The organism is Ruegeria sp. HKCCSP351 (genome assembly GCF_017872535.1).
In the GTDB taxonomy this organism is placed as follows: domain Bacteria; phylum Pseudomonadota; class Alphaproteobacteria; order Rhodobacterales; family Rhodobacteraceae; genus Ruegeria.
Map to the genome: position 1 here is coordinate 55666 of NZ_JAEDOV010000005.1, position 54729 is coordinate 110394.

Genomic DNA, 54729 nt, shown 5'->3' on the forward strand with positions numbered 1-54729 from the left:
GGCAAGCGACGCAACAGGTGATCAGCCCGGCAGGACCGGATCGCCAAAGGCGTCTTTCAAAGGTGCGGCCAACCCTTCGACTTCTATTCCCCGGTAATCCGGTACAGGCGCAAACTCTGCGCCCACAAGATGCTGGAATTCCAATGTCGTATACGGTCGCTTCCACAACCATTCGCGATTCTCGATGGCCCACAAATCGGGGTTTGGAGGGGTTTCGTCGGCAAAGGCATAGAAATGCAGATCAAAGCCATGGGGGGCCACCTCCTGCATCGACAGCAAGGACATGCCTTGCGCGCGCCAAAACGCGTCCTCACCCGCAATATCACCGGTTCGAAGGGTTATCTGACCGATCCGGGCCTGCGCAAACGGAGCATCCGGATCTGCAACCTGCGCCGGTTTGTTACCTTCGAAATCATGTTGCAGCAATTCGATGACAAACCCTTCGGGATCAGCCAGATGGCACATATACCCGATATCCAGAAACTGGCTCGGCGTGCTTACCGCAGTACCCAGCGCGCGCAGGTGCGCTGCCGCAAGATCGACATCAGGGACGGTTATTCCGATTTTCCAATATCTTTGGCCTCGGTCATGGGTGTATCCGCCACCACCCGGCAACAGCAGAAGGTCCGCATCTTCCGAGTTGTAGCCGACGCGGCAACCTGACCCCTGCCGATCAACCCGCATACCCAGAACGTCGCGATAGAATACGGCCAGTCTTTCCGGATCAGCGACCCGCAACCGAATGGCCGAAATCCTCATGAACACATCCTTGCGATGTCCGCGGCGATAACGGGGTCAGCGTTCACGCTATCTGTCACAAGCTCATGCGCGGTTTGCATCAGGTGATCGGGTTCGACAATCCGATCAACCAGACCGAAGTCATAAGCCTCTTGCGCGGTAATCTTCTGACCCGCCATCAGGATCAGCTTGGTTCTGGCCGGGCCCACCAAAGCCACCAGCCGTTTCGGATCGGAAGGTTGCGGCAGAAACCCCAGCTTCATCACCGGATAGAAGAACTTGGCTGTTGGCACCGCAATGCGAAGGTCACAGGCCAAAGCCATGCCATTGGCCCCACCAGCCAAAGTTCCGTTCAGCGCAGCAATGGTAAGACAGGGCAATGCGGCGATGGCACCGGACAGTCTTTCCCAGACGTCAGAGGTGGCCAGACCGGCGCGCGCCTCGTCCAGATCGGCCCCCGCGCTGAACACTTTGCCCGCGCCCGTCAGGATCAGCGCCCGCGCGCTGGTTGCAGCCTCGGCAATCCCGACCAGTTCACCCAGCATCGCTCCGGTCAGGGCGTTTGCCTTTTCGGGATTGTTGATCGTAACAACCCACAGGCCATCCTCTTTCGTCAGGTCAATCATATCAACCCGACCCTTTTTCGGATGTCTTCCAGGCGCAGCGAGATTTCAGTTCCCAAATACTCATCCGCGTCCTTGGAACACATCCACAACAGGGCACGTGCTGGCCAGTCTGCGGGAATATGCGCGTCCCAGTCCAGTTGACTGACCGGATTGATGCCGCTTGCCTTGATGGACCGCTGCATATCCGTGGCAACCGTCCCCGGCGACAGCCCCATGGCGCGAATACCGTGTTGGGCTTCTTCCAGATGCAGGCATTCCGTCAACATTTTTGCCCCGGCCTTTGACGCGCAATAATGGCTCCACGCCTCAACCGGGTTGGACGCCGCGCCGGACGAAACGGTCAGAATGCTTCCACCCCCGGCGGCCCGCATCACAGGCAATGCCGCACGCATCCCATAGAAAACACCTTTGAGGTTGATGTCGATGGCTTTGCTCCAGGCCTCAGGGTCGGCGTTGGAAAGATGAAAGATCGGATCGATCACACCGGCATTGCCAACCAGAACATCCAACCTGCCGAACCGATCCACACATGTGGCCACAGCCTGCTCGACCTGCACGAAATCGCTGACATCGCAGGCCAGCGCGATGGCCTGATCACCCAGTTCAGCGGCCAAGGCATCAATCTGATCGCGGTTGCGGGCCACCAATGCGACATTGGCGCCGGCTGCGGCAAAAACGCGCCCCGCTTCGGCCCCGATGCCACGGCTGGCCCCAGTTATCAGAACTGTTTTCCCCTGCATTTGCCTCTCCTCACGTATTGTTGTTGATCCCGGCCACAGCCGTAACGCGGAAACGGGGAAATGGTCCAGCCCTTGCCCCCTTGACGATAGGTGCCACAACCCCGACCATGCGCCGCAAATTGATCAAGAAGGGTTACCTTATGTCCGTTTTCCTCCGCCGCAGCTGCGGTGCTGTTCTGGCTTATGCCGTTGCGACCCAGGGCGCGTTCGCCGACCTTACTGCAAATGATGTTTGGTCCGACTGGCAGAGCTATTTCACATCAATGGGCTACACCGTTACAGGAGACGAAAGCATTGCCGGTGACGTCACCACAATTTCGAACATGACACTTTCTTTGACCTTTCCGGAAGAAGACGGGCAGTTCCAGATGGTCATGCCGGAAATGACGCTGACCGAAAATGGTGACGGAACCGTTACAATCGGATTGCCCGAAAGCTTTCCCATGGACGTCACGGGGAAAGCCGATGATGAAGAGTTTGCAGCCAAAGTGATTTATTCGCACAGCCAGCTGAACATGGTCGTTTCGGGCACACCCGGAGACATGACCTATGACTACACCGCTGACAAACTGGGCATTGCACTGGACACGATCGAAGTTGATGGAGAACCGCTGCCGAACGAGGTATTCAGCATCGCGGTCGAAGCAGGTGATCTGGCCGGTCGGTCGCGGATGCAAATCGGGGAACACCGAAACATCACCCAGTCATTCAACAGCGAAACACTGACCTATGACCTGAACTTTCAGGATCCGGAAAGTGGTGAAAGCGGGCTGATCAATGGTCAGCTGGGCCAGCTGGCCTTTGAAGGCGAAAACGTGATCCCGCTGGATTTTGACATGTCTGATCCGCAGGCGTTTTATCAAGCGGGTTTTGCCTTTGATGGCATCTTTACCTATGCATCCGGCAGCACCGATCTGAGCGGGACCAGCGAAGGCCAGGCGTTCTCGATGAACAGCACCTCGGAAGGTGGGCGCTTTGCCGCCAGCATCGACGCCGAGCGCATCGCCTATGACATCGCGCAGAACAGCACCAAACTGGCGGTGACAACGGCAGACCTGCCATTCCCGATCGAGTTGTCCATGGCCAGTGCAGGGTTGAATTTCGAATTCCCGATCCAGCAATCGGACGAAATTCAGCCCTTCGCCTTTGGCCTCAACATGACTGATTTCACCATGTCTGATGTCCTGTGGGGCATTTTTGACCCGGCAGGCGCGCTGCCCCGCGATCCGGCGACAATTGCGCTGGACACGACCGGCACGGCAAAAGTTCTGATGAATATCTTCGATCCGGAAATCGACGTCGAGTCGGACGAAGCTCCGGGTGAGCTGCACTCGCTGAAAATCAGCCAGCTTCTGGTTTCGTTGGTTGGCGCTAAACTGACCGGCGATGGCGATTTTGCCTTCGACAATTCTAACACAGAAGAGTTTGGCGGAATGCCCAGCCCAAGCGGCGTGGCGAACCTGAAACTTGTTGGCGCCAATCAGCTGATCGATACGCTGATCGGCATGGGCCTCATTTCGGACGACGATGCGCTGGGCGCGCGGATGATGATGGGTCTGATGGCTGTCCCCGGCGATGAGCCTGACACCCTGAACTCGACCATCGAATTCACCGAAGACGGCCAGATTTTGGCGAATGGCCAGCGTATCAAGTAATACCCACCTGAAAGGGCCGCGCAGCGCGGCCCTTTCCATTCCTGTGCACCTTGTGCCAGATCCGGTAACGGCATGGATTTATCACGATCCACACAGCACAATCCGGTCACAGGTCTTGCGGGGCGGGCGGTGCAAGGCTAGGTCCTTGGCAATCAACCCGGAGACCTCATGACCCGCTCACCAGAAGAAATCAGCCAACAATTGCTCGATGTTGCTCGCCGGGCAGGCGCAGAAGCGGCAGATGCCATCGTTCTCGAAGGGTCCTCGGTCTCGGTCGATGTGCGAGGTGGCGCGCTGGAACACGCGGAACGCTCGGAAGGCGCTGATCTGGGTTTGCGTGTGTTTCTGGGTAAACGCTCAGCCATTGTGTCCAGCTCTGACAGCCGCCCGGAAACCCTTGCGGCGATGGCCGAACGCGCTGTGGCCATGGCAAAAGAGGCGCCCGAGGACCCCTATTCCGGGCTGGCCGACAAAGGCCAACTGGCCAGTGACTGGGATATTCGGTCACTGGAATTGCTGGACACCGCCCCGCCCCCGTCGGCAGAAAGCCTGATGCAGGATGCGCTGGCCGCCGAGGCCGCAGCACTGACGGTAAAAGGCGTCACGCAGGTGTCGGATGCGGCTGCAAGCTACGGAACGCACCGGGTGCATCTGGCGGCTACAAACGGGTTTTCCGGTGGGTATGAGCGCAGCAGCCGATCCATCTCATGCGTTGCGATCTCGGGTGAAGGCACCGGGATGGAGCGCGACTATGACGGTGACAGCCGGACGTTTCAATCCGACCTGCGCGACGCGGCTGAGATTGGACGCACCGCAGGGGAACGCGCTGTGCAACAGGTTGGCGCGCGCAAACCGGCGACCGGCAGTTTCCCGGTGTTGTTTGATGAACGTATCTCGTCTTCGCTGATCGGGCATTTGCTGGCCGCCAGCAATGGGGCCGCGATTGCGCGGGGCGCGTCCTGGCTGAAGGATTGCATGGGGCAAGAGGTGCTGCCCGCGCATCTGTCATTGATCGAAGATCCGCACCGACCGCGTATCTCTGGCTCGCGCCCATTTGATGCCGAAGGTCTGCCAACGCAGCGCCGGGTGATCGTGGAAAACGGTGTCCTGACGGGGTGGACGCTGGATCTGTCGAGTGGCCGCAAGCTGGGCATGGTCTCCACAGGCAACGCTGCGCGCGGCGTGTCCGGCCCACCCTCGCCCAGCAACTGGAACCTGAGTCTGACGCAAGGGACCCGCAGTCGCGAAGATCTGTTGCGCGATATGGGCACCGGTTTGCTGGTCACGTCCATGATCGGATCGACGATCAACCCCAATACGGGCGACTATTCCCGTGGTGCATCAGGTTTTTGGGTCGAAAACGGTGTGATCACGCATCCTGTCAACGAATGCACCATCGCAGGAAATTTGCGTGATATGCTGCGGCGGATCATTCCCGCCAATGATGCGCGCCCATATTTGTCGCGCGTGGTTCCGTCGCTGTTGATCGAAGGAATGACACTTGCCGGCAACTGATCTGCCCCTTCTGATTGAGGCGGCACTGGAGGCCGGCAAGATCGCTACACGCTATTCCGGGACGCAAGCACAGCGTTGGGACAAACCTGATGGCGCCGGTCCGGTGACCGAGGCCGATCTGGCCGTCAACGCGATGCTGGAAGAAAAACTGTGCGCTGCGCGGCCGGGCTATGGCTGGCTCAGCGAGGAATCCGAGGATTCGCCCGAGCGGCTGAACCGCAGCTACGCCTTTATCGTCGATCCGATTGACGGCACCCGCAGCTTTACAGAAGGCGCGCGCACCTGGGCGCATTCGCTGGCTGTTGCGGTGGATGGCATTGTGACTGCCGCTGTAATCTACCTGCCGATGCGCGACTTGCTTTATGCTGCGGCGCAAGGTCAGGGCGCCACTCTCAATGGGGAAAAGATCACGACGTCGAAAACGCCTGAGCTACTGCAATCTCAGGTTCTGGCCGCCAAACCAAATCTGGATGCACAGCACTGGCGCAATCAGAATGTTCCAGCCTTCCACCGCGCATATCGACCCTCGCTTGCCTATCGCATGGCGCTGGTCGCGCAGGGGCGGTTCGATGCCATGCTGACCCTTCGCCCCAGCTGGGAATGGGATATTGCCGCTGGCGATCTGATCATCCGAGAGGCGGGCGGCGTCTGTTCAGACCGTTTGGGTCAACCGCTGAAATTCAACAATGCCCACCCCAGGCTGAATGGCGTCGTCGCCGCCAGCACTGCGATCCACGCGCAACTGGCAGCTCAGCTGGACCCGATCGGGCCGGGAATCGGCGCATGAGCAAACCGCGCTCATTAAGCCTTGCCGCTTATCGGGTGCTGTCCTGGAGAATGCGGAACGGTGTTGGTGTAAAAACCGACCTGCCACGCCCCGAAGGCGAAATCGTGTGGATGCACGTCGCCACGCCTGACCGCCTGCGGGCGGTAAGTGATTTTTGCCGCCGGTTGCTTCAGTCCCGATCCGAGCTGCACTTTCTACTGACCGCCCCGCCGGACGCGGATCTGTCTGCCTGGCCGGAATGCAATTTTCCCCTGATCAACCTGCCTCAGGAGCAAAGCGGGGCCGCGCGTGACTTTATCGAATACTGGCGCCCAAGTATCGGGATTTGGGTCGGCGGTGATCTGATGCCCAACATCATAACCCGAGCCGATGAACAGGCCGTACCCTTGGTGTTATTTGACGCCCAGTTTACCGTTGCACTGTCCCGGAACGCGCGCTGGCTGCCAGACATAACCAGAGTGACCTTTAGTTGTTTTCGCAAGATACTGACTGCAAATTCTGAAACCGCCCGACACATCCGGAGACTTGGCGTCCCGTTTTCAACAGTCGAAGATTCGCCGCCTTTGCGCATCAGCCCAAACCCCAGACCTTGGCCAGAAGACGAACTGATCGAAACCAACCATACGCTTGCAGGGCGACCCGTTTGGCTGGCTGCCTGGGTGCAGGACAAAGAGTTCATTTCGGTTCTGACAGCACATCGTCAGGCATTGCGCCTTTTGCACCGGTTGGTTTTGGTACTTCACGTCGCCGACGTTCACGAGGCTGCTCCCCTAAGACGGCGGCTGGAGACGATGGATTTACGCTGTGTCAACTGGGACGATGGTGACTTGATCGAAGACAGCACGCAGGTCGTTCTGACTGCAGACCCCGAAAATCTGGGGTTGTGGCACCGCGTGTCGGCAGTGACGTTCATGGCCAGTTCAATGGAACGCGGCGCAGGCGGTCAGGACCCGTCCGACGCAATCGCGCTGGGGTCTGCCATAATTTCTGGACCATTCGTGCATCGCTATCACGAGCTTTACGTCCACCTTCAACAAGCAGGCGCAGCCAAGGAGGTCAAGTCAGCAACCGAGTTGGGCGATGCAGTCGTACAGCTTCTGGCACCAGACCGCGCCGCTGACATGGCTTTGGCTGGATGGCAGATAATCACCGAAGGTGCGCCGCAGGCAGACACCCTCATCGAAATGGTGCAGGATATTCTGGACCAGCGGAGCGCAGATCATGCGGGCACCTGATTTCTGGAACACTCCTCCGGACCAGCCGGATCTGAGGGCGCGGCTGCTGGCCCCGCTGGGCCGCCTATATGCCGCGGCGACAGCCCGCAGGATTGCCTCGAAATCAGGGGAAAATCCCGGTGTGCCCGTGATCTGCATCGGCAATCTCAATGCAGGCGGAACCGGGAAAACGCCCACCGTGATCTGGACTCTCGAACAGCTGGTTAATGCCTGGCACAAGCCGCATGTCGTGACACGAGGCCATGGCGGGTCACTGGAAGGCCCGGTGCAGGTCGATCCGGGCAGGCACACCGCCGCCGAGGTGGGGGACGAGCCGCTGTTGCTGGCGATGTTTGCCGAGGTCTGGGTCGCCAAGGATCGGGCGGCGGGCGCGCGTGCAGCGGCCGCAGCGGGGGCAACGGTGATCGTTTTGGATGATGGCTTTCAGAACCCTTCGGTCGCCAAGGATTTCTCGATTATCGTTGTGGACGCCCAGCGCGGATTTGGAAACGGCTTATGCCTGCCAGCCGGTCCGTTGCGAGAGCCCGTCGATATCGGCCTGAAACGGGCCGATCTTGTACTATCCCTGGGGGAAGAGGCGGCGCAAAAGGTATTTGCCGACACCTGGAAACGCCGGTTGACCGTTCCCCACGTCACCGGGGCGGTCGAACCTCTGCAAACCGGTATGGATTGGTCAGAAACACGTGCGTTGGCGTTTGCAGGCATCGGCTATCCCGAAAAGTTCTTCCAAACCCTGCGGCGGCTGGGTGTAGATCTGGTACGCGCCGAGGCGTTGGACGATCACCAGCCGTTGACACAGGCCCTGATGACCCGACTGGAAAATGATGCGCGTTCACTTGGCGCTCAGATGGTCACCACCGAAAAAGATGCCGTTCGCCTGCCGCCCGCTTTCCGAAGCAAAGTGATCACTTTGCCGGTTCGGCTTCAGATTTCAGACGCCGACAGGGTCAGGGACATGCTTTTGAAAGCCGCCCCTTCACCAAAGTAAACCAGGCTGGCCCCGGCGAGGCCAGCCGGGGTCGGGTCAGCTGCCGAGCTCTGCTTCGATCAGCTTTTTGAAGTCCGCGTAGGACTGATTGTCAACTTTCTTGCCGTTCACGATGAAGGACGGGGTTGCCTGAATTCCATCGCGTTCAGCGTTTTCTTGATACCACGCGGCCAATGTCCGTGCTTTGGTGCCATCCTGCAAACAGGCCTCAAGCTGGTCGCCATCGATACCTGCCAGACGACCGATCTTGCGCAGTTCATCGACGATCTCGGTCGGGCCACCTGCGCGCGTCCATTCTGCCTGACCTTCATAGATCAGATCGGTGATGCCAAAGAATTTCTCGGGACCGGCGCAGCGCGCCACCATTGACGCCCACAGACCGTAGCGATCAAAATAGACCTCACGATAGGTGAACTTGACCTTACCGGTATCAATGAAATCCTTCTTGAGCTGTTTATATGCACTCATGTGAAAATTCGCGCAATGCGGGCAGGTGTAGGACGCGTATTCGATGATTTCGACAGGCGCGTCCTCGGCCCCCTGAACCATGTCAATGATGGTGGATGTATCCAGGTCCGCCTCTTGCGCCTCGGCGGCACTGACCAGCGGGAAACTTGTGTTAGAGTTTGACAGCGACACCCAATAGCCGCCAGCGGCCACGGCGACGGCTGCACAGATTACGGTTGCAATACGGCTCATTCTCAGCCCTTTCTCAGCGTTTCTGTTTGGATAAAACGTTGCGCCCAAGACGTTCAAGGGCCGCGCGCAAATCTTCATCATTTACACTGCGTGACACTTTGTCTGCCTCGGCTGCAATTTCAGGTGCAATCTCGGGTTTTGCTTGCTTCGGTCTATGGTCAAAACTGGCCTGCCCTTCGGCAAAACCGGTTGGAGCGGTTTGAGTAATGCGGACACGGCTAATCGCATTGTAACCGTAAACCGCGTTCACTTTACCACGCAGCTGTTCCTTCTGCATTTCCAGCATCGGGGCCTGCGGGCCTGTGGTCAGAACGGTCAGGGTCGCGCCGAAACCACCTTTGCCATAGCCGACACTGACTGGGCGTGCGATAGCGGCGGTATCCTGACCCACGATCTCGGCCCAATGGGTCAACAGACGTGACACAGCAAAGCCCCGGCTTTCCCCGGCGCGCCTGATCTGGTCATTCAGCAAAGACGCGGTGCGCTTGAACCCGCGGGTTGACGAACGTCTGCGTTGCATCTGGTTTCCAACTCCTGCGCCGCTATTGTAATAGGCAGAACACCGGGTGCCAGCGAAACCTGACAGGGAGGCGAATAAAACTTGCGTGATTCCTTTGATTTCACTGTCAGCGCTGCACTTCTGGAGTGGTATGACCGCAACGCTCGCGCCATGCCATGGCGCACAGGACCGGCAGAGCGCGCCGCCGGGGTGCGCCCCGACCCCTATCGGGTCTGGTTATCCGAAGTGATGTTGCAACAGACGACTGTAGCAGCGGTGCGGGATTTCTTTCTGCGCTTCGTGACACGTTGGCCGACGGTTCAGGCGCTGGCCGCCGCGCCGGATGAGCAGGTCATGGGGGAATGGGCCGGCCTTGGTTATTACGCGCGTGCGCGCAACCTCTTGAAGTGCGCCCGCGTTGTGACGCGGGATCACAATGGTCAGTTCCCCGATACTTATGATGGGCTGCTGAAGTTACCCGGCATCGGCCCTTATACAGCTGCGGCGATCTCGGCCATCGCCTTCGATCAGCCTGAAACGGTTCTGGACGGCAATGTCGAACGCGTCATGGCCCGATTTTACGACATCCACGCGCCGCTGCCCGGCTCGAAACCCCTGCTGAAGGAAAAAGCCTCAGTGCTGACACCTTCTAATCGGCCCGGTGATTACGCACAGGCGGTCATGGATCTGGGGGCCACGATTTGTACACCAAAATCTCCGGCATGTGGCATTTGCCCGCTGCGCGAACCATGCAAAGCGCGGATTGCAGGAACACAGGCTGATCTTCCCCGAAAAACACCGAAGAAGCCCAAACCGACCCGTCACGGTCACGTTTACATCGCGCGCATGTCAGATGGGGCCATGCTGCTGGAGCGCCGACCGGACAAAGGTTTGCTGGGCGGGATGCTGGGCTGGCCCGGATCGGAGTGGGCTGACGATCCGGTCGAGCACCCCCCGCTTGCGGCAGATTGGAAAATGGTGCCGGGCGAGGTGCGCCACACCTTTACGCATTTTCATCTGATTTTAAGAATATGGGCCGCAGAAACCACCGGTCAGGATGTTCCTGATCATCTGATTACAGTGGGAAAGCACAATTTCAAACCCAGCGATCTGCCCACGGTGATGCGCAAAGCCTATGATCTGTGGAAAGGACAATAAGACCGCTGTGCATTCCCTGGCCTCGCGGCTAGGCTGTCTCCATCTAGTAGGAGCAACAGAGATGACCGCAACAGTCTCGTTGGCACGCTGGCAATCAGCATCACCCTTCTGGGTGTCCCTGCTGTTGATCCCGCTGATCTGGTTCACTGCTTTCGCGGGTGGATGGTGGGTTTTGCTGATCCCGATCTCGACCTGGTGGGTCTTTGCCGCGCTGGACCGGATCACCGGACTCAACGTGGAAAATGCGGACCCCGAGACGCCGGACGGCGATCTGCAACGGTACATCCTGCTGACCAAGCTTTGGGCACCCCTTCAGTTCCTTACCCTGTTTGGCCTGATCTGGTACGCGAGCCACGGCAGCCAGCTTTCGACGCCTGAGAAAATCGGCCTATTCTTTGGCATGGGTGTTATCTCGGGTACGGTCGGTATCAATTACAGCCACGAGCTGATGCATCAGAAAAGCCATTGGGAACGCTGGCTGGGCGATATCCTTCTTGCCATGGTACTTTATTCTCATTTCCGATCCGAGCATCTGCTGGTCCATCACCGTTATGTGGGAACGCCGCGCGATCCGGTGACGGCGCGATACAACGAAGGGTTTCACCGCTTTTACCCTAGGGTGTTGCGGCAAAGTTTGATCTCGGCCTTCAACGCCGAACGCGGAAAACTGGCCCCCAAGGACCTCCCCTGGACCGACCGCTCCAACCCGTTCTGGCGGTACTGGGCGTTGCAAGGGGGGATGCTGGCACTGGCGGCGCTGGTCGGAGGATGGTCAGGTCTGGCCCTGTTTCTGTTGCAGGCCGGGGTCGCGATCTGGCAGCTGGAACTGGTCAACTACGTGGAACATTACGGCCTGACCCGGAAGCATCTGGGGGACGGGCGGTATGAGCACGTCCTGCCCAGACATTCCTGGAATGCCTCGCAGAAAGCTTCAAACTGGTTGTTGATCAATCTGCAACGCCATTCGGATCACCACTACAAGCCAAACCGCCGGTTTCCGCTGCTTCAACACCACACGCCCGAAACGGCACCGCAACTGCCCTATGGCTATCCTGTCATGACTGTGGCTGCGATGATCCCACCGCTGTGGCGGCGGGTCATGAACCCACGGGTCCGGGAATGGCGGCGCCAGTACTACCCCGAGATCACCGATTGGCACGCCTATAACAAGGCCCTGAACCCGGTACCTGATGCGTAACCAATGCGCCGCCCGGCGCATCAGGCTCGGCGCTTTGGGTGCTGTTACGGTAGGACATACCGTCTTCAGCCTTTCATCACCCAGATATCCATCGGTGTATCTACACCGCGCACGGATTGATCGGTAAGCTCTGTAAAGCCAGTCATGGCGACAGACGCAGACTGGTTCTCCTCTGCGATCCGCGCGCGCACGGCATCGCTGACCACGATACGCGCCTGCAAATCACGCGTCAGCGCCTCAAGCTTGGCCGCGACGTTGACGGCATTCCCGATGACAGCAAATTCAAGCCGGTTCGCGCCAATGTCGCCCAGCACGACCGAGCCATAGTGCACCCCGATCCCGACGCGGATTTCAGGCTCTCCCGCCCGGCGGCGGTCCAGATTCCATCGATCAATCACGCTGACCATCGCGCGTGCACATCCCAGCGCGTTGCTTGCGTCCAGCGGCGTAGGCACCGGGGTGCCAAAGGTTGCCATCAGGCCATCCCCCAGATACTTGTCCAGGGTTCCGTGGTGGCGAAAAACCTCGGTTTCCATGCGGGCGTGAAAGCCCCGCAGCACTTCGATCACGTCATAAGGATCGCGCCCGGCGGCGTATTTCGTAAACCCGACGATGTCGATGAACAGAACGGCCACATTCTCTTTTCGGACCTGTTTCAGCGGCTCGTCATTCTGGCTCAGCTCCTCTACCACGTTGGGCGAAAAATAGCGTGACAGGTTGGCCCGTTCCCGTTCCAGCCCTGCATTGCTCATCAATAGCCGGTTCAGCCGCTGCATCGAAAGGCCCAAAGTCACGGCCACCATCATGAACACGATCACCTGCTGGATGCGCTGAGGCGCCATGAAACTGTTCGGATCCAGAAGCTCGGCAACATCCGGGTAGCCTTGCAAGGCGGCTGCAACTTTTTCGCTGATCCCGGGAATAGGCGTTGCGACCCACCAGGCAACGATCCACCCGATCGACCACATCATCGCCGTCCAGGACCCGATGGCGATCACGGTCCGCCAGGAATAAGCCAATGTGCCCGCGGCCAGAATGATGAAGAAGTACTGAAAGTTGTCGAACCGGTATTGCATGGCCAATGGCCTGACATCATCGCTGAAGGGATTGGGTACGATCATCCCGAGCGTCATGATCAGCAGGTCGACGAAAATCAAAAACAACTCGCCCCGCGATTGCCCGACACGACCTGCACGGCGGATCAACCACCCGTTGGCGCAGATCAGCAGCAGAATGAAATGATACCAAAGCACCTCCCATTGCGGGTTCAGAAAAATGAGCAGCACCGCAGTCAGCGCCATCGCCACCCATCGCGCACGCACAGCCAGTTCCAGACCCTCGCGCTTGTGCCGTTCCAACGCAGCCTCGGTATATTTGTTGTCCAGATCAAACGCATCGGGCTGGGTGAAAAACAGGCTTCGGCGGGGCTGTGCGGTCGTCTCGGTCATGGCCGTGGTCTTTCTTGCGGAGGCTTGGCAGCCTTATGCAATCACTGTTGAAGGCAAAACAAAAGACCCCGCCGGTTGATCGGCGGGGCAAGGCATAGTGCCATGTGTCAGGCCACAGGCACCGGCGGTGTTCGTGAATTCAGTTGTGCATCTCTGCGCGGATCTGTTGCCGCAAGATGTCAATCGGCACGGTCTTGCCGTCCCGTTTGAAGCACCAGTATGTCCAGCCGTTGCAGGACGGGGCATTTTCCAGATGCGCGCCAACCTGATGAATCGACCCTTTGACATTGTCGCCCACCAGCGTTCCATCTGCACGCACCTTCGCCTTGTGGCGCTGGTTCATGGAATAAAGCTCTTCACCCGGGCGCAACATCCCGCGTTCAACCAGCTGACCGAATGGCACACGTGGCTCGGCACGTTTGCTTGCGCTGACTTCCAGAGCTTCGCGGTCGAATTTGCGGACCTTGGCGATGCGTTTCTCAGCCACCTTGCGATAGCTTTCCTCTCGCTCGATACCAATGAATTCGCGCCCCAACATCTTGGCGACGGCCCCGGTGGTGCCGGTGCCAAAGAACGGGTCCAACACCACATCGCCGGGGTTGGTCGAGCCGACCAGCACGCGGTGCAAAAGCGATTCCGGTTTTTGCGTCGGATGCGCCTTGTCACCGTTTTCGTCCTTCAGGCGCTCATGCCCGGTGCAGATCGGCAGCACCCAGTCGCTGCGCATCTGCACACCTTCGTTCAGAGCCTTCAGCGCCTCATAGTTGAAGGTGTATTTCGCGCCTTCGCGCTTGGACGCCCAGATCATCGTTTCATGCGCATTGGTGAACCGCTTGCCGCGGAAATTCGGCATCGGGTTCGACTTACGCCACACGACGTCGTTCAGGATCCAGTATCCGGCGTCCTGCAGCGCTGACCCCACGCGGAAAATATTGTGATAAGACCCGATCACCCAGATTGCACCATTGGGTTTCAGCAGACGATGCGCCGCCTTCAGCCATTCGCGCGTAAACTGGTCATACGCACCAAAACTTGCGAACTGATCCCAGTGATCATCCACCGCATCGACCTGCGAATTATCCGGGCGATGCAACTGACCTTTCAATTGCAAGTTATACGGCGGGTCCGCAAAAATCAGATCCACTGACGCCTCGGGCAGACTGTTCATCACATCGATGCAGTCCCCGGATAGAATCGTGTTTAAAGGGAGCGCTTTTGCGCCCTTTTTGGTGGTTGTTGTCATATCACTGCCTCAAGTGTCCACGGCGCTTTTGCGCTCATTTGGTTGAGACAAGGATGAGTCAAAGTCGATTCGCCGTCAAATTCTTTTTTGAATCAGCGACTTACGATTTACTCTTGATACAAGATATTGTGCACCGGTTTGAACGAACGCCTATGGTGTGGGGTCACGCCAAGATTTCGCAGCGCTTCCTTGTGTTGTTTTGACGGATAGCCCGCGTTGGTTTCCCACCCATAACCCGGATGCTGTTGCGCTAAATCCACCATCACCTGATCGCGCCAGTTTTTCGCCAGGATTGAAGCAGCCGCGATCGACACCGATCGTGCATCGCCCTTCACAACGGCCTGTGATTGGATTCTCAGACCCTGTGGAATCAGGTTGCCATCGATCAGCAGGAAATCAGGTGCCGGGGTCAACACCTCCACCGCGCGCATCATCGCCAAGTGCGACGCCCTCAGAATATTGATCTCATCAATTTCGGCGACAGAGGCTTCGGCCACCGCGAATTCAGCAGTGTCCCGAATCTCAGCGTCCAACGCGGCCCGGCGTTTTGCGGTCAGCTTTTTCGAGTCATTCAACCCGTCAGGAAAGTGCTTCGGGTTCAGAATCACGGCGGCGGCTACAACCGGCCCGGCCAAAGGGCCGCGCCCGACCTCATCCACACCGGCGATACGGATATGGCCCATGTCCAGCAGCGCCTGCTCAAGTTCGAAGTTTGGCATTGTCATGCCCTTGGAAAACCGCGTTTCGCGCAGCACCGCAAGAAGAAAAGAGAGGGCGGCCCACACCACCCTCTCTCTCACGGCACTTCTTTGGCACCGTTCCTGCTCAACCCGAACTACTGATAAACGACGCGGTATCCCTTCTGGCGCAGGCATGCAGGTTCATAGGCCTGCCTGACCTTTTTGCCATTCCAGAAACCGACCTTGCACTCTTGCGGCAGGCTATTGGCATGTTTGTAATGTTTCTCGAGGCATTTCGGCCCAAGCAGCGGATGATCCTGCGAATACCCATCATAGGTGCGCAGGCAGCGCTGGGGCAGATCGTAACGCGCCACATGCGGCGGTAACGGGCGCACCGGCTGCGCCACATATGGTGTATGGGTATAGGTCTGTTGACGCGTCGCCCGATCCTTTTTCTTTTCCTTGTTATAGTAATGAACGCCGGCACCGATGATCGCAATGGCCGCCAGCCCCCCAAGAATGTCCTTTGCGTCGGCCGCCTTCGCCTGAGAAGCTGACACACCGGTAATCGCAACTGCGGCCGCAATGATTAAAGCGATGAATTTCTTATGCATGATGCCTGTCCTTTCGGATGTTCGTGCGACCGCATGACGGACCGCGTGCTGATTGCCCTGAAAGTGGGGGCACCTGCCCCAGACAAGCAATAACGGCCCGGTGTTATCGGATATCAGGTGCCGCAAACCCCTTGGGTTATTGAATATCGCGACAACTCATGCGCAGGATGCGGCCTATGAAACAGATCCTCTCTTCTCTGACCTTTGCGGCCCTGTTATCGCTTGGTTCTGCTGCGACAGCGGCAGATTGTTACGCGGACTACAAAGCCAAGAAGGACAACCCGCTGCGTTTGCATTACGGCGTCATGCAGGTCACAAACTGCGACAAGGGGCAGGCCCGGGCAGAAATCGCCCAGCGCCTGAACGCATCAGGTTGGACCTTGCTTGAAGTGCAGTCCGTTTTCGGACCCGAAGGGTTGGATCAGAGGAAAGGCAATGCCGGACAATTCTATCTCCGTTTCTGAAGCACGCCGGTCGGGTGTCCGGCTGGTTGTGCTGGGCATCGCGGCCATTGTCGTCATTCTGATCACCGCTGCCGTTTTCCTGTTCTGGACCTTGCCGGACGCAAATGCGTTCAACGCACGTGTCGAGCGGTTGTTTGTCGAGGCCGATCTGACGTCACAGACCGAGATTCGTCTGCTTGAAATTCTGGCCCAGTCTGGCACCGCCTTTGCCGACACCCTGTCCAGTTATCGGATGGTGATTTATGTGCTGCTGGTTTTTGCCAGCGCGATGATGATCTCGGCGTTGGTCTTTCTGGTGATGCTGGTCTTGTTGAACCGGCGCATGGCACAGATCGAACGTACCGGCATTCAAGTAACGTCGCTGCTGATCAGTCGCGAAGAAAACACTGTCTACCTTAACAACATGGATTTCAAGCTGACACCTGCCGCCATGGAAACCCTGTCGATTCTGGCGGAATCCCGGTTGGATGACGAGGTATTGTCCGGCGCTCAGATCGAGGCCATGATTTCCGGTCGCGATGCCGCCGATTGTGACGAAGCCGCTGGCGCAACACGGATCAAACGGTTGCGCGACGCGCTTGGCAACCAGATGGTCAGCGAATTGCTGGTCAAGAATATTGCCAAGAAGGGGTATATGCTGTCGATCGAGAAAGACGTCATTCAAATGGTCTGACGTTTTGACGCGTCGCTCGCGCCCGGTAAAATCCCGTTGCGGCCTCTTGGAATGTCAGGTGGAAAGCCCCATTCTAAACAAACCCCAGGCAGAGGAGGTCGCTTATGAACGTCCACGCCGCGCCGCAGATGAATGGATATGGAATCTCGGTTGAGCCGCTGGATGGCAGGATTGCCATTTTCCGGAACGACGTTCTTCTGGCTGAAAGCACAAACGCAAAGGTGATGTATGAAACGCGTTTGCCGCCAACGATTTACGTTCCCCGCGCAGATGTCTGTGTGGATCTGAGCGAAGAAACAGACCTGCAAACATTCTGCCCGTTCAAAGGCACCGCCACTTACCACGACATCAATCTGGCGTCTGAAAGCCTGGCCAATTCTGTCTGGGCCTATGAAGAAGCGCTGCCCGAAAGCGCTGCCATTCAAGGCTGTATCGGGTTTGTGTCCGGCGCCTACACCCGTATTGATCTGGGCGACAATCGCCTGCGCGAGCCGGACGACGGCAATATCAGCGGACCATTGATCGACTGGCTGATGCGCGGTGCTTCGGCCGCGACCACGCCCGAAAGCTTTACCAAGGCATTGGCCGCAAAGATGCTGGAGCACGGCATCGCCATCCAGCGGCTGAGCATTCTGGCCTGGTCCTTGCATCCCCTGATCGCGGGCAAACACTATATCTGGGAAAAGGGTCAGGACGAGATACTGACCCGCGCCCCGACCTACGAAATCTATGATCACCCGGCTTTCATCAACAGCCCGTTGCGCCATGTCTCGAACGGTTTGGGCGGTGTACGGCAAAGACTGAACGACGAAAATCCGCAAAACAGCTTCCCAATCATGGAGGAGTTACGGGCCAAAGGTGCCACCGACTATGTCGCGATGCCGTTGCCCTTCTCTGACGGGCGAACGAACGTTCTGACCCTGACATGTGACCATCCCAACGGGTTCACCACCGAGAATCTGGGCCTAGTGTTCGAATGCTCCTCGGTGATCGCCCGCTTTTACGAAGTGTTCATGCAACGCGAGAATGCGCAGGTTTTGCTGGAAACATATGTTGGAAAACGCTCTGGCGCACGCGTATTGGGGGGCGAGATCCGGCGCGGTGACGGGGATGAAATCGACGCTGCAATCATGTTCTGTGACCTCCGCAACTCGACAAGCCTAGAAGAGAAACTGGGGCGGGGCGCTTATATCAGTGTTTTGAATGAGTTCTTTGAAACCGTCTCGGGTATCGTTCACGAAAACGAAGGCGAAGTTCTGAAATTTATTGGTGACGCTGTTTTGGCAGTTTTCCCGGCAACCGATGAAAACGCCAGCGCGGCCCGGGCTAACGCCCAGCGCTCGGCAATCAAAATCGTCGAAACGTTAGGAGAGTTGCGCAAAGCAGGTACCGACATACATTGCGACTGTTCGATTGGCGTGGCTTATGGGCGTGTCACATATGGCAATGTGGGCTCTCGTGAACGTCTTGATTTTACGGTTATTGGACAAGCAGCTAACATTGCTGCGCGCTTGGGCGAATATGGGAAAACCGAAGGGCATCGCATAGTCGTTTCCGAAGATATCGAGCCTGCCTGTTCTAACGCTATACCGTTAGGCGCGGTCAACCTGCACAACGTGTCTCGACCCGTTGTATGCTACGCTTTGCACACCACAGCCGACGAGATTTTGAACAGTTAACTTTTGCTTTATGCAGGTCGAACGAGAGACGTCGGATACTAGATTGCGACTCAGGTTTTTGCCCCGCGTCTTCTGATCACACAGCCCCAAGCAAGATCAAAGCGGTCTGCGCTGGCGATATCGTACTCTGAAGGCCCGCGATTTGACTTCTGGCCAGATAGGCGTCGGTCAGGTTCTCCACCGCCTTCTGGTCCGAAAACTGTGCCAAATCATCCGATCCGGTAAGGCGGAAAAGCCGACTTTTAAATTCGTCCAATTGTTTGTCGATATCCAGTTGGGCGAATGACTGCGGCAGCCCAAGCGCCGTTTCCATCATTTTGCGCAGTGGTGGCAATCCCATAAGATCGAACCATTTCGTGTCTGTACTGTTTCCACTTTTCGCCAGGTCAGACAGCTCGCGCTGGGCATAAAGCGAGATGCGCATCGTTTCATCCGACTGCCCGACCCCAATCTCAAACCGCGCAGACAGATTGGCCTGAGCTATCTTTTCCATATTGGTAACCAGCACCGTTTTTCGAACAGCCCCTGGCCCAAACCCGAAAGCATCTGAAAATTCCCGGTACCGTTTATCCGCCAAACGATTGGACAAAGCGTCATCCGCCCGTGTTCCATCCTCCAGGATTTTCCGGATAAAGAACCGGTTATCCACATCCCCTTCCAGCCCAAAGGCACCCAAAGCGACCTGCAACAATCTGCGGTCCGAAACCAACTGTTCGGCGGTCTTCACTTTCCCGATGTTGTCCAGGAAATACCTTGTCTCCCTCTCATTCACTGCCGAAGACGAGAAACTTTGAAACTGACCTTGATAAGTACGTTGCAGAAACCGCCAGCCGACGATTCCGCCAGTCGGAATGACAGGTTGAAAGCTCATTGCTGATAGGCCATCAACCGTTCTTCGCGCGGAAGAAGCGAGCGAAGTGATTTGAGGCATTTATAATATTGCTCGGCCACCAACGCATCTGTCACCTCGGACAATACAAGGCGGCTGTCTGTATCTGTAAAAACCTGGCTCAGCTCTTCGACGCTGCGCAACAGATGTTGACGTGCCCGAGCCGGATCCATGTCTCCGGACAGAACAAGCTGTGCGGCATAGCAGACACGGCGCACCGGAGTATTTACTTCATCCGGGTGTATCGCATCGCGCAGCCGCAGGAAATTGGCCTGCGGCGTCATGATCGAAATCCGGCCACGGCGGTCGCCGTTTTCAATCACAACACCATTGATCAGCACCCTTTCCTTCGGGGCGAGTTTCAAAACCAGCCCGCTCATCAGGTTGCCCTCATCTGGCGCAATCCGCGCAAAATCGTCATGTTTATTTCAAGCAATGGTTCGATGGACGCGCCATCCGCCAAAATGCGGCTGCTGTGCAGTTCCGTAAACTCGGCAAGGAAAAAGATCCTGGCGCGAATATCGTTTGGCAACGCGTTTGCCGAATCCGCGACACCCGTCGCCAACACGCCCCATAACCGGCGGTTTTCGTGCACGGCCTGAACAAACGCCGAGAAATCCGTTGCCTTGCGCGCTGTAGCCGCCTTGAGACGCCGTGTAATCCTGGAAATTGCCTCATATTCAGTGTCACGGGGCGTTCGCGTCGGCGCGGCGGCTTGCGCATAGGTGTATTGAGCGAGGGTTTGCGGGGTCACTTGAAATCCTTCCAAAAAGCCGTCGTCAGGTGGTCACGACCGGGGCGCAAAAACCGCGCCCCGGACCGCGTTGAGTATTAGCGGAACAGCGACAGGATCGACTGCGGTGCCTGGTTGGCGATCGAAAGCGATTGTGTTGCCAGCTGCTGCTGCACTTGCAGAGCCTGCAAACGCGCCGAGGTTTCTTCCATGTCAGCGTCGACCAGCGCGCCGATACCGGATTTGAACGAGTCAGAGAGATTCGAAATGAACTCTTTCTGGGTCTCGATCCGACCCTGTGCCGAGCCAAAGGCCGCCGAAGCATCAATCGACGTGTCGATCAGCGATTCGACAGCCGCCAACGCAGCGGTTGCCCCCGCACCCGTCGACACATCAATACCTGCCAGCGCACCCAGACCACCGGCACCCGCATTCACGAACTGAGCCGAGAACGAGATGTCAGATCCTGTGCCGTTTGTAACCGACAACGTACCCGCAGTGCCGGAGTCGTAATCGACGGTCAGACCGGTAATTCCAAGCTCTTCGATCTTCGATTTCAATCCGACAGCAACAAGGTCACCGGTCGTTGTCGCGGCAGCGTCTTCCGCGGAAACGGTATAGGACACAACCTGATCGTTAATGGCGACAACAACCTTGTCTCCCGTCGTGAAAGCGCCACTGGATTCATCGGTAACCAACGCCGTTGCGGCCGTTGCACCATTGTCAATGGTTGCCCCCACGCGGTCATTGCCGGTCGATGCGCCGGTAGAGCCATCGAAAACCTGCTTGGTGACATATCCACCGGTCGACAGGTTCTGCCCCGAGACCGAGATTGACGACGCAGTCACCGCCCCGGTGTTGTCACGATCCAGCGACGCGAGGATCGATGCAGAGCCGGCCGAGCCGTCGACAAGGTTCAGACCGTTGAACTGGGCCGCGCTGACAACCGATGCGATCTGATCCTTCAGTGCAGTCACATCGTCATTGATCTTACCGCGGTCAACGTTGTCTTCCTGCGCCGCGACGATCTTGCTTTTCATCTGTGTCAACAGGTCGGTGACTGTTTCAGACGCATTTCGCGCAACCGCAACAGTCGATTCGCCCAGCGCGAGGCTGTCTTTGATCGCGTTGAAGCCCTTGACGTCGGATTCCATCACCTTCGAGATCGCCCAAACCGCCGAGTTATCCTTGGCAGTCGCGACGTCCTTACCGGTCGAGATCGCGTTCTGGGTCATTGCCAGGTTCTTGTTGACCGACTTGAGAGTTTGCAGCGCAACCATCGCGCCATTGTTTGTCAGAATGCTGGACATTGCCTTTTCCTTTTGCCTTCGGGCCATTTTCGCCCATGTTCACCCCGCTGTATCTGCGGGCATTGGTGTCTTTCTGACTTGTGCGACGCGCCGCGTGGCTGTTCGCGCCACCTGATGTTTCCAGGTGCAGCATCACTCTTGAGCCCGATCCCCTAACGGAGTGCTAAAACGCCCGGACCAGGTGTTTCAGATTTGAATCAAACCCAGGCCTATGCGCGTTTTTCCAGCTTTGCCGTATTTCGAACGGAAAACTCACTTCGTTGCCCATCCGCGCCGTACGTGCTGAATTCCTGCCGAACCCGTCGCAGTTCAGCCATGCGGCTGGCGACGGCCCGAATCCCGTCGGCGGCACTGTTCAGCAATGCCTGATTGCGTTCGACTTTCTGCTGCACTCGAACCAATGCATCACTGTCAAGCACCTGAAGGTCGTTGATCGCGCCGATCAGTTTTTCTTTTTCCGGCACCATATGCGTCAGTCGATCCAGATCGCCCTGGATAAGCGCCGCACGCTCCAGATCCAGAACTTCTTCCAGAGATTTGATCAGTGCCATGTCGACCTCAGACGTCATCGGTTTTCTCCATCAGAGATTTCAGCAGAATTTCTGACAAACCCACCCCACCAGCGCGGGCCAGTTCGCGTGCCTGATGCTGAACAAGAAACGAAGAGAACTGGTCTTCACCGGCCCCTCCTCCAAAGGACTGGCGCGTCTTGCCCAATCCGGCCGACTTCATCATTTCGCTCAGGAATGCGGCCTCCAACTCGATGGCCGCGTCTTTCAGTCGGGTCTGGGCCAAGGGCGTTTGAGCCACCTGGGGAGTTGCTGAGACTTGCATGGTTTTCTCCGAAAATGCTTCGAACTTTCTCGATCAAAGGTGAAAGCGGTTAAAATAAACGTAACTTCCTGCGGGCAGAGTTCTGATCAATTACACGGAGCCAGAGCAAAATGCCCAACCCACTAACGCTGGCGGCCGCAGCGCCAACAGCAATTGCGAGACCCAATTCGCCCGCCAAAGAACCGGGTCGGGATGACGGGGCGAGCAGTTTCGAGGACATCCTTGAACAGGGAAACGAAACAAGTCCCGCCACTGACAGTACGCTTTTGGATGCTTCTATCGAAACCACCGACGAAACTGCCGAGATTGAGGTTGAGGCCGTTCTGCCAAACACGGATGAAGCATCTGTCGAGGCGATTTCACCTTGGGCACCAGAGTTGGCAGATAACATTTCACCGCAGGCCGAAATGGCCGGGACATATGAAACGCCTGGGGCGGATTCGGTGCGTCCCGCGCCGTTTTTTCCTGCCGCAGCGGACATCCCTGCGACAGGCGCGACAGAACCGGAACAAACCGTTGCGTCAACGGGTTTGCCCCGTCAGACCGACATTCAACCCTTTGTGGCCGGGCAACCAACCGAAGGGCAGGTTCACACCGCTTCGACCCAGGTCACGCCAGCCCCAAAACCCTCAGAGGCTTTGCCTGTGCTGAGCCAGCCAACCCGATCAAAGGACCAGACAGCCGGGTTGAAAGCCGAACCCCTCGTTGAAAGCACAAAGGTGGCGCCCGAGACAGCAGAAGTCGCTGCCAGGCCCAATCCGACAAGTCCAAACCGCGCGACACCCGTTGCACAGCTTCAACTGATCCTCAACTCAATCGAAGCGGAACAGGCGGCACCGGCACAGGAGGTTGACTCTGTGCCCATCGCCTTAGACGAACCCGTTCAGCAAGCCCCCCGCGAGGTGGCACAACACTCGGCGATGCCTTCTCCGTCCGCCCGTGCTGAAATTGCCCGTGCCATAGCTGGGCAATTGGCGGCAACGATTCAGACCCGACCGGGAACCGGTATCATGGAAATCTCGCTCAGCCCTGAAGAATTGGGGCGCGTATCCATTGTGCTGAACGGTCGGGATGACGGGCTGCAGATGACAATCGCCACCGAACGCCCGGACACGATGGAGCTTATGCGCCGCCACCTGTCCGTTCTTACGGAGGAGTTTCAGAAACTGGGCTATGAAAACCTGAACATCGATCTGGGGACTCCGTCGGATTCAGGTGCACGGGATCAGTGGGCAGATGAATTCGATGCTCAGGCCGCACCGGAATCCGAACCGGTTCAGTACGTACACCTCGCGCAAGCCGAGCCGCATCCACAAACTCTTGCCCCGGTCAGGGGCATCGATATGAGATATTGAAAGATGATCACACCCGTCACCGCCGTACAGGCTGCCACCTCTCAACAAACTGCCGGTCCGTCCCGGAGTTCTGCGATCACCTCGGATTTCGAAACGTTTCTGCTGATGCTGACCGCGCAAGCCCAGAATCAGGACCCGCTGGAGCCGATGGATTCAACCGAATACGCATCGCAACTTGCGCAGTTTTCGATGGTTGAGCAACAGGTTCAAACCAATGACCTGCTTTCCGCCCTGACCAGCACGCTTGGCAGTGTCAATCTGAACGACCTTGCAAGCTGGGTTGGAATGGACGTCCGATCTGCATCGGGGTTCCACTTCAACGGCCAGCCGGTAACCTTGTTCTCGCACGCGGACCCTGACGCGGACGCAACCAAACTGGTGATCCGTGATCATGAAGGCACAGTCGTCGACACGGTTTCTGTTCCCACAACAGCGACGGAGTTTGCTTGGGCAGGTGTGAGTTCCTCAGGCGATCCGATGGCTGCTGGCAACTACACCGCGACGCTGGAAAGCTACAAGAATGACCGGCTGATTTCCGAGAAACCGGTCGCTGCCTATAACCGCGTCGTCGAAGCGCAGGTGGGAGAGGATGCTGTTCTGCTGACCCTGCAAGGTGGTCAAGTGATTTCCGCAGATCTGGTCACTGCGGTTCGAACGGGCGCTTGATCTGTCGGGCAGGACGGGCCAAAGGTTGGCAACTCGACTCGCCAGAAGAAGTGAAAAGACCTCTGCCCGACCTGCCTGTCCCCCCTCATGATCTGGTTGAACACCTCAGCACTTTGGGGTTGGTCAACATGTATGCGCAGTTCGAAATCCTGTATGGCGGTCGGACCAACAGGGTTTGGAAAGTGCTAGGGGACAACGGCGACAAAGTGCTGAAGCTCTACAGCCCGACCTTACGCAACCCCTTGTTTCGAAATGATGCCAAGCTGGAAGCCCTCTGCCTCAAGGCGTTTGGTCCGACCGGTTTTGTGCCCAGGCTACGCGCCGCAGGGCAATACAAAGACGCGCATTGGGTGTTTTACGACCACGCACCCGGAACACCTTGGCAGAATGGCTCGGACAAAGTTGGTGAACTGCTACGCAGGCTGCATTCGCTGCCCAACACCATTCCAGCGCCTGCAGGGTGCAACGGCAGCGCGGACCTGATGGCCCATGGGAGCAGAATTCTGCAAGGGTGCAGGTCAGAAATCGGAAACGAACTGGCAAAACGGCAACCTTCGATACCCGTCCCCCCCACGACCAAGACATGTCTGATCCATGGCGACCCGGTCGCTGGAAATATTCTGGTTGCATCCCGCGGCCTGACCTTGATCGACTGGCAATGCCCAGCCCTTGGCGACCCGTGCGAAGACCTTGCGATGTTTCTGTCCCCGGCGATGCAAAGGTTGTACCGGGGCTCACCGTTGTCGGAGGCGGAAGAAGTTCAGTTTCTGTCCGCCTATCGCAGACCCGAGATTGTTGCTCGATATCAACAGCTCAAGCCATGGTATGCTTGGCGCATGGCCGCTTATTGCCTGTGGCGCGCGGAAAACGGTGCACCCGACTATTCCGAAGGGTTGAAACTGGAAATCGAAACCCTGAAACCGATTGAGTTTATCTGAGGTCGGAAAGCGCAAACAGGGCGTATGCCGGTGGCATCAATACGCGACGCCAGCGACCCAACGGAAACCGTTCAGGTGATTGCCTCATCGGGGCTGGCAAACGGGCATCCTGGCCCAAAGCCAGCCGCGCCAATGCGCGCCCGCTGTAAGTACCCATAGCGACGCCGTTGCCATGATACGCAAATCCGGCAAACATGCCTGGCTGCTTGGGTACGGCACCGACATAAGGCATCAGGCTTCGCGAAAGGCACACCATCCCCGACCAGATATGAGTCGCCTCAACCGACGCCCAGGCCCGGAACATGCGTTTGAAATCCTGTTGAACCTTTGCCCGGATCGCGGCCTCGGACCGGGGCGACGACAACAAGCCGCCTCTCATTCCGAACAAAAAGCGCCCATCCGGCATTAGGCGAAAATAGTGCAGAAGATTACGCGTGTCGTAACATATCTGGTCCGAGTTCCAGCCCTGCGCTGATAGTTCTGCCTGGCTAAGCGGGCGTGTTACCATCACCGTCGATTGCGCAGGCAAGTAGCGTCCGGACATCCAATCCGGGATGTCTTCGCTAGAATACCCGTTGGTACAAATCAGCACGACCTGTGCGTTAACCTGCCCCGCGCTTGTTTTCAGCCTGAAGCCCGACGTCGTTTTTTCAATGTTCAGAACGGGGCTGTTCTGAAAGAAATTCACACCCGAAGCTGCCGCAGCGCTGGCCAGTCCGAACAGGTATTTCCGGGGATTGAGCCCAAAGCCGACCGGCAGAGTATACCCTCCGAAGAATGCACCACCCATACCAAGCGCTGGCAAATCAGCAGCTTGGTGTAGAATGCCGGTCTCGTCCGCGTGTCGGCGCAGGACATCCATCGCATGTCGCGAATGGGCCAGTTGGGTCTCACCATTGGAATGCGTATCCGCATCTATCCGATGCCGCGCCAGGAGATCGGCAACCAGCTGGACCGCGTCCTGTTCAGCCGTCTCATAGGCCTGCGCAGCTTCGCGGCCATAGCGGCGCACCATGGACTTTTGCCCTAGCTTCGATCCGCCAAGACAGCAGAAACCGCCATTGCGACCTGATGCGCCCCACCCCGGTGGGCCTGCCTCGAGCACAGCAACCGAGGTCGCGTTTTCAGCCAGATGCAAAGCCGCTGAGACCCCTGTAAAGCCGCCACCGACGATGGCGACATCAACGTTCAGATCGCCCTGAAACTCTGGCCAGTTCGGGTTTGCAATGGTCTCGTCCCACCAGCAACCATCACGAGGACCCGCACCATAGGTGTATTCGGGAAATATCCGTTTCATTCGGTGCGCCCTGCGGCCTGCTCGTCTTGCCGTTGGCGCATCATGGCGCGCTTGGTCACAAGTGAGGCCGTAATCACCCCAACCGTCACGACCGCGATCATAATCGTCGACAGCGCGTTTATCTCGGGGCTGACGCCCAGCCGAACGGCCGAAAAGATCTTGATCGGCAGGGTCGTCGCCGACGGGCCCGATGTGAACGAGGCAATAACCAGATCATCCAGCGACAATGTGAAAGCCAGCAGCCAGCCCGAGATCACCGCAGGCGCGATGATCGGCAGGGTGACCAGACCAAAGGCCTGCGCTGGTGAACAGCCCAGATCTAAAGCGGCCTCTTCCAGCGATTTGTCGAATGTCACAAGCCGTGACGAGACAACAACCGACACGAAACACATCGAAAAGGTCGTGTGGGCCAGAACGATGGTCAGGATACCCCGGTCTAGCCCGATCCCGATAAACAGCAACAGCAGGGACAGCCCGGTGATCACCTCGGGCATCACAAGCGGCGCATAGATCATGCCGGAAAACAGTGTCCGGCCAAAGAACCGCTTGCCCCGGACAAGCACATAAGCGGCCGCAGTCCCCAGAATGGTTGCCAGTGTCGAAGAAAACACCGCAACCCGGATCGTGACCCATGCGGCATCCAGAAATGCCTCGTTCTGAACCAGTTCGCCATACCATTTGGTCGAAAACCCGGCCCAGACCGTGACCAGCTTACTTTCGTTAAAACTGAAGATGATCAGGATGATCATCGGAATATACAGGAACGCAAAACCCAGCGTCAGCGATACCGTATTGAACCAGCTCAATCTGTTCATCCGTCAGCCTCCGCCTGTTTCTGCTGGTTGCGCTGGAACAGCACGATGGGAACGACCAGAATAAGCAACAGAACGATCGCGACAGCACTTGCCACGGGCCAGTCTCGGTTCGAGAAAAATTCTTCCCACAGAACCTTGCCGATCATCAGCGTGCCGGACCCACCCAGTAGTGACGGGATCACAAACTCGCCGATCACGGGGATCATCACCAGAAAACAACCTGCGATGATGCCCGGTTTGGACAGTGGAACGGTGACCAGCCAGAAGGCTTGTGCCCTCGAGCAACCCAAATCCTCGGCCGCCTCGATCAGCGAACCATCCATGCGTTCCAATGACGAATAAATCGGCAGGATCATGAACGGGAGATAGGTGTAAACAATACCGATATAGACAGCGGTCGAGGTGTTCAGGATCGTCAAAGGCGTCGAAATGATACCCGTCCACAGAAGCAGTTGGTTAAGGTATCCCTCATTCGACAGAATGCCCATCCACGCATAGACCCGGATCAGGAATGACGTCCAGAAAGGCAGGATCACCAGCATCATCAGTGTTGGGCGCCATTCCTCGGGCGCGCGGGCCATACCGTAGGCGATGGGGTAGCCAACCAGCAAAGTCAGGAAGGTAGAGATCAAAGCGATCTTGACGCTGGACAGGTACGCTTTCCAGTACAGGTCGTCCTCGGTCAGCCAGACGAAGTTTTCAAGATCAAGTTGGCTGAAGAACTCTTTGATCCCCGCCCAACCAGCTGAAAAATCCAGTGTCGGTGTATAAGGCGGGATCGCAAGCGCGGTGTCCGACAGCGAAATCTTCAGAACAATGAAGAACGGCACCATGAACAGCGCCAGCAGCCAGACATAAGGTATGGCGATCAGAACGGCGCGGCGCATCAGTCGGCCAGCAGAACCGCAGCCGTGGCCGTCCAGGACAGCCAGACCGGGTCTTCCCAGGTGAACGAACGGCGCGAGATTCGGCGGGTGTTGGCCGTCTGCGCCTTGATGATTGTGCCGTTTGCAAGTTCAACGTGATAAGTGGACAGATTGCCCAGATAGGCTATGTCGTGAACCTTGCCCTGCACGGCGTTGACCGCATCGGCGGGCCGTTCGGCAGAGATCGTCACTTTCTCGGGGCGGATCGCCAGATGACACAACTGACCGTTTTCAAAGTTTTTTGCTGACCCGGCGGTCAGCGGCGCTTGTCCTTCGGCCCAGTCTACCTGATAGGTATCCTCTCCGACAGATGTCGCGCGCCCTTCAATGATGTTCACGTCCCCGATGAAATCAGCGACATAGACCGAGGCAGGATTCTCATAAATCCGGTCCGGAGTGGCAACCTGCATAAGCTGGCCCTGATCCATCACCGCCACACGGCTGGCGACTGTCATGGCCTCTTCCTGGTCGTGCGTAACGATCACGAACGTGGTGCCGGTTTTTTCCTGAATATCCATCAGTTCGAATTGGGTGTCCTGGCGCAATTTCTTGTCCAGCGCGCCCAGCGGTTCATCCAGCAGCAAAAGCTTGGGTGCCTTGGCAAGCGAGCGCGCCAGCGCCACACGCTGTCTCTGCCCGCCTGAAATCTGATGCGGTTTGCGGCGGGCGAACTTTTCCAGCCGGGTCAGGCGCAGCATTTCTTCGACCCGGTCTTCCAGATCGTGTTTGGGCATTCTGTCCCGGCGCAGGCCAAAGGCGATGTTTTCCCAGACGCTGAGATGCGGAAAAAGGGCATAGGACTGGAACATCATGTTTACGGCCCGCTTGTTGGGCGGGATCGGGTCGATATCCTTCCCCCCAAGCAGGATTTGGCCTTCGGTCGGTGTTTCGAACCCGGCCAGCATCCGCATCATCGTCGTTTTGCCACATCCCGACGGACCAAGCAGGGCAAAGAACTCTCGCTCGAAAATATCCAGAGACAGGTTGTCGATGGCAGTAAATTCACCAAAACGCTTGGTCACGTTTCGGAACTGGATCAAGGGTTTCGCCTGCGGGTCGTCCCATGGCGCAAAGACGTCAGAATTCACTACGGCCCTCGTTCGAATAGCTGGAAAGAGAGGCAAGGCGGCGGCGCCGCCCTGCCGGTGCAATTCGGATCAGGTGCCCGATTTGACCTTGGTCCACAGACGCGTCACGACCCGCTGCGTTTTCGCCGGATAAGGTGTCGTGATGTACAGGTTTTGCATCGTGGCATCATCCGGGTAGATGGCCGGATCGCCGATCACGTCCTCTTCCAGAAATTCCTGAGACGCTTTGTTGCCGTTGGCGTAATACACATAGTTCGATGCCGCCGCCATGTTGTTGGCGTCCAGAATGAAGTTAAGGAACGTGTGCGCGCCTTCGGGATTTGGAGCATCGACAGGAATTGCCATCTGGTCGAACCACATCAGCGACCCTTCGGCGAAGGGGTGGTATTCGATCTCCACTCCATTATCTGCTTCAGCGGCGCGGTCGCGTGCCTGAAGGATGTCACCCGACCAGCCAACGGCAACGCAGATGTCGCCATTTGCCAACGCATTGATATATTCCGAGCTGTGGAATTTCTGGATATGCGGGCGGACTGCTGTCAGAACCGCTTCGGTCTTGCCGATAACGTCCGTGTCGTGGCTGTCGGGGTTTTCACCAAGGTATTGCAGCACCATGGGAATGATCTCGGCCGGGGCATCCAGGAAATGCACACCGCAAGTGGCCAGCTTTTCCATGTTCTCGGGCTTCAAGACCAGATCCATGCTGTTCAGAGCAACGTCGTCGCCCAGAACCTCTTTGACCTTACCGACATTCACGCCGATCCCGGTTGTTCCCCACATGTAGTTGATCGAATACGCGTTGTCCGGGTCATAACCGGCAGTTCGTTCTTCGATCACATCCCAAAGGTTTCCGGCGTTCGAAAGCTTGCTTTGGTCCAGCTGCTGAAACGCACCAGCTTGGATCTGGCGCTGAAGGAATGTACCTGACGGCACCACCACATCATAGCCCGAGCCACCGGCCAGCATCTTGGTTTCCAGAACCTCGTTGCTGTCGAACACGTCATAGATCAGGGTCAGACCTGTTTCTGCTTCGAACTTGCTCAGCAGTTCTTCGTCGATGTAGTCGGACCAGTTGTAAACACGCACCTCTTCGGCGAATGCCGCCGAAGTCCCCAATGCGACGACCGCTGTCATGGTCAGCGTTTTGATTGTCATATTCTTCTCCCTGCAAGTGTACGGGTATTTTCCCGTTTTTTTGGATTTGATCAAGTTTTGCGTTTTCCCTCGATCCAGCGTATGGTTTCACGTGGCCTGTCACCTGACAAGTCAGGCTTAGTCGAAATGGGAAGAACCAATTGGATTTGATCAAAAATAAGGCATCTGCGTCGACATTCGACAAAGGGAAACAGCCCGCACATGAGCAGGTTTATCAAACGCTCAGATCACAGATCCTGTTCGGTGAACTGGTCCCAGGTCAGCCCGTCACAATCCAGGGTCTGACTGATTCGCTGGGTGTTGGCATGACTCCGGTCCGCGAAGCGATTCGCCGGTTGATCTCGGATGGAGGGTTGGTTTTCCAGGGCAATCGGCGCGTCAGTGTACCGCTGCTGAACTCCAACGATATCGAAGAGATGATCTTCGCCAGAATTTCAATAGAATCAGAGCTTTCAAGACGTGCAACCGCCAACCTGAAAACACAGGACATTGATCAACTGGAACGTTTGGACAGGCATTTGGATCGCATGATCGCAGATGGCGATGTCGGTGGCTATCTGCGTTTGAACCAGGCTTTTCACGAAACGCTGTATTCTTTTGCAAACGCGCCGATCCTCAGTGACCTGGCCGAAAGACTGTGGTTGCGGTTTGGCCCTTCTTTGCGTGTTGTCTGCGGGCGCTTCGGCACTCAGAGCCTTCCGGATCGCCACAAGGACATTATTGCTGCTTTGCGTGTCGGTGACGCTGAAATGACCGCAAAGGCAACCGCTCAGGACATCGAACAAGGTATGGACCTGATGGCAGAAGCATTGACTTCCGTCTGATTCAGCCTGATTCGATTGACAGGAAAAAATTTGATCATATTGTGATCCGCAACTGCGTTCTTGTAGGAGATTCTCCGATGTCTACCATCACCAACCATATGCCGACCGCCGAATTGCAGGCGCTGGATGCGGCGCATCACATTCACCCCTTCTCGGCCAATGGTGCGCTGGGGAAGGAAGGGGCGCGCGTGATCACACGTGCCAATGGTGTTTATCTGACCGACAGCGAAGGTGAGGAAATTCTGGACGCGATGGCGGGTCTGTGGTGCGTCAATATCGGGTACGGGCGTAATGAGTTGGCCGATGTTGCCGCGCGCCAGATGCGCGAGCTGCCCTATTACAACACCTTCTTCAAAACCACCCACGTCCCGGCGATTGCTTTGGCCGCCAAGATTGCCGAACTGGCACCGGGCGATCTGAACCATGTCTTTTTCGCAGCAGGCGGGTCCGAGGCAAACGATACCAATATCCGCCTCGTGCGCACCTACTGGGCCCAGAAAGGCCAGCCCGACAAGAACATCATCATCAGCCGCAAGAACGCCTATCACGGCTCATCCGTGGGCTCGGCCTCGCTGGGTGGTATGGCCGGGATGCACGCGCAGGGCGGCATTCCGATCCCGAATATCCACCACATTAACCAACCCAATTGGTGGGCCGAAGGCGGCGATATGTCGCCCGAAGAATTCGGTCTGGCCCGCGCGCGCGAGCTGGAAGAGGCGATCAAAGAGTTGGGCGAAGACCGGGTCGCCGCCTTTATCGCCGAGCCGGTTCAGGGCGCAGGCGGTGTAATCGTGGCGCCCGATACATACTGGCCGGAAATTCAGCGTATCTGCGACAAGTACGATATCCTGCTGATAGCTGACGAGGTCATCTGCGGATTTGGCCGGACAGGCAACTGGTTCGGGTCGCAAACCGTTGGCATCAAGCCGCATATCATGACCATCGCCAAGGGCCTTAGCTCGGGCTATGCGCCCATCGGCGGGTCCATCGTAAACGACGAAATTGCCGAAGTAATCGGCGGTACCGAATTCAACCACGGCTATACCTATTCCGGCCACCCGGTCGCGGCCGCCGTGGCGTTGGAGAACCTGCGCATCCTCGAAGAAGAGAAGATCGTTGAGCATGTGCGCGACGTTGCAGCCCCCTATCTGAAAGAGAAATGGGAGGCACTGGCAGATCATCCGCTGGTGGGTGAGGCCAAGATCGTTGGCATGATGGCATCCATCGCGCTGACCCCGGACAAAGCCAGCCGCGCCAAATTCGCATCCGAACCCGGCACGGTCGGCTATATCTGCCGTGATCGGTGCTTTGCCAATAACCTGATCATGCGCCATGTTGGCGACCGGATGATCATCTCACCCCCGCTGATCCTGACACCTGCGGATATCGACGAAATGTTCGTGCGGATCTACAAATCGCTGGACGAAGCTCAGGCCGAGATCATTGCGCAGGGGCTGATGAAAGCTGCATCCTAACTCAGCGATTTATACGTCTTTTTAGGCGGCCCATTCGGGCCGCCTTTTCTTACCGCAACCTCTCCAGCAGGTTTGGTGTGGGGTATCCGTCCGGGACCAGCCCCTGCGCCATTTGATACGCACGAACTGCGTTGATCGTATTTGGCCCGGTACGCCCGTCGACACCCTTTGTGTCAAAGCCCGCATCCGTCAGACGGGTCTGAAGTTCCTTTTTCTCGGCAAAGCTCAGCACCCGGTCGCCGCGCGGCCAGTCGGATTGAAACGGTGCGCCCCCTGCAAGCCGGTCGGACAGATGCCCGATGCCAATCACATAGGCGTCGGCCCCGTTATACGTCTCGATCACGCTGAAATTTTCGAAAATCATCAGCGCAACGCCCTGACTTCCCGCCGGAAGCAGGATAGCGGCCTTCCCATGATCCGGCACGACGGTACCATCCCGCGCCACGACACCCTGAGCGGCCCATTCAGACGGCATCAGCATAAAATCGCGACGGGCTGAGGCGTAATCGAAATCGGTCGGCAGACGAACCTCCACGCCCCACGGCTGACCCGTCGTCCAACCATGCCGCGCCAGATAAGACGCCGCCGAAGCCAGCGCATCCGTCGGGTCATCCGACCAGATGTCCCGCCGGCCATCACTGTCAAAATCCACCGCGTGATCCAGATATGACGTGGGCATGAATTGTGTATGCCCCATTGCGCCCGCCCAACTGCCAAGCATGTTGCCAGCGCTGATATCGCCAGCCTGCACGATCCGCAGGGCAGCGACCAACTGCGTTTCAAAGAATTGTGCCCGCCGCGCATCAAAGGCAAGCGTTGCCAATGAACGAAGCGTTGGACTGCTGCCGCGATAGGACCCGAACGAGGTTTCAAGCCCCCAGATGGCAGTGACCACCTCTTTTTCGACGCCGTATTCCGCCTCGATCCGGTTCAACACCTGCCGATGCCGCTGCATGGCCGCACGCCCGTTCGACAGGCGCGTTTCCGACACTGCGGTCTCAAGATACTCCCAGATGGGTTTCGAAAACTCGGCCTGATTGCGATCCCGTTCCAGGACATCTTCGTCATAGCTCATCCCCGAAAACACCTGATTCAGTGTTCCCTGCGAAATACCCTGCCGTCGCGCACGGCCCTGAAAGGCGCCGAGCCAAGACTGAAACCGTGCCGTTGTCGCGGAAGCCACGGGCAAGGCCTCAATCAACGGGCGCGGGACCGGACGGATCGAAACGGTTACATCCGCCGAAGCCAGTTGCAGCACATCGCGCGATTTCCCGCCGTCTGCCCATCTGGAGTTTTCTGTTGTTTCCGCCTGCACTATGGATGCCCACAATGCGACGGTCATGACGCCGCCTACGCATTTTCGCATTCCGTTTTTTCCTGATTACTGCTCGACCACAGGGTAGCGCAAAATCGGAAATTCACAAAGTGCTCAGACGTTCGCCTCACGCTCCTGCGCAGCACGCTCTGCCCGAATGCGTTCCAATGCCTCGCGCAGCAGGGGCACGCGGTTCGGCCTGAAGCTTTGTTCGGTCACTGACATGTCCTGCAACCGATCCAACCGGAAAACGCGGAAATCCTGTCGCAGGTGGCACCAGCCCAACAACACGTTCGAGTGATCCAGATAGACGATACTCAACGGGTTGACGCGCCTGTGCGTAGCATCGCCTTTCGCATCTGTATAGAAAAACTCGACCGCGCGCTCATCCCACGTCGCCTGCCGCAGAGTGGCCACGTCAATCGAGGGTTCAGGCGGGCGGTTGAACCGCGTAGCCGCCAGAACCGCATGGCTGAGCCGATGGGACTGGCGTTGCGGCAAGCGTCCCTGAAGTTTCCGCAGGGCCGTACCCGCCGCGCCCGACAAAGCCGGATCGCCAATCACCTGAACTTCGCGCAGGCCCAGAACCAACGCTTCAAGCTCATCATCAGTGAACCCCAATGGGGGCAGGGTCGCGTCCTCGATCAGGGTAAAGCCAAACCCCGCTTCGCCGTCGATCACGGCACCCAGCCCGCGCAATGCATCAATATCCCGATGAATTGTTCGGGACGAAACACCCAAATCCTGCGCCAGCTGTTCGGATGTTCTGGGCGAAGGGCCAGAACGCAGGGCTTGCATAAGTTGGAACAATCGGGCGGTGCGGGACATGATGTACAATAGCTTACCCCTAATGACAGAAACTGTCATTAGGTCCCGATACTCAGTCAGCACACAATGACACGGAGCCTCATAATGCTGACCCTTCTCACCTTCCCCTCCGCCTTCGGCCTGTTCAGCGCCAGCCCCTTCTGCGTCAAGACAGCATTGATGCTTCAGCAGTCCGGCCGGACCTGGCAACGCTCGGATATGCTTGACCCCCGCAAGATGCCCCACCAGAAGCTGCCCGTTTTGCGGACGCCGGAACGCCTGGTTCCGGACAGCGACCTGATCCGCGAATGGTTGGAACAGCAGGGCGCGGATTTCGACAAAGGGTTGACGGATGTCGAAAAGGCGCAGTCCCGCGCCCTGGTGCGCATGGCCGAAGAGCATCTGTATTTTCACATCGTTCTGGATCGTTGGGGCAATGACGAAGTCTGGCCGATCTTGCGTGACACGTTCTTTACCGGAATTCCCTCGTTGATCCGGAAACCGGCATCCAATGCGATCCGGAAATCCGTTCTGAAGGGGATCACGTCACAGGGAATCGGGCGGTTTTCGCTGTCCGAACGGCTGGACCGGATCGAACGTGACCTCGAGGCGATCTCGGCCTATTTGTGGCAATCCTCTTTCCTGCTTGGGGACCGTCCGACATCGGCTGATATGAGCGTTGGTCCAATGCTTGCCGCGATGCGCGCCACACCTGTGGACACCCCCCTGACCCGCCGGATCAAACAGGATAACCTGCTGAACAGCTACGTGGACCGGTTGGAACAGGCGATACCAATTGCATGAAACCCTTTGAGAACCCTTTGGTCGCTTCGGCCTTTGAAGCCCTGCCCCCGCAAACCCGTGCGGGGGCTCTGGCCTTGCGGGAGCTTGTGTTTGACACGGCAGCCTCTCTGCCTGCCGTCCGCACGGTGCGAGAGGAACTGCGCTGGGGTCAGCCCGCCTATCTTGCGCCCAAAGGGTCAACGATCCGGCTGGGCGCGCACAAATCGGCAAGTTTCGCCTTGTTTGTGCACTGTCAGAGCCGGTTGATAAGCGATTTCACATCCGCCTTTCCGGGCGAGGACCGGATAGATGGGACCCGTGCCGTTCTGTTTGATGACACTGCGCAAATCGATCCAACACGCCACGGATGGTTGATTGCCCGTGCGTTAACCTATCACCTCTGACGGCGTTTGCGTTCGATCTTGCGCTTGATCTTGTCTTTCTTGCGCTTGGTGCTGATCGCTTTGCGCCGGGATGATCGCCCTTTTGGTCCCTGTCCGCGCGGCAAGGCCTGGTCGTCGATGGACAGCAGCTCCAGCTCCAACCCGCCGGTCACAGGTGTCGCTTCGGTCAGCCGAACGGTGACACGCTGGCCGATGGCGATAATCAGCCCCGTGTCCGCCCCCATAAGGGTCCCAGCCTCGCGGTCGAAATGGAAGAACTCGCGCCCCAATGAACGCACCGGAACCAAGCCATCTGCGCCGGTTTCATCCATTTTGACAAAAGCACCAAACCGGGCAATGCCGCTGATCCGCCCTGTGAATTCATTGCCGACCCGCTCGCTCAGATACGCGGCCAGATAGCGGTCAGTCGTGTCCCGTTCAGCCATCATGGATCGGCGTTCAGTATCCGAGATATGAGTGGCCGTTTCTTCGAGCCGGGTAATCTCGTCTTCGGTCAAACCGTCCGTGCCCCAACCGTGGGCTGAGATCAGCGACCGATGCACGACCAGGTCGGCATAGCGTCGGATGGGCGAGGTGAAATGCGCGTAGTTCCGCAGCGCCAGCCCGAAATGGCCGAAGTTTTCTGGGTTGTAATAGGCCTGTGCCATCGACCGCAGGGTGGTCAGGTTGATCAGTTCCGCATCCTCGGTCCCGGCGGCGGCGTTCAGCAGCGCATTCAGGTGTCGGGTTTGCAGCACCTGCCCCTTGGCGAGGTTCAAACCGGCAGCCTGCGCCGTTTCCCGCAGGCTTTCCAGTTTCTCGGGCGCAGGTTCCTCGTGCACGCGAAACAGCAGCGGACGGCGCTTGGCGATCAGTGTCTCGGCAGCCGAAACATTGGCGAGGATCATGAACTCTTCGATCAACCGATGCGCATCCAACCGGTCGCGGAACGCCACGCTTTCAACATGACCCGTCTCGCTGAGCACGATCTTACGCTCGGGCAGGTCCAGTTCCAGGGGCTGTCGCACAGCCCGCGCCTTCTTCAGCGCGGCATAAGCGGCATAAAGCGGTTTCAAGACCGTCTCCACCAATGGCCCGGTGCGGTCGTTCGGGTTGTCGTCGATGGCCTCCTGCACTTCGGCATAGTTCAGCGACGCAACCGAACGCATCAACCCCCGCACGAAACGATGACCAATCTTGTTACCGTCCGCGTCAATCTGCATCCGCACAGCGACACAGGCACGCGGGACGCCTTCATGCAGGGAACACAGATCACCCGACAGCCGATCAGGCAGCATCGGCACCACACGGTCGGGGAAATAACTTGAGTTGCCCCGCTTGCGCGCCTCGCGGTCCAGGGCCGAGCCGGGCAGCACATAAGCAGCAACATCGGCGATAGCGACCCAGATCACATGTCCGCCCGAGTTCTTCGGGTCGTCATCCGCGTGCGCGTAACAGGCATCATCACGATCGCGCGCATCCGAGGGGTCGATGGTCAGCAGCGGCATGTCCCGCAGGTCCTCGCGGCCCTTCAGGCCAACGGGTTTGGCATTGTCTGCCTCGGCAATGACCTTGTCGGGAAAGTCATCCGGGATACCGTGCTGATGGATCGCGATCAGCGAAACAGCCTTGGGAGCGGTCGGATCACCCAGCCGTTCAACGATGCGCGCGCGCGGCAGGCCCATACGGTTTTTGGGCCCGGCCTGTTCGGCCTCGACCAATTCGCCGTCTTTGGCACCATGCACCGCGCCATCGGCAACCAGCCATTCGGTCTGGCCTGCCTTGTCGATAGGGACGATCCGGCCCCCCTCGGCCCCTTTGCGGAATATGCCCACGATCTTGCGTGGGTTGGTTCCGATCCGTCGGATCAGGCGGGCTTCGTAATTGTGGTCTTCTTCGTGCACGACGGTCAGACGGGCCAGAATACGGTCACCCTCGCCCAGGGCCGGGTCGCTGGCCCGTGCGATGATCAGAACGATGGGCTCGACCCCTTCGCCATGCCATTCCAGTGGTCGGGCGAACAGATCACCATCGGCATTCGGGGCCTTCACCTGCAAAACACTGACAGGCGGAAGGCGGTCCGGGTCGCGATAGCTGCGCTTGCGTTTTTCAAGATGCCCTTCGGCCTCAAGCTCTTTGAGGATGCGCTTGAGGTCAATACGATCTGCGCCCTTAATGCCAAAGGCTTTGGCGATATCGCGTTTCGAGGTCAGGGTGGGGTTCGCCGAGATCCAGTCAAGGACCTCCTGCTTGGTAGGGATGCGAGTCATGCTTCCGGCGTAGCACGCGTTTGCGACCGCGTCATGACCAAAAAACCTCAGGGCTTCAGATCAGCGACCGTATCCACATCGCGCAGCTGGTCCAGCAGGGTCACACGGCAGTTTGGGATCGAGGCAAGTGTGTCGGCCAAAGCATGTTTTGTCGACCAGCGCACATCGCGGAACAGACCTGCGGGCAGCGCGCTGTAGCGCTGCGCACCGACCAGCCAATAACCGCCATCCGGCGCGGGGCCGAACACCATCCGGTATCGCCCAAGCGCTCCAAAAGCACGAGCAATATGTGCACGCGAAATGCCCGGAATATCCGCACCAACCAGGCAAACCGGCCCCTTGGGCATTCCGCGCAACATCCGGCCCATCCGGTCGCCCAGATCGCCGGGCCCCTGCGGCACGCGCGGCAGATCAACGGGCCAGATACGGCTTGCAAGACCTTCGGCATCGGGCGACACGGCCAGCACGATCTGCCAGCGGGGATCACGCAGCTTTCGGATCAAAGCGCGGGTCTGGTGCCGAAACCACCACGCGGCGCCAACCATGCCGATGTCACGCCCCAGCCGCGTCTTGACACGGCCCGGCCTGGGTTCCTTGACCATGATCACCAATGTGCGCTGCATGGATCAGGCGAAATAATCCGTCAGGATACGGGTATAGATCGATTTGAGCTGTTTGATCTGCGCGACCTCAACGCACTCGTCCACCTGATGCATTGTGCGCCCGACCAAGCCGAACTCCACCACCGGACAATGGTTTTTGACAAAGCGCGCATCCGAAGTGCCGCCGGTTGTTGACAGTTCAGGCGCAACGCCGGTTTCGGCTTCGACCGCTTTGGCCACCAGATCCGACAGAGGCCCCGGCGGGGTCAGAAAACTTTCACCCGATATGCTGATCGTGACACCGATGTCGACACCGTATTGGGCTGCCACCTGATCCGCCTCTGATTGCAACCAGTCACTCAGGCTGGCCCCGGAATGCAGATCGTTAAAGCGGATATTGACCGCGCCGCTGCATTGCGCCGGGATCACGTTGGTCGCGGCGTTTCCGGTGTCGATCGTGACAACAGCCAGTGTGGAGGCGTCGAAATGGTCTGTGCCCTGATCCAGTTCATGGCTGGCAAGCCGATCCATCAGCCGCGCCATGGCGGGCAGAGGGTTTTTGGCCCGATGGGGATAAGCCGAATGTCCCTGCACACCTGTAATCTTAAACCACGCAGTCATTGAGCCCCGGCGACCGATCTTGATCATCTCGCCCATTTTGTTCGGGCATGTTGGCTCTCCTACCAGACAGACCGACATACGCTCACCCGCGCCTTCCATGTAATCGAGAAGCGCAGTGGTGCCGTCCAACGCATCGCCTTCCTCATCACCGGTAATCGTCAGGACAATTGCCCCGTCCGGCGGGGTGTCACGCACGAAATCCATTGCGGCAGCCGCAAAAGCCGCAACTCCGGATTTCATATCGGTGGTGCCGCGCCCATACATCACACCATCCCGCACCTCGGCCCCGAAGGGCGGCGCAGTCCAGGCAGCTTCGTCGCCGACAGGAACGACGTCCGTGTGACCATTGAATCCGAAACTGCGCGCATGACCTTTCCGCCCCCAACGCGCGAACAGGTTGCTGATACCGCCGCGATCGACGCGCGTGCATTCGAAACCTGCATCCGACAGCACTGTCTCAAGCAAGACAAGCGCTCCGCCTTCTGAAGGTGTTACCGAAGGGCAACGGATCAGTTCGGCTGTCAATTGGACGGGATCAGTCATACGGGGACCTCTGGGACTGTGTCTGACGCGGGTTCGCGCACAGATTCAACGATTTGGCCGATTTTCCAACCCCAATCCGTCAAAAATCGATAATCCGAATATGTAGATGTCAAAGCGGCACCCCAATAAAACATGGAACTTTACCCCGCGACCACCTTGCCGCCCGCCACAAATTCGCGTTACAGGGCCGCGAAACAGGTGAATTGAATATGAAGCGCGCCTTCTTCGCACTAATCTGCCTGACTTTCGCCGTCATCGCACAGCAAAGCCTGGCACAGTCCCTTTCGGTCACAACCGTGACCCGCCCGCCATTTTCCTATGTCGAGGATGGCGACGAAACCGGTTTCTCTATGGATTTGCTGGCGGCTTTGGCCGAGGCTCTGAACTGGGACTACACGGTCAACCGCGTCGACGCCTTTTCTGACATGTTGGGTGCCGTGCAGAGCGGATCTGCAGACCTTGCCATCGCCAATATCTCGATCACTGCCCTGCGCGAAACGCAAATGGATTTCTCTCAACCGATCTTTGAGGCCGGTCTTCAGATCATGGTACCCTCGGACGCGGTACGAAAACCATCGCTGTTGCAGGCCCTGCTGTCGAAAGAACTGTTCATCGCCATAGGGCTGGCCTTTGCCATTCTCCTCGGTGGCGGCATGTTGATGTGGAGCTTTGAACGCCGCGCCCAACCCTATTTCGACCGCGACCTGAACGAAGCGTGGTTCCCATCATTCTGGTGGGCGCTGAACTTGGTTGTGAATGGCGGGTTCGAAGAGCGAATGCCGCGCACTCCGTTCGGTCGAATGTTGGGTGTCGTGCTGGTTGTGTCATCCTTGTTCATCGTGTCGGTGTTCACCGCCCGTATCACCTCGGTCATGACTGTGGACGCCATTACCGGCAGCGTGAATTCGGTGAACGACCTGTACGGCAAGACTGTCGGGACAATCTCGGGGTCGACTGCGGCCAGTTTTCTGAACCGGCGCGAGATCGAGTTTACCAGCTATCCGGGGTTGAATGAGATGCTGGACGCATTCAAGGCCGAAGATCTGGATGCTGTCGTGTTCGACGCGCCGATCCTGTCCTATTTTGCAGCCCATGAAGGCCGACGGATTGCGTCGATGACAGGCGGTGTTTTCCTGCGCGAGAATTACGGCATCGCTTTCCCGACCGGATCGCCACTGGTCGAGGATGTAAACCAGGCATTGCTTGGCTTGCGCGAAGACGGAACCTATGACGAAATCTATCGTAAGTGGTTCGGGTCGCGGAACTAGGCCTGCGCCTCGTCTCCGAAAAACGGTGTCATCTGCGCGACGATCACTGCGTTTTCATCCAATGCCCTCTGCATCAGCGCACGTTCGTCCGCCTCAATATCGTGACCTTGCGCTTCACGCTCGGCCAATGTGCCGTATCCGGTGACATCCAGCGGTGCGGTGTCTGCCTGCTTCAGGATCGCAACCGTCTCACGCACGGCCTCGGCCTCATCCACGCCGCTGGCATAGCACATCAGCGCCGCACCGGTCGCCCCATCGGGCAGCCCGTCGCCCTCCTTGCGGCCAATCTGGACCAGAAGGGTGTAGACTTGCTGACGTGAGGGTTTCTTTTGCTTCTCCATGCACCGGGCCATAGCCCCACGCCGGTTCGCGGTCAAGCAGCCAACAATTGCAGGAATCCTGCCATGCGCCCATAGTACCCAGAATAAACCGATCCCGGATTCAAAGGACGCCTTCATGCCCTACCCAGATTTCATAGCAAGTTTTCCCAGCCTCGACGTACCATTCCCTGACGACGTGGTGCAAACGGCCGTGATCCGGTCGGATGCGGGCTTGGTGGCGTTCTTTACGTTTCTTCAGGATTTCGAATTGCCCTTACATTCTCACAAAGCCCAGTGGGGCACAGTGGTCGAGGGTGAGATTGAATTGACCATCGACGGGCAGACCCGGACCTACCGCTCGGGCGACAGTTATTCGATCCCATCAGGCGTGGAACATGGCGGCAAAATCAAGGCTGGCACACGGGTCATAGATGTTTTCGAGGAACCGGACCGATATCCGATCAAGGGATAAGCTGGGTGAGAGACTCAGTGAACGCGAGTCTCGGCCTCCCTCATTGATTGAAGGTCTCCGGCTGAAAAGCTGTTGAGTTGAATCCGGCACTTTTGCGCCAGTCTTCCTCTTCATTTTAGGCCAATTCCCGCTAGCCGGGACACGACGCCAGCAATTCACAACTAAGCGTCGATGCCGGCCCTACGCTGTGGGTACTGCATAAGTCATTTTCAAAGGAGAGTTGAGATGAGCGTTCTGTCCAGATTGATGACAACAACAGCAAGCGTGATTGTACTTTCCGGTATACCGGCTGTTGCAATTCTGTCCTTTGTAACAAGTGATGCTGCTTATGCCCAAGAAGCGGGCGGTGAAGGCGGCGAAACCACCGGTGGCGGCGAGGCCGAAGGCGGCGCGCAGACCGAAGGCGGAGGTGAATCCGGCAGCGATGGTGAGGCCGAAGGTGGCAGTGAAACCGAGGGCGGTAGCGATTCCGAAGGCGGTAGTGAGGCCGAAAGCGGAGGCGAATCCGGCGGCGATGGTGAATCCGAAGGTGGCAGTGAAGCCGAAGGCGGTGGCGAGGCCGAAAGCGGAGGTGAATCCGGCGGCGATGGTGAATCCGAAGGTGGCAGTGAAGCCGATGGCGGTGGTGAGGCCGATGGCGGTGGTGAGGCCGATGGTGCGGAAACCAATGCAGGAAGCACAGAAGTGGAAGCCATGCAGGGTGAGAGCCGCTAAGCAGCACTTCAAGGCAGGCTAGGGCCACAAGCTTGGTATCTGCCTTAGCCGACCTGACCCAAAGAACAAATAAGGCCGGAGCGTAACTGCTCCGGCCTTATGACATTCCCAGAACGATCAGTCCCGCAGCAATTCGTTGATGCCCGTTTTCGAGCGGGTCTTTTCGTCAACCCGCTTCACGATCACCGCGCAATAGAGACTGACATTGTTCTTTGACGGCATGGAACCCGCGACCACAACCGAATAGGGCGGAACCTCGCCATACATGACTTCTCCGGTTTCTCGGTCCACGATCTTGGTGGACTTACCAATGAACACGCCCATCCCCAGAACCGAGCCTTCGCGGACGATACATCCCTCGACCACTTCCGAGCGCGCGCCGATAAAGCAATTGTCTTCAATGATTGTTGGGCCAGCCTGCATCGGCTCAAGCACTCCACCGATGCCAACGCCGCCCGACAGGTGCACATTCTTGCCAATCTGCGCGCAGGATCCGACGGTGGCCCAGGTATCAACCATCGTGCCTTCGTCAACATAGGCCCCAAGATTCACGAAAGACGGCATCAGCACCACGCCCGGTGCAATATATGCCGACTTGCGGACAACGCAGTTTGGAACCGCGCGGAACCCGGCAGACCGCCACTGGTTTTCACCCCAACCGGCGAACTTGCTGTCTACCTTGTCCCACCAGCCGCCGTCCTGCGGACCGCCCGGCTGGATTTCCATGTCCTTGATACGGAAGCCCAGCAGAACCGCCTTTTTGGCCCATTGATTTACGTGCCAGTCACCGGTTTCCAGCTTTTCCGCCACGCGTAACGAGCCACTGTCCAGCGCATTCAGCGTGTCCTCGATCGCCTCGCGCTGCTCGCCTGTTGTGGCGGGCGTGATGGTCTCGCTTGCCTCCCAGGCGGTTTCGATGGCGGCTTCCAGTTGCGCGTTGGACATGGGGTGTCTCCCTACAGAATCTGTTCACGTTGATTTGGCCTATACGCAAGCCCGACCCATGGCGCAATGCGACGTAGACGGGCCCAATTGCGTCTGAGGCAAAGGGTCATCAGCTTGCGCGCCGGATATGGCGGGTCAGGATCGCCGTTGCTGTGGCCATTTCCTTGCGCTTCAACGCCCGCACGATGGCCGCATGATCCGTGTCAGCCCGTTGCACCCATTTCAACCGCCATTGCGCGAACAAATGGCGTGCGCTTGCGATATGCAGATCGTCGATTGCGTGCAAAAGCCGCGGCAACCCGCAAGGTGTCAGGATGGCGCGATGAAACGTTCTGTTCAGAGCCTCCCATTGCGGCATCGACTGCGCCTCGTCACAGGCGATGCGTGCGTTTTCGATCTTCTCCAGCGCGACCGGAGACATGTTTTGCATCGATTGCTGCAACGCCAGCGTTTCCAACGCCACGCGCATTTCGATCACCTCCCGAACCTCTGCCGGGTCCAGCGCCGTAACCCGCATTCCCTTGCGTGGTTCATGCCGGGCCAACCCATGCGCCTCAAGCCGCAACAAGGCTTCGCGCACCGGAACATGGCTGGTATCGAAGGTTCGGGCAATATGATCCTGCCGCAGCTTTTCACCGGCTGCCAGCTCTCCGGTGATGATCCGCTGGCTGAGGCTTTGGTAAATCGTGTCGGAAATCATTGCAGTCATGGATTATAGATAAAATCCACCATCCACATCCACAACCCGATAATTTACCCAGCGAACGGGTCCGGCGCGATATTTGCACCGCACACCAGAACGGCCACGCGTTCACCCGGTTCAGGCCGATACGCACCCGAGGTCAAGGCGGCCAATGCGGTCGCGCCCGCAGGTTCTACCAGAATGCGATGCGCGCGCCAAAGCGCCAGTTGTGCCGCAGCGATGGCATCGTCAGACACCAGAACCGAACTCATACCCTGTGCCAGTTCAAAACAGATTTCGCCGATCCGCCGCGCGCCCAGCGCGTTTGCGGCGATGCCCGACACGGAAACATCAACCGGCTCACCAGCGCGCAACGCTGCATTCAACGCACAGGACGTTTCCGGCTCGACCGCCACAACCTTGCGCGCGCCACCGAACCAGGCCAGCGCCCCGGCGATCAGCCCGCCGCCGCCAACAGCGACCAGTACCGTATCCGCCTGCAAGCCCTGTACGTCCCATTCGGCAAAACAGGTCCCTTGCCCCGCCACCGTGGCCGGGGCGTCATAAGCATGGATCTGCATTGCACCCGTCGTTGCCTCATGCTCTTGCGCTGCGGTCAGCGCGTTCGCGTATTCACCGGAAACAACACTCAGGTCGGCACCGGTTTGCCGGATCAGTGCGATCTTGGACGGGCCCGCCAGTTCCGGCACAAATATCTTTGCAGGATACCCCAGCGTCTGCGCTGCATAGGCCGCCGCCGCACCATGATTGCCCCCGGATGCGGCGACCACACCCGCAGCCGGCACATCCGAGCTGAGCAGCGTATTGAACGCACCCCGCGCCTTGAAACTGCCGGTATGCTGTATGTGCTCGAGTTTCAGCTCAACCGGATAGCCGGGAATGTTGCTTTCCATAACCGGGGTTACCTGCGCATATCCCGCGATGCGGTCCCGTGCTGCCGATATTTCACTTTTCCAATTCATTCTCGTCTTTCCGTGACTGGCACTCTGCCCGCGAACCCTATAGCTGTTTGTCAAACACGCAAGCAGGGATCGATCACCGATGAGAGAAGACCGCCACAGTCCGTTTCGCGATGCGCAGACTGACCGCTCGACCGCAAAAGAGGTTCCGGACACACCGCAAACACGCTCACCGGCCTACCGTCTGGCTTTCGCGGATGACGAGTTTCTGTGCCGGGACGAGCTGCGCCCTGTACGCTTGCAGCTTGAGTTGCTGAAACCCGAAATGATCATGACCGAGCGTGAGATCGCGTCGACCATCGTCATGTTCGGCGGTGCCCGCATTCCCGAACCCTCGCAAAAGCACACCGCGCGGACAGAAACCCTGGCCGGTCTGTCGAAATATTACGATGAGGCGCGCGAGTTTGCCCGGCTGATGACCGTGAAATCGAAAGAAACCGGCTGCCGCGAGAATGTGATCGTCACTGGCGGCGGCCCCGGTGTGATGGAAGCCGGCAATCGCGGGGCACACGAAGCGGGCGGGTGCTCGATCGGGCTGAATATCGTGCTTCCACACGAACAGGCGCCAAACAGTTTCGTGACACCTGCGCTCAGCTTCAACTTTCACTATTTTGCGATCCGCAAGATGCATTTCCTGATGCGCGCCCGCGCCATCACCATCTTTCCCGGTGGGTTTGGGACTCTGGATGAACTGTTCGAATCCCTGACCCTGATCCAGACCGGCAGAATGGATCGCGTGCCATTCCTGCTGTTTGGCCGCGCGTTCTGGGAAAAGGTCATCAACTGGGACGCACTGGCGGATGCCGGTACGATCTCGGACGAGGATCTGGACCTGTTCCGCTTTGTCGATACCGCGCAGGAGGCGGTCGATATCATCGACAACTGGGAACCCGCACCGCCCCGCGACGAAATTCCGGGGCGCTGAGCGATGAAATCTCCAAAGACCGGCGACATGCTCCACCTGCGTGGCAACGCGCTGTCAAAAGGCGAACCCGTCGCCCTTCCGCTGACGCAAAGCAGCATGTTCCATCTGCCCGGCGCGCCGGACGGTCACCCGACCTATGGCCGTGTCGATAACCCCACATGGGTACATCTTGAGCATGTTTTGTCGCATCTGGAAGACGCGCCTTGCCTCAGCTTCCCGTCCGGCATGGCCGCAATTTCCGCGGCTCTGTTCGCAACGGTGCAAGCCGGATCACGCCTTCTGATCCCTTCGGACGGGTACTATGTCACCCGTCTGTTGGCCGACCGGTTCCTTTCGCGTCTCGGCGTCACTGTCCAAGAGCGCCCGACCACTGCATTCGCCGCAGGTGGTTTTAATGAGTTTGACGTTGTGTTCGTCGAAAGCCCTTCGAACCCCGGTCTGGACATGATTGACCTGAAAGCCGTAGCTGATCAGGTGCGGTCTGCTGGCGGGGTGACGGTTGCCGACAATACGACGATGACGCCGTTGGGTCAGCGCCCGTTGGATTTGGGCATCGACGTGGTCGTGTCGTCTGACACCAAGGCGATGGGCGGGCATTCCGACATGCTGATGGGTCACGTGGCCAGCCGCAACAGTGACATCATGGAACGGGTCGAGGAATGGCGGAGAGTCTCCGGCTCGATCCCCGGACCGCATGAGGCATGGCTGTTGCATCGCGGGTTGGAAACGCTGGATGTCCGGTTCGACCGGATGTGCAGCTCGGCTCAGGTAATAGCAGAACGGTTGGCAGGTCACCCAGCGGTCAAGCAGGTCCGCTATCCTGGGCTGGCCGATGATCCGTCACACACACTTGCGCAGGCACAAACGGCACGGTTCGGATTTCTGCTATCCTTGACTTTGGAAAGCGAAGACAAGGCCGAAGCCTTCATCAACACTTGCCCGCTTTTGCGCCCCGCCACCTCATTCGGTGGTGTTCACAGCTCGGCCGAGCGCCGCGCGCGCTGGGGCGATAGTGTCGACCCGGCCTTCATCCGCCTGTCCGTTGGATGCGAACCGGTGGACGAACTGTGGCAGGCGATCGAGGCCAGCCTGAATGCGCTGTGATTACTTCTTCGCGGCACGCAGTTCCTTGAAAACGTAGATCGGCAGCACCACGCTGGCGATCAACGCCCCCAGCCATACAAGCAGCGTCGCCGCCAGCAGGTTCGAGATACCACCAACTGTCAGCCCCGACGCGATGAGGTCGGTCACCAGCAGGCCCACAAATGTCACGACCAGGGCGATCCCGCCTTTCAATGCGGGCGCTTTCTTTTCGCCAAGCTTCAGTATCAAGGGCTCGGCGATCACCTGAACGACGGTGAAAACGATCACAACCACGATAAATGAGATCGGTTTGATCGCGAAACCGGACAGTATCAGCGAAGCCAGCAACAGCCCGATGGCATTGCCGGCCAGCAGGGCCAAAGCGGATTTGATTCTGCGCGACATGGGATGGCCTCCGTCAATCTACAATCAGGAATATGAAGATATTAGCAGGCTTCTGAGTTTTTTCGAGACAATTCAATCGCCTCTTCCTTTTGACCCGTTGAAAACACGTGGTAGAACACATTCATCAAGATCAGACCTGTCCCTGACCCGCGAGTGTGAGATGAGCGACGATCCCTATTCCGTCCTTGGCGTACCGAAGGACGCCAGCGCCGACGAAATCAAGAAAGCCTACAGGCGTATTGCCAAGGAGTGCCACCCGGACCTGAAACCCGGCGACGCCAAGGCCGAGGCCAAATTCAAGGCCGCAGCTGCGGCTTATGATTTGCTGAAAGATCCAGAAACCCGCGCCCGCTACGACAATGGCGAAATCGACGCCTCGGGTCAGGAACGCCCGCAACAACACTATTACCGGGACTATGCCGAAGCCGCTGGAAACCCCTATCGCGGGCGTCAGGCGGACCCGGACGACATGTCGGACATCTTTGCTGAATTCATGCGTGGCCGCGGTGGATTTGGCGGCCAGCAAAGGCATGAGTTTCATGCGCCGGGGCATAACCTGAACTATTCCCTTCAGATCAGCTTTCTGGATGCCGTGTTTGGCGCCAGTCAGAAACTGACCCTACCAGACGGCAACCGGATCGAGGTCAAGATCCCCGCCGGTATAACCGAGGGTCAAACCATCCGTCTGCGCGGCAAGGGGGCTCCGGGTTATGGCGAAGGTCCTCCGGGTGATGCGTTGGTGACTGTCACGGTCGCCAAACATCCGGTGTTTGATCGTCAGGGCGACGACATTCATATTACGCTGCCGATCAGCATCGATGAGGCCATTCTGGGCGGCAAAGTCGCCGCCCCCACCATCGATGGCGGTGTGAACGTCAATGTTCCAGCGGGCACCAGCAGCGGCAAGACCCTTCGCCTGCGCGGTAAAGGGGTGAAGAAACGCGGCTCATCCCAGCGCGGCGACCAACTGATCGAACTGACCGTTGCGATGCCCGACAAGGTCGATGATGACCTCAGGCAGTTCATGGAGACCTGGCGCGAGACGCACCGCTACGATCCGCGGAAAGGAATGCCATCATGACCCTGACCGAAAAGGAACTGATCGAAACCGTCTCGCGCCTGACCTCTGACCGCCTGACCGAGTATCTTGCGGCCGAGATCGTGATCCCTGAACAATCGGAGCAGGGGCTGGTCTATCACAGTATTGACGTTGCCCGGCTGGAACTGGCTTGCGAGTTGCACGAGCAATACGACATGGAGGCCGATGCGCTGTCGATGATGATCTCATTGATTGATCAGATGCATGGGCTGCGCGCCGAACTGCGCGAGGTTCTGAACGCAGTCGAGGCGCAACCCGAGCCGGTGCGCCATCAACTGATCGAAGTCATCGGCACAGCGCGGTTCCGTCGCAGATAACAGGGTTTTGGGCGCAATGATTTTGGCGTAGAAGGCCGCCTTGATCCTTTGTCAGGTAGCTTCCATGACCCAGCCCAGATCCGAGTTGCTGATGCCCGCGGGCAATCTGCGCAAACTGAAACTCGCCATCCTCTATGGGGCAGACGCCGTGTATCTGGGCACGCCGGATATGTCGCTGCGCACCAAGTCCGAGTTTTCGCTGGACGAGGTGATCGAGGGGGTCGAGTTCTGCCACAGCCATGGCCGGCGCGCCTACCTGACACTGAACCTGTTCTCGCATAACAAAGACATCCCGAAACTGGACGAATACATCGACACGGTGCGCAAGGTGCAGCCCGACGGGTTGATCATCGCCGATCCGGGCGTGTTCCAATACGTCCGCGAGCGCGCGCCCGAACTGCCGCTGCACATCTCGACCCAGGCTAATATCTGTTCGTGGCTGTCGGTGAAGTTCTGGCAGGATCAGGGGGCCGAGCTGGTGGTTCTGGCCCGCGAGGTTTCCTATCCCGAACTGGTCGAGATCCGTGAGAATTGCCCTGATATCAAGCTCGAGGCCTTTGTGCACGGCGCCATGTGCATGACCTATTCGGGCCGCTGCCTGCTGTCGAACTTCATGGCCGAACGCGGGGCCAACCAAGGCAACTGCGCCAATTCCTGTCGCTGGAACTATGGCCTGAAACTGCGCCTCAAGGATGGCACGCATCAGGAATTGCGTATCACCGACGAAAACGCCGACCTGTTCGAGTTTCTGCTGGAAGAAGGCTGTCGCCCCGGTGACCTGATGCCCATCGAAGAGGATGATCGCGGCTCGTACATCCTCAACTCACGCGACCTCTGCATCATGCCGAAGCTGGACGAGTACCTGAAAATCGGAGTCGACAGCCTCAAGGTCGAAGGGCGCGGCAAATCGGAATACTACGCCGCGATCGTCGCGCGGGCCTATCGTATGGCCATCGATGACTATTTCGCGGACCCCGAGAATTGGGACCCCAAGCGTTACATGCGCGAGTTGGAGACCGTGGGTAACCGCGGCTATACGCTGGCCTTCCACGAAGGGCGGCTGACCAATTACGCCCATGATTACGAGCACACGGCGTCCATCGCGCAGTGGGAATATGCCGGGATCGTCACCGAAGTGACCGAGGATGCCTTTCTGGTCGAGGTAAAGAACAAGCTGGAACCGGGCGATGTGCTGGATTTCGTCTCGCCCATCTCGCGCGAGACGGTTCTGCTGCGGGTTTATGATTTCGAACGCGCATCCGATGGTTCGCGGATGGACGTGGTGCATGGCAGCACCAAAACAGTGATCCGCCTGCCCTTCACCCTGTTCGACCACGAGGATATCGACGATCTGCGCGCCAGGTTCCCCGCCTATTCCGTTCTGCGCAAGGAACGCGCCCTGACCGACGAACACTGGAGCCGCATTCGCTTTGACAAGCTCGTGCAGGGATTGGAAACCTCCGGTCGAGACAATCCAACAGCTTATGCACGCCGTCGCGATGATCTGGTTGAAAAGATCGGCGCAGACGGTAACGAACGCCGGTTCAAGACAAACCGCATCGGTACGGAAGGATGCTGCGGCAAGGGCTGCAACGGATGCCTGATCTTCTGGCAGGATGACAAATACGCGTTGGCCCGCGAGGTACTGTCCAAACGGAAGCAAGGCGAGCAACTCAGCCGCCGCGAGGCGACAGAACTCAAGCTGCCGGGAGAACCGGCTTAGTTTCCCGCCCGATATTCTTCGGGAACAAAGAACGTATAGTCACGATCCGCCACTTGTTCGTGACAGACATGGCAATATGCAACTTCGCTGGCACGGGCGCCCATTGTATCGCCATACAAGGACCCGTCTGGCAGCACCATGATATAACGCCAGTCAGCGGTGTTCGGGCTGGTACCCTCTGGCAGTTTTTCCATTATGAACATGGCGCCGGGATGTATGTGACCTTCATCGGTCACAGTCATGCTGTCCTTGGCAAGCACCGATCCCATGGGAAGTTCTTCGCCTTGCTGCAATGTCCCGTAGTTATGGGCCATTCTGTTGGCATACGTGTTTACGTAACGCTGACCGTGTGTCGCGGATATATATGGCGCGTCGTTGAAAAGCGGCCAGCTTTGGTAGTTTAAAACCAGATCCAGTTGCGCCGCAGCATACCCCCGTGCCATGCGGCGGCGCAGTGAATGGTAGTGAGCCGCGGCTTCATCCTTGCTCAGCTCTGCCGGATTTTCGATCGCGATATGAGCGTTGTGACCATCCGCCGTTGCCAGCCCTGCTGAAACCAGAAGTATCGCGCACGCAATGGCCTTGTGCTGGAGAATAATTCGAAGATACGAGTCCATTATTACGACCCACCTGAAAACCAGTTCGCCTGAGCGCCACTTGACGGCAGTATTCGCATTTTAGCGGCTCCAGGATCTCTTACCAGCTCAGGTCCCGGAAACTCACCGCCTTGTGCATCGATTTGAACCTGCATCCTGCGGCATTGAATCATTAAAATATAGCAAATTTTGCATATTGAATCAGTACCTGAAACATTAAGTTTACAGGCACACTTCATGCGTGCAGGCGGTCATCTTTGACAATCAAAGCACGACCATCCAAACCATGATGAATCCAACAGAAAACTACCGGGTTAAACCGGCTTCGGACTCAATCTGTTTGCGCGATTTGCGGGCGCGTTCGGTTGCCGATTTCAACTGACCGCACGCCGCCATGATATCCTCGCCCCGTGTCTTGCGAATGGGAGAGGCGTAGCCTGCCTGATAGATGATGTTGGCAAAAGCGCGGATGCGGTTGTTCGAGCTGCGCTTGTACGGTGCACCGGGCCATTCGTTGAACGGGATCAGGTTGATCTTGGCCGGAATCTTGTGACGCTTGATGTGGTCGATCAAACGATGGGCATCCGCGTCGCTGTCATTCACACCGTTCAGCATCACGTATTCGAACGTGATCCGCTCGGAGTTCGAGGCATTCGGATAGCTGGCCAGCGCCTGCAACAACTCCTCGATATTCCAGCGTTTATTGATCGGAACCAGAACGTCGCGGGTTTCATCCGTGGTTGCATGGAACGAGATCGCCAGCAGACAGCCGATCTCCTCGGCGGTGCGCGCAATTTCGGGCACCACACCGCTGGTTGACAGCGTAATGCGGCGGCGCGACAGGGAAATCCCCTCGGGATCCATCGCGATCTTCATCGCATCGCGGACGTTTTCGAAATTGTATAGCGGCTCGCCCATTCCCATCAGAACGATGTTCGACAGAAGGCGCGTTTCATCCTTTGGCGCACCGGGGGTCGGCCATTCTTCAAGATCGTCGCGCGCCATCATGATCTGCCCGACAATTTCTGCAGATGTTAAATTACGTACAAGTTTCTGGGTGCCGGTATGACAAAACGAACATGTCAACGTACATCCGACCTGAGACGATATGCACAGCGTTCCGCGATCTTCCTCGGGGATGTAGACCACCTCGACCTCGTGCCCACCCGCGATCCGGCACAGATATTTGCGGGTGCCGTCCTCGGACACCTGTCGGGTCACCACCTCGGGTATCTCGACCACAAAGTTGTCGGCCAGTTGCGCACGGTAGGCTTTGGCCAGATTCGTCATCTGGGAAAAATCACGCACACCCCATTGATAAATCCACTGCCAGATCTGACCGGTGCGCATCTTTGCCTGCTTTTCCGGCGTGCCATGTTCGATCAGGACCTCGCGCAAACGGTCGCGAGTGAGACCGACAAGGTTCACCTTCCCCTCGGGCAATTTGCGAGGGAGGGTCATGACGTCTTGAGTGATCGGCGCTTTGGGCGACATTGTGGTACCTGCTGAGGCGTATCTTCAAGGATTCTGGCTTGGAATGCGCCTCTATATAGGAACCTGTGCAAAGATCAAAAGGAATCGTTTCAGTCAGTTGGCAAAACTCAACAGTTCTTCAACGCGTGCCCGCCCTAAGTTCACCCGGCATGATGTGATTGCGATACCTGTACCCGATCCGCCACCAAACGACGCGCCGACGGCGGTGCAATGCGTGTCGCGATAGGTTTCCCAAGCCTGTTGCGCCGCCATGAGGGCAGGTTCAGCCTCTTTCCGCCCGGTGACCTCGTCCAGCTCCTTGGCAGATTGTACCGCCAATTCAAAACTCACCTGCAGCGCGCGCGACACCCGTGTGTCCATCTCTCCGACGCAGGATCCGATTTCGACTTGTGATCCGGCGTCGGAACACTCCAACGCCGGGTCGGCGGTTGCGGTGGCTGGCAAAAGCAGCGCAATCAAGATCAGACGCATGGCCGTCTCATTCATCTATTCAGCAGGGATCAGGCCAGAGTAACATGTTTTGCCAGAAAGGTTTAGATGCAGGTTGGCCCCCTGAACCAACGGAAATGCAGTTCCGCGTCAGACACCCGCGGGTGGGACATAGCAATCTTCGGCATCCAGGGTCTTGACCGGATCATTCGGCCCGCATTGTTCGCCTGTTACAGGATAAGTCTCGCCCTTGTTTTCACAGGCGCTCAGCAGCATGGCCGATATCATCATCAGCGCGGCAAGAGATTTGTTCAGCATGGTGGCAACTCCTTGGTTTCTCTTGAACTGATTAGTTCAGAAACCGTCAGAGCTCACATTGATACGGATCAAGTAAACGGGTTGATCCTGCGTAAAGGTAACGTGAAGCGCAAAAAAAGCCCCGCCAAAGACGGGACCATTTGCTTAGGCCGGGGTGCTTATTTGGTGCAGCGCTTTTCGGCGTCTTCGATTGCTGCGGTGAATCCCAGCAACGAGAAAGTGTCCTTGGTTTGCGTGCCGCGTTCGGACCGGGCAGTCAGAACGGCCTCGGTTCCGCGTTTCAGCGCGGTGACGATCTTGGCGTCATCTGCATCTGATGCGGGCCAGGCCCACTCGCCTTCGGTGAACAGTTCAAATTCGGACCCGTCGACATTCAGGTTCACCGTCGACCCCGGTGCAAACGGATAGCCGCCGGTAAAGGTCACTTGTCCTTTGACCTCGGCATTGGGGCGATAGAACACAAACAACAGGATGTCGCTGCGCCGCACGGATACGACACGCCCGCCCCGGGTGTTCACGGTTTCCTTGGGGGCCGAAACGCTCCAGCATTCGGTGGGATCATCTTCGACAAAAACGCTCCAGTCCGTTTTTGCAGCAACCCGGTTTGTGCTTGTCGCCTGTTGGGCGAGTGCAGACGTTGCGGCGATGCCTGCCACACACAGGCCCGCAATCGTACGAACGAGCATTGATC

At 57.9% G+C, this 54729-nt stretch carries 62 protein-coding genes (2 of these 62 cut by a window edge); 27 read left to right on the forward strand and 35 right to left on the reverse strand.

Features of this window, described 5'->3' with window-relative positions:
* Positions 1-21: the 3' end of an HNH endonuclease gene (locus I9182_RS11655; RefSeq protein WP_209598354.1), read on the forward strand. It extends 276 nt beyond the left edge of the window; the window shows 21 of its 297 coding nt (coding positions 277-297); its start codon lies off the left edge, out of view; it ends in the stop codon at positions 19-21.
* Here I9182_RS11655 and I9182_RS11660 read toward each other — a convergent pair whose 3' ends face one another.
* The 3 genes from I9182_RS11660 to I9182_RS11670 are packed head-to-tail and all read right to left on the reverse strand — an operon-like array spanning position 22 to position 2104.
* A complete protein-coding gene (locus I9182_RS11660) occupies positions 22-759 on the reverse strand; it encodes a VOC family protein (protein WP_209598355.1) in 738 nt (245 codons plus the stop codon). It lies immediately after the preceding gene.
* Positions 756-1364: an enoyl-CoA hydratase/isomerase family protein gene (locus I9182_RS11665; protein ID WP_209598356.1), complete on the reverse strand. Its 609-nt coding sequence runs from the start codon at positions 1362-1364 to the stop codon at positions 756-758. Before I9182_RS11665 ends, I9182_RS11660 begins: the two co-directional genes overlap by 4 nt.
* Positions 1361-2104: an SDR family oxidoreductase gene (locus I9182_RS11670; RefSeq protein WP_209598357.1), complete on the reverse strand. Its 744-nt coding sequence runs from the start codon at positions 2102-2104 to the stop codon at positions 1361-1363. The genes I9182_RS11665 and I9182_RS11670 overlap by 4 nt, the downstream gene beginning before the upstream one ends.
* 140 nt (positions 2105-2244) lie before the next feature.
* Between I9182_RS11670 and I9182_RS11675 the strand changes: the two genes are divergently transcribed.
* The 5 genes from I9182_RS11675 to lpxK all read left to right on the forward strand — a co-directional run bounded on the left by I9182_RS11675 (position 2245) and on the right by lpxK (position 8284).
* Entirely contained in the window at positions 2245-3759 is a 1515-nt protein-coding gene (locus I9182_RS11675) for a DUF2125 domain-containing protein (protein ID WP_209598358.1), read from the forward strand.
* 168 nt (positions 3760-3927) lie between these two features.
* The gene (locus I9182_RS11680) at positions 3928-5274 is read left to right on the forward strand and encodes a TldD/PmbA family protein (RefSeq protein ID WP_209598359.1); all 1347 of its coding nucleotides are present in this window, start codon (positions 3928-3930) and stop codon (positions 5272-5274) included.
* A complete protein-coding gene (locus I9182_RS11685) occupies positions 5261-6061 on the forward strand; it encodes a 3'(2'),5'-bisphosphate nucleotidase CysQ (protein ID WP_209598360.1) in 801 nt (266 codons plus the stop codon). Before I9182_RS11680 ends, I9182_RS11685 begins: the two co-directional genes overlap by 14 nt.
* On the forward strand, positions 6058-7296 hold the full coding sequence (locus I9182_RS11690; protein WP_209598361.1) for a glycosyltransferase N-terminal domain-containing protein: 1239 nt from the start codon (positions 6058-6060) through the stop codon (positions 7294-7296). Before I9182_RS11685 ends, I9182_RS11690 begins: the two co-directional genes overlap by 4 nt.
* A complete protein-coding gene (lpxK, locus tag I9182_RS11695; protein WP_209598362.1) occupies positions 7283-8284 on the forward strand; it encodes a tetraacyldisaccharide 4'-kinase in 1002 nt (333 codons plus the stop codon). The genes I9182_RS11690 and lpxK overlap by 14 nt, the downstream gene beginning before the upstream one ends.
* 36 nt (positions 8285-8320) lie before the next feature.
* Here lpxK and I9182_RS11700 read toward each other — a convergent pair whose 3' ends face one another.
* On the reverse strand, positions 8321-8983 hold the full coding sequence (locus I9182_RS11700; protein WP_209504996.1) for a DsbA family protein: 663 nt from the start codon (positions 8981-8983) through the stop codon (positions 8321-8323).
* A 13-nt stretch (positions 8984-8996) separates the two neighbouring features.
* A complete protein-coding gene (locus I9182_RS11705; protein ID WP_209504997.1) occupies positions 8997-9503 on the reverse strand; it encodes a DciA family protein in 507 nt (168 codons plus the stop codon).
* Positions 9504-9584: 81 nt separating this feature from the next.
* On the opposite strand from I9182_RS11705, the gene mutY reads away from it, so the two are divergent.
* Both mutY and I9182_RS11715 read left to right on the forward strand, forming a co-directional pair.
* Positions 9585-10640: an A/G-specific adenine glycosylase gene (mutY, locus tag I9182_RS11710; protein ID WP_209598363.1), complete on the forward strand. Its 1056-nt coding sequence runs from the start codon at positions 9585-9587 to the stop codon at positions 10638-10640.
* Between the two features lie 61 nt (positions 10641-10701).
* A complete protein-coding gene (locus I9182_RS11715; protein WP_209598364.1) occupies positions 10702-11838 on the forward strand; it encodes an alkane 1-monooxygenase in 1137 nt (378 codons plus the stop codon).
* A gap of 65 nt (positions 11839-11903) precedes the next feature.
* Here the strand turns inward: I9182_RS11715 and I9182_RS11720 are convergent, their stop codons facing one another.
* From I9182_RS11720 to I9182_RS11735, 4 genes are all read right to left on the reverse strand, one after another.
* A complete protein-coding gene (locus I9182_RS11720; RefSeq protein WP_209598365.1) occupies positions 11904-13286 on the reverse strand; it encodes an adenylate/guanylate cyclase domain-containing protein in 1383 nt (460 codons plus the stop codon).
* Between the two features lie 139 nt (positions 13287-13425).
* Positions 13426-14529: a site-specific DNA-methyltransferase gene (locus I9182_RS11725; RefSeq protein ID WP_209505001.1), complete on the reverse strand. Its 1104-nt coding sequence runs from the start codon at positions 14527-14529 to the stop codon at positions 13426-13428.
* A 107-nt stretch (positions 14530-14636) separates the two neighbouring features.
* Positions 14637-15254, reverse strand: coding sequence for a ribonuclease HII (locus tag I9182_RS11730; RefSeq protein WP_209505268.1), 618 nt, complete (start codon positions 15252-15254; stop codon positions 14637-14639).
* A gap of 110 nt (positions 15255-15364) precedes the next feature.
* Positions 15365-15823: a hypothetical protein gene (locus I9182_RS11735; protein ID WP_209505002.1), complete on the reverse strand. Its 459-nt coding sequence runs from the start codon at positions 15821-15823 to the stop codon at positions 15365-15367.
* Between the two features lie 176 nt (positions 15824-15999).
* Between I9182_RS11735 and I9182_RS11740 the strand changes: the two genes are divergently transcribed.
* The 3 genes from I9182_RS11740 to I9182_RS11750 all read left to right on the forward strand — a co-directional run bounded on the left by I9182_RS11740 (position 16000) and on the right by I9182_RS11750 (position 18639).
* The gene (locus I9182_RS11740; RefSeq protein ID WP_209505003.1) at positions 16000-16287 is read left to right on the forward strand and encodes a hypothetical protein; all 288 of its coding nucleotides are present in this window, start codon (positions 16000-16002) and stop codon (positions 16285-16287) included.
* Positions 16259-16960 (forward strand): helix-turn-helix domain-containing protein, encoded by a 702-nt coding sequence (locus tag I9182_RS11745; protein ID WP_209598366.1) that lies wholly within the window; start codon positions 16259-16261, stop codon positions 16958-16960. Before I9182_RS11740 ends, I9182_RS11745 begins: the two co-directional genes overlap by 29 nt.
* Positions 16961-17064: 104 nt before the next feature.
* Positions 17065-18639 (forward strand): DUF427 domain-containing protein, encoded by a 1575-nt coding sequence (locus I9182_RS11750; protein ID WP_209598367.1) that lies wholly within the window; start codon positions 17065-17067, stop codon positions 18637-18639.
* Positions 18640-18715: 76 nt separating this feature from the next.
* On the opposite strand, the gene I9182_RS11755 is transcribed toward I9182_RS11750, so the two are convergent.
* The 4 genes from I9182_RS11755 to I9182_RS11770 form a co-directional block, all read right to left on the reverse strand.
* Positions 18716-19510 (reverse strand): DUF1217 domain-containing protein, encoded by a 795-nt coding sequence (locus I9182_RS11755; RefSeq protein ID WP_209598368.1) that lies wholly within the window; start codon positions 19508-19510, stop codon positions 18716-18718.
* Positions 19507-19908: a flagellar biosynthesis repressor FlbT gene (gene flbT / locus I9182_RS11760; RefSeq protein ID WP_209598369.1), complete on the reverse strand. Its 402-nt coding sequence runs from the start codon at positions 19906-19908 to the stop codon at positions 19507-19509. Before flbT ends, I9182_RS11755 begins: the two co-directional genes overlap by 4 nt.
* On the reverse strand, positions 19908-20282 hold the full coding sequence (flaF, locus tag I9182_RS11765; RefSeq protein WP_209598370.1) for a flagellar biosynthesis regulator FlaF: 375 nt from the start codon (positions 20280-20282) through the stop codon (positions 19908-19910). Before flaF ends, flbT begins: the two co-directional genes overlap by 1 nt.
* Before the next feature lie 77 nt (positions 20283-20359).
* Entirely contained in the window at positions 20360-21571 is a 1212-nt protein-coding gene (locus tag I9182_RS11770) for a flagellin (RefSeq protein WP_209598371.1), read from the reverse strand.
* Here I9182_RS11770 and I9182_RS20545 point away from each other — a divergent pair.
* Positions 21561-21686, forward strand: a complete 126-nt coding sequence (locus I9182_RS20545) for a hypothetical protein (protein ID WP_280922673.1) — start codon at positions 21561-21563, stop codon at positions 21684-21686. The genes I9182_RS11770 and I9182_RS20545 overlap by 11 nt on opposite strands.
* Positions 21687-21780: 94 nt before the next feature.
* Here the strand turns inward: I9182_RS20545 and I9182_RS11775 are convergent, their stop codons facing one another.
* Both I9182_RS11775 and I9182_RS11780 read right to left on the reverse strand, forming a co-directional pair.
* On the reverse strand, positions 21781-22140 hold the full coding sequence (locus tag I9182_RS11775; protein ID WP_209598372.1) for a flagellar biosynthesis protein FlgN: 360 nt from the start codon (positions 22138-22140) through the stop codon (positions 21781-21783).
* Positions 22130-22405 (reverse strand): rod-binding protein, encoded by a 276-nt coding sequence (locus I9182_RS11780; protein ID WP_209598373.1) that lies wholly within the window; start codon positions 22403-22405, stop codon positions 22130-22132. The genes I9182_RS11775 and I9182_RS11780 overlap by 11 nt, the downstream gene beginning before the upstream one ends.
* A gap of 110 nt (positions 22406-22515) precedes the next feature.
* On the opposite strand from I9182_RS11780, the gene I9182_RS11785 reads away from it, so the two are divergent.
* The 3 genes from I9182_RS11785 to I9182_RS11795 are packed head-to-tail and all read left to right on the forward strand — an operon-like array spanning position 22516 to position 25364.
* A complete protein-coding gene (locus I9182_RS11785; protein ID WP_209598374.1) occupies positions 22516-23760 on the forward strand; it encodes a flagellar hook-length control protein FliK in 1245 nt (414 codons plus the stop codon).
* A 3-nt stretch (positions 23761-23763) separates the two neighbouring features.
* On the forward strand, positions 23764-24426 hold the full coding sequence (locus I9182_RS11790) for a flagellar hook capping FlgD N-terminal domain-containing protein (RefSeq protein WP_209598375.1): 663 nt from the start codon (positions 23764-23766) through the stop codon (positions 24424-24426).
* Between the two features lie 50 nt (positions 24427-24476).
* The gene (locus I9182_RS11795; protein WP_348540400.1) at positions 24477-25364 is read left to right on the forward strand and encodes an aminoglycoside phosphotransferase family protein; all 888 of its coding nucleotides are present in this window, start codon (positions 24477-24479) and stop codon (positions 25362-25364) included.
* Here the strand turns inward: I9182_RS11795 and I9182_RS11800 are convergent.
* The 5 genes from I9182_RS11800 to I9182_RS11820 form a co-directional block, all read right to left on the reverse strand.
* Positions 25357-26661 carry an FAD-binding oxidoreductase gene (locus I9182_RS11800; RefSeq protein WP_209505014.1) on the reverse strand — a complete coding sequence of 435 codons (1305 nt, stop codon included), beginning with the start codon at positions 26659-26661 and terminating at the stop codon, positions 25357-25359. The two genes, I9182_RS11795 and I9182_RS11800, sit on opposite strands and share 8 nt — an antisense overlap.
* Positions 26658-27476 carry an ABC transporter permease gene (locus tag I9182_RS11805; RefSeq protein WP_209505015.1) on the reverse strand — a complete coding sequence of 273 codons (819 nt, stop codon included), beginning with the start codon at positions 27474-27476 and terminating at the stop codon, positions 26658-26660. The genes I9182_RS11800 and I9182_RS11805 overlap by 4 nt, the downstream gene beginning before the upstream one ends.
* Positions 27473-28363: an ABC transporter permease subunit gene (locus I9182_RS11810; protein ID WP_209505016.1), complete on the reverse strand. Its 891-nt coding sequence runs from the start codon at positions 28361-28363 to the stop codon at positions 27473-27475. Before I9182_RS11810 ends, I9182_RS11805 begins: the two co-directional genes overlap by 4 nt.
* Positions 28363-29490: an ABC transporter ATP-binding protein gene (locus I9182_RS11815; RefSeq protein WP_209505017.1), complete on the reverse strand. Its 1128-nt coding sequence runs from the start codon at positions 29488-29490 to the stop codon at positions 28363-28365. Before I9182_RS11815 ends, I9182_RS11810 begins: the two co-directional genes overlap by 1 nt.
* A gap of 69 nt (positions 29491-29559) precedes the next feature.
* Positions 29560-30645 (reverse strand): polyamine ABC transporter substrate-binding protein, encoded by a 1086-nt coding sequence (locus I9182_RS11820; protein WP_209505018.1) that lies wholly within the window; start codon positions 30643-30645, stop codon positions 29560-29562.
* Positions 30646-30785: 140 nt separating this feature from the next.
* On the opposite strand from I9182_RS11820, the gene I9182_RS11825 reads away from it, so the two are divergent.
* Together I9182_RS11825 and I9182_RS11830 are read left to right on the forward strand one after the other, a co-directional pair.
* On the forward strand, positions 30786-31469 hold the full coding sequence (locus tag I9182_RS11825; protein ID WP_209505019.1) for a GntR family transcriptional regulator: 684 nt from the start codon (positions 30786-30788) through the stop codon (positions 31467-31469).
* Positions 31470-31546: 77 nt separating this feature from the next.
* Positions 31547-32944: an aspartate aminotransferase family protein gene (locus I9182_RS11830; RefSeq protein ID WP_209598376.1), complete on the forward strand. Its 1398-nt coding sequence runs from the start codon at positions 31547-31549 to the stop codon at positions 32942-32944.
* Positions 32945-32993: 49 nt separating this feature from the next.
* On the opposite strand, the gene I9182_RS11835 is transcribed toward I9182_RS11830, so the two are convergent.
* Together I9182_RS11835 and I9182_RS11840 are read right to left on the reverse strand one after the other, a co-directional pair.
* On the reverse strand, positions 32994-34286 hold the full coding sequence (locus tag I9182_RS11835; protein ID WP_245222615.1) for a lytic murein transglycosylase: 1293 nt from the start codon (positions 34284-34286) through the stop codon (positions 32994-32996).
* Positions 34287-34373: 87 nt separating this feature from the next.
* Positions 34374-35087, reverse strand: coding sequence for a YafY family protein (locus tag I9182_RS11840; RefSeq protein ID WP_209505022.1), 714 nt, complete (start codon positions 35085-35087; stop codon positions 34374-34376).
* Between the two features lie 84 nt (positions 35088-35171).
* Here I9182_RS11840 and I9182_RS11845 point away from each other — a divergent pair, with 84 nt between their 5' ends.
* Both I9182_RS11845 and I9182_RS11850 read left to right on the forward strand, forming a co-directional pair.
* Positions 35172-35870, forward strand: coding sequence for a glutathione S-transferase family protein (locus I9182_RS11845; RefSeq protein WP_209505023.1), 699 nt, complete (start codon positions 35172-35174; stop codon positions 35868-35870).
* On the forward strand, positions 35867-36253 hold the full coding sequence (locus I9182_RS11850; RefSeq protein ID WP_209505024.1) for a DUF1801 domain-containing protein: 387 nt from the start codon (positions 35867-35869) through the stop codon (positions 36251-36253). The genes I9182_RS11845 and I9182_RS11850 overlap by 4 nt, the downstream gene beginning before the upstream one ends.
* On the opposite strand, the gene rnr is transcribed toward I9182_RS11850, so the two are convergent.
* From rnr to dapE, 3 genes are read right to left on the reverse strand one after another with little or no spacing between them, the layout of a single operon-like run.
* Positions 36244-38502: a ribonuclease R gene (gene rnr, locus I9182_RS11855; protein ID WP_209598378.1), complete on the reverse strand. Its 2259-nt coding sequence runs from the start codon at positions 38500-38502 to the stop codon at positions 36244-36246. The two genes, I9182_RS11850 and rnr, sit on opposite strands and share 10 nt — an antisense overlap.
* A gap of 47 nt (positions 38503-38549) precedes the next feature.
* Positions 38550-39125, reverse strand: a complete 576-nt coding sequence (locus tag I9182_RS11860) for a TIGR04282 family arsenosugar biosynthesis glycosyltransferase (protein ID WP_209598379.1) — start codon at positions 39123-39125, stop codon at positions 38550-38552.
* A gap of 3 nt (positions 39126-39128) precedes the next feature.
* On the reverse strand, positions 39129-40268 hold the full coding sequence (gene dapE, locus I9182_RS11865; RefSeq protein WP_209598380.1) for a succinyl-diaminopimelate desuccinylase: 1140 nt from the start codon (positions 40266-40268) through the stop codon (positions 39129-39131).
* 209 nt (positions 40269-40477) lie between these two features.
* Here dapE and I9182_RS11870 point away from each other — a divergent pair, with 209 nt between their 5' ends.
* Positions 40478-41536 carry a transporter substrate-binding domain-containing protein gene (locus I9182_RS11870; protein ID WP_209505028.1) on the forward strand — a complete coding sequence of 353 codons (1059 nt, stop codon included), beginning with the start codon at positions 40478-40480 and terminating at the stop codon, positions 41534-41536.
* Here the strand turns inward: I9182_RS11870 and I9182_RS11875 are convergent.
* Positions 41533-41877: a hypothetical protein gene (locus I9182_RS11875; protein WP_209598381.1), complete on the reverse strand. Its 345-nt coding sequence runs from the start codon at positions 41875-41877 to the stop codon at positions 41533-41535. The genes I9182_RS11870 and I9182_RS11875 overlap by 4 nt on opposite strands.
* A 115-nt stretch (positions 41878-41992) precedes the next feature.
* Here I9182_RS11875 and I9182_RS11880 point away from each other — a divergent pair, with 115 nt between their 5' ends.
* Positions 41993-42328, forward strand: a complete 336-nt coding sequence (locus I9182_RS11880; protein ID WP_209598382.1) for a cupin domain-containing protein — start codon at positions 41993-41995, stop codon at positions 42326-42328.
* Between the two features lie 225 nt (positions 42329-42553).
* The gene (locus I9182_RS11885) at positions 42554-43042 is read left to right on the forward strand and encodes a hypothetical protein (RefSeq protein ID WP_209598383.1); all 489 of its coding nucleotides are present in this window, start codon (positions 42554-42556) and stop codon (positions 43040-43042) included.
* A 117-nt stretch (positions 43043-43159) separates the two neighbouring features.
* Here the strand turns inward: I9182_RS11885 and dapD are convergent, their stop codons facing one another.
* From dapD to I9182_RS11900, 3 genes are all read right to left on the reverse strand, one after another.
* Positions 43160-43987, reverse strand: a complete 828-nt coding sequence (gene dapD / locus I9182_RS11890; RefSeq protein ID WP_209598384.1) for a 2,3,4,5-tetrahydropyridine-2,6-dicarboxylate N-succinyltransferase — start codon at positions 43985-43987, stop codon at positions 43160-43162.
* Positions 43988-44096: 109 nt separating this feature from the next.
* Complete coding sequence (locus tag I9182_RS11895; protein WP_209598385.1) at positions 44097-44696, reverse strand: GntR family transcriptional regulator; 600 nt, start codon at positions 44694-44696, stop codon at positions 44097-44099.
* 44 nt (positions 44697-44740) lie between these two features.
* The gene (locus I9182_RS11900; RefSeq protein ID WP_209505034.1) at positions 44741-45652 is read right to left on the reverse strand and encodes a threonine/serine dehydratase; all 912 of its coding nucleotides are present in this window, start codon (positions 45650-45652) and stop codon (positions 44741-44743) included.
* Between the two features lie 79 nt (positions 45653-45731).
* Between I9182_RS11900 and I9182_RS11905 the strand changes: the two genes are divergently transcribed.
* Both I9182_RS11905 and I9182_RS11910 read left to right on the forward strand, forming a co-directional pair.
* Entirely contained in the window at positions 45732-46574 is an 843-nt protein-coding gene (locus I9182_RS11905) for a TIGR00730 family Rossman fold protein (protein WP_209505035.1), read from the forward strand.
* 3 nt (positions 46575-46577) lie between these two features.
* Positions 46578-47678: a cystathionine gamma-lyase gene (locus tag I9182_RS11910; protein ID WP_209598386.1), complete on the forward strand. Its 1101-nt coding sequence runs from the start codon at positions 46578-46580 to the stop codon at positions 47676-47678.
* Here I9182_RS11910 and I9182_RS11915 read toward each other — a convergent pair whose 3' ends face one another.
* A complete protein-coding gene (locus tag I9182_RS11915; RefSeq protein WP_209505037.1) occupies positions 47679-48062 on the reverse strand; it encodes a hypothetical protein in 384 nt (127 codons plus the stop codon). It lies immediately after the preceding gene.
* 160 nt (positions 48063-48222) lie between these two features.
* On the opposite strand from I9182_RS11915, the gene I9182_RS11920 reads away from it, so the two are divergent.
* The 3 genes from I9182_RS11920 to I9182_RS11930 all read left to right on the forward strand — a co-directional run bounded on the left by I9182_RS11920 (position 48223) and on the right by I9182_RS11930 (position 51201).
* Entirely contained in the window at positions 48223-49143 is a 921-nt protein-coding gene (locus I9182_RS11920; RefSeq protein WP_209505038.1) for a J domain-containing protein, read from the forward strand.
* Positions 49140-49478 carry a hypothetical protein gene (locus I9182_RS11925; protein ID WP_209505039.1) on the forward strand — a complete coding sequence of 113 codons (339 nt, stop codon included), beginning with the start codon at positions 49140-49142 and terminating at the stop codon, positions 49476-49478. Before I9182_RS11920 ends, I9182_RS11925 begins: the two co-directional genes overlap by 4 nt.
* A gap of 64 nt (positions 49479-49542) precedes the next feature.
* Positions 49543-51201 carry a U32 family peptidase C-terminal domain-containing protein gene (locus tag I9182_RS11930; RefSeq protein ID WP_209598387.1) on the forward strand — a complete coding sequence of 553 codons (1659 nt, stop codon included), beginning with the start codon at positions 49543-49545 and terminating at the stop codon, positions 51199-51201.
* On the opposite strand, the gene I9182_RS11935 is transcribed toward I9182_RS11930, so the two are convergent.
* The 5 genes from I9182_RS11935 to I9182_RS11955 all read right to left on the reverse strand — a co-directional run.
* Positions 51198-51818 (reverse strand): cytochrome P460 family protein, encoded by a 621-nt coding sequence (locus I9182_RS11935; RefSeq protein ID WP_209598388.1) that lies wholly within the window; start codon positions 51816-51818, stop codon positions 51198-51200. The genes I9182_RS11930 and I9182_RS11935 overlap by 4 nt on opposite strands.
* 285 nt (positions 51819-52103) lie before the next feature.
* Complete coding sequence (gene rlmN / locus I9182_RS11940; RefSeq protein WP_209598389.1) at positions 52104-53291, reverse strand: 23S rRNA (adenine(2503)-C(2))-methyltransferase RlmN; 1188 nt, start codon at positions 53289-53291, stop codon at positions 52104-52106.
* Between the two features lie 93 nt (positions 53292-53384).
* The gene (locus I9182_RS11945) at positions 53385-53762 is read right to left on the reverse strand and encodes a lysozyme inhibitor LprI family protein (RefSeq protein ID WP_209598390.1); all 378 of its coding nucleotides are present in this window, start codon (positions 53760-53762) and stop codon (positions 53385-53387) included.
* Between the two features lie 108 nt (positions 53763-53870).
* Positions 53871-54038, reverse strand: a complete 168-nt coding sequence (locus tag I9182_RS11950) for a hypothetical protein (RefSeq protein ID WP_209598391.1) — start codon at positions 54036-54038, stop codon at positions 53871-53873.
* 158 nt (positions 54039-54196) lie between these two features.
* Positions 54197-54729 carry the 3' portion of an invasion associated locus B family protein gene (locus I9182_RS11955; RefSeq protein ID WP_209505046.1) on the reverse strand. 4 nt of this gene lie beyond the right edge of the window, so the window shows 533 of its 537 coding nt (coding positions 5-537); its start codon lies beyond the right edge, outside the window; the stop codon is at positions 54197-54199.

Excerpts from the sequence above, each read along its gene's own strand:
- I9182_RS11670 (WP_209598357.1), bottom strand. The coding sequence starts at position 2,104 with ATGCAGGGGAAAACAGTTCTGATAACTGGGGCCAGCCGTGGCATCGGG.
- I9182_RS11715 (WP_209598364.1), top strand. The coding sequence starts at position 10,702 with ATGACCGCAACAGTCTCGTTGGCACGCTGGCAATCAGCATCACCCTTC.
- I9182_RS11725 (WP_209505001.1), bottom strand. The coding sequence starts at position 14,529 with ATGACAACAACCACCAAAAAGGGCGCAAAAGCGCTCCCTTTAAACACG.
- I9182_RS11700 (WP_209504996.1), bottom strand. The coding sequence starts at position 8,983 with ATGAGCCGTATTGCAACCGTAATCTGTGCAGCCGTCGCCGTGGCCGCT.
- I9182_RS20545 (WP_280922673.1), top strand. The coding sequence starts at position 21,561 with ATGCTGGACATTGCCTTTTCCTTTTGCCTTCGGGCCATTTTCGCCCAT.
- I9182_RS11900 (WP_209505034.1), bottom strand. The coding sequence starts at position 45,652 with ATGAATTGGAAAAGTGAAATATCGGCAGCACGGGACCGCATCGCGGGA.
- I9182_RS11800 (WP_209505014.1), bottom strand. The coding sequence starts at position 26,661 with ATGAAACGGATATTTCCCGAATACACCTATGGTGCGGGTCCTCGTGAT.
- I9182_RS11680 (WP_209598359.1), top strand. The coding sequence starts at position 3,928 with ATGACCCGCTCACCAGAAGAAATCAGCCAACAATTGCTCGATGTTGCT.
- I9182_RS11860 (WP_209598379.1), bottom strand. The coding sequence starts at position 39,125 with ATGCAGCGCACATTGGTGATCATGGTCAAGGAACCCAGGCCGGGCCGT.
- I9182_RS11780 (WP_209598373.1), bottom strand. The coding sequence starts at position 22,405 with ATGCAAGTCTCAGCAACTCCCCAGGTGGCTCAAACGCCCTTGGCCCAG.
- I9182_RS11665 (WP_209598356.1), bottom strand. The coding sequence starts at position 1,364 with ATGATTGACCTGACGAAAGAGGATGGCCTGTGGGTTGTTACGATCAAC.
- I9182_RS11850 (WP_209505024.1), top strand. The coding sequence starts at position 35,867 with ATGAAACCCTTTGAGAACCCTTTGGTCGCTTCGGCCTTTGAAGCCCTG.
- I9182_RS11690 (WP_209598361.1), top strand. The coding sequence starts at position 6,058 with ATGAGCAAACCGCGCTCATTAAGCCTTGCCGCTTATCGGGTGCTGTCC.
- I9182_RS11945 (WP_209598390.1), bottom strand. The coding sequence starts at position 53,762 with ATGCGTCTGATCTTGATTGCGCTGCTTTTGCCAGCCACCGCAACCGCC.
- I9182_RS11730 (WP_209505268.1), bottom strand. The coding sequence starts at position 15,254 with ATGACAATGCCAAACTTCGAACTTGAGCAGGCGCTGCTGGACATGGGC.
- I9182_RS11875 (WP_209598381.1), bottom strand. The coding sequence starts at position 41,877 with ATGGAGAAGCAAAAGAAACCCTCACGTCAGCAAGTCTACACCCTTCTG.
- rlmN (WP_209598389.1), bottom strand. The coding sequence starts at position 53,291 with ATGTCGCCCAAAGCGCCGATCACTCAAGACGTCATGACCCTCCCTCGC.
- I9182_RS11895 (WP_209598385.1), bottom strand. The coding sequence starts at position 44,696 with ATGACTGCAATGATTTCCGACACGATTTACCAAAGCCTCAGCCAGCGG.
- I9182_RS11740 (WP_209505003.1), top strand. The coding sequence starts at position 16,000 with ATGAAACAGATCCTCTCTTCTCTGACCTTTGCGGCCCTGTTATCGCTT.
- I9182_RS11935 (WP_209598388.1), bottom strand. The coding sequence starts at position 51,818 with ATGGACTCGTATCTTCGAATTATTCTCCAGCACAAGGCCATTGCGTGC.
- I9182_RS11845 (WP_209505023.1), top strand. The coding sequence starts at position 35,172 with ATGCTGACCCTTCTCACCTTCCCCTCCGCCTTCGGCCTGTTCAGCGCC.
- I9182_RS11705 (WP_209504997.1), bottom strand. The coding sequence starts at position 9,503 with ATGCAACGCAGACGTTCGTCAACCCGCGGGTTCAAGCGCACCGCGTCT.
- I9182_RS11930 (WP_209598387.1), top strand. The coding sequence starts at position 49,543 with ATGACCCAGCCCAGATCCGAGTTGCTGATGCCCGCGGGCAATCTGCGC.
- I9182_RS11755 (WP_209598368.1), bottom strand. The coding sequence starts at position 19,510 with ATGAGCTTTCAACCTGTCATTCCGACTGGCGGAATCGTCGGCTGGCGG.
- I9182_RS11790 (WP_209598375.1), top strand. The coding sequence starts at position 23,764 with ATGATCACACCCGTCACCGCCGTACAGGCTGCCACCTCTCAACAAACT.
- I9182_RS11835 (WP_245222615.1), bottom strand. The coding sequence starts at position 34,286 with ATGACCGTCGCATTGTGGGCATCCATAGTGCAGGCGGAAACAACAGAA.
- I9182_RS11820 (WP_209505018.1), bottom strand. The coding sequence starts at position 30,645 with ATGACAATCAAAACGCTGACCATGACAGCGGTCGTCGCATTGGGGACT.
- I9182_RS11770 (WP_209598371.1), bottom strand. The coding sequence starts at position 21,571 with ATGTCCAGCATTCTGACAAACAATGGCGCGATGGTTGCGCTGCAAACT.
- I9182_RS11810 (WP_209505016.1), bottom strand. The coding sequence starts at position 28,363 with ATGCGCCGCGCCGTTCTGATCGCCATACCTTATGTCTGGCTGCTGGCG.
- I9182_RS11785 (WP_209598374.1), top strand. The coding sequence starts at position 22,516 with ATGCCCAACCCACTAACGCTGGCGGCCGCAGCGCCAACAGCAATTGCG.
- I9182_RS11910 (WP_209598386.1), top strand. The coding sequence starts at position 46,578 with ATGAAATCTCCAAAGACCGGCGACATGCTCCACCTGCGTGGCAACGCG.
- I9182_RS11745 (WP_209598366.1), top strand. The coding sequence starts at position 16,259 with ATGCCGGACAATTCTATCTCCGTTTCTGAAGCACGCCGGTCGGGTGTC.
- I9182_RS11905 (WP_209505035.1), top strand. The coding sequence starts at position 45,732 with ATGAGAGAAGACCGCCACAGTCCGTTTCGCGATGCGCAGACTGACCGC.
- I9182_RS11920 (WP_209505038.1), top strand. The coding sequence starts at position 48,223 with ATGAGCGACGATCCCTATTCCGTCCTTGGCGTACCGAAGGACGCCAGC.
- dapD (WP_209598384.1), bottom strand. The coding sequence starts at position 43,987 with ATGTCCAACGCGCAACTGGAAGCCGCCATCGAAACCGCCTGGGAGGCA.
- I9182_RS11830 (WP_209598376.1), top strand. The coding sequence starts at position 31,547 with ATGTCTACCATCACCAACCATATGCCGACCGCCGAATTGCAGGCGCTG.
- dapE (WP_209598380.1), bottom strand. The coding sequence starts at position 40,268 with ATGACTGATCCCGTCCAATTGACAGCCGAACTGATCCGTTGCCCTTCG.
- I9182_RS11880 (WP_209598382.1), top strand. The coding sequence starts at position 41,993 with ATGCCCTACCCAGATTTCATAGCAAGTTTTCCCAGCCTCGACGTACCA.
- lpxK (WP_209598362.1), top strand. The coding sequence starts at position 7,283 with ATGCGGGCACCTGATTTCTGGAACACTCCTCCGGACCAGCCGGATCTG.
- I9182_RS11915 (WP_209505037.1), bottom strand. The coding sequence starts at position 48,062 with ATGTCGCGCAGAATCAAATCCGCTTTGGCCCTGCTGGCCGGCAATGCC.
- I9182_RS11775 (WP_209598372.1), bottom strand. The coding sequence starts at position 22,140 with ATGACGTCTGAGGTCGACATGGCACTGATCAAATCTCTGGAAGAAGTT.
- I9182_RS11925 (WP_209505039.1), top strand. The coding sequence starts at position 49,140 with ATGACCCTGACCGAAAAGGAACTGATCGAAACCGTCTCGCGCCTGACC.
- I9182_RS11675 (WP_209598358.1), top strand. The coding sequence starts at position 2,245 with ATGTCCGTTTTCCTCCGCCGCAGCTGCGGTGCTGTTCTGGCTTATGCC.
- I9182_RS11840 (WP_209505022.1), bottom strand. The coding sequence starts at position 35,087 with ATGTCCCGCACCGCCCGATTGTTCCAACTTATGCAAGCCCTGCGTTCT.
- I9182_RS11885 (WP_209598383.1), top strand. The coding sequence starts at position 42,554 with ATGAGCGTTCTGTCCAGATTGATGACAACAACAGCAAGCGTGATTGTA.
- flbT (WP_209598369.1), bottom strand. The coding sequence starts at position 19,908 with ATGAGCGGGCTGGTTTTGAAACTCGCCCCGAAGGAAAGGGTGCTGATC.
- I9182_RS11805 (WP_209505015.1), bottom strand. The coding sequence starts at position 27,476 with ATGAACAGATTGAGCTGGTTCAATACGGTATCGCTGACGCTGGGTTTT.
- I9182_RS11660 (WP_209598355.1), bottom strand. The coding sequence starts at position 759 with ATGAGGATTTCGGCCATTCGGTTGCGGGTCGCTGATCCGGAAAGACTG.
- I9182_RS11720 (WP_209598365.1), bottom strand. The coding sequence starts at position 13,286 with ATGACCGAGACGACCGCACAGCCCCGCCGAAGCCTGTTTTTCACCCAG.
- I9182_RS11735 (WP_209505002.1), bottom strand. The coding sequence starts at position 15,823 with ATGCATAAGAAATTCATCGCTTTAATCATTGCGGCCGCAGTTGCGATT.
- I9182_RS11750 (WP_209598367.1), top strand. The coding sequence starts at position 17,065 with ATGAACGTCCACGCCGCGCCGCAGATGAATGGATATGGAATCTCGGTT.
- I9182_RS11870 (WP_209505028.1), top strand. The coding sequence starts at position 40,478 with ATGAAGCGCGCCTTCTTCGCACTAATCTGCCTGACTTTCGCCGTCATC.
- I9182_RS11950 (WP_209598391.1), bottom strand. The coding sequence starts at position 54,038 with ATGCTGAACAAATCTCTTGCCGCGCTGATGATGATATCGGCCATGCTG.
- rnr (WP_209598378.1), bottom strand. The coding sequence starts at position 38,502 with ATGACTCGCATCCCTACCAAGCAGGAGGTCCTTGACTGGATCTCGGCG.